The organism is Planctomycetia bacterium (assembly GCA_021413845.1).
In the GTDB taxonomy this organism is placed as follows: domain Bacteria; phylum Planctomycetota; class Planctomycetia; order Pirellulales; family PNKZ01; genus PNKZ01.
Genome location: JAIOPP010000004.1, coordinates 1 through 57,671, shown reverse-complemented (window position 1 = coordinate 57,671; position 57,671 = coordinate 1). Strand labels below are relative to the sequence as shown.

General features: G+C 61.1%; 20 protein-coding genes and 1 pseudogene (1 of these 21 running past the window's edge). 12 read left to right on the top strand and 9 right to left on the bottom strand.

Annotated elements, in window-relative coordinates:
- The 3 genes from K8U03_00455 to K8U03_00445 form a co-directional block, all read left to right on the top strand.
- Positions 1-28,583, top strand: partial view of an autotransporter-associated beta strand repeat-containing protein gene (locus K8U03_00455; protein ID MCE9603354.1) — the 3' portion only. 7,108 nt of this gene lie to the left of the window's left edge; only the last 28,583 of its 35,691 coding nucleotides appear in the window; its start codon lies beyond the left edge, outside the window; its stop codon occupies positions 28,581-28,583.
- A gap of 218 nt (positions 28,584-28,801) precedes the next feature.
- Positions 28,802-30,166, top strand: a complete 1,365-nt coding sequence (locus K8U03_00450) for a DUF1501 domain-containing protein (protein MCE9603353.1) — start codon at positions 28,802-28,804, stop codon at positions 30,164-30,166.
- A gap of 57 nt (positions 30,167-30,223) precedes the next feature.
- On the top strand, positions 30,224-31,582 hold the full coding sequence (locus tag K8U03_00445) for a DUF1501 domain-containing protein (protein MCE9603352.1): 1,359 nt from the start codon (positions 30,224-30,226) through the stop codon (positions 31,580-31,582).
- Positions 31,583-31,915: 333 nt separating this feature from the next.
- Here K8U03_00445 and K8U03_00440 read toward each other — a convergent pair whose 3' ends face one another.
- Complete coding sequence (locus tag K8U03_00440) at positions 31,916-32,038, bottom strand: transposase (GenBank protein ID MCE9603351.1); 123 nt, start codon at positions 32,036-32,038, stop codon at positions 31,916-31,918.
- Positions 32,039-32,092: 54 nt separating this feature from the next.
- Positions 32,093-32,458, bottom strand: a complete 366-nt coding sequence (locus tag K8U03_00435; GenBank protein ID MCE9603350.1) for a hypothetical protein — start codon at positions 32,456-32,458, stop codon at positions 32,093-32,095.
- 126 nt (positions 32,459-32,584) lie between these two features.
- Between K8U03_00435 and K8U03_00430 the strand changes: the two genes are divergently transcribed.
- The 4 genes and pseudogenes from K8U03_00430 to K8U03_00415 all read left to right on the top strand — a co-directional run bounded on the left by K8U03_00430 (position 32,585) and on the right by K8U03_00415 (position 38,445).
- Entirely contained in the window at positions 32,585-32,809 is a 225-nt protein-coding gene (locus K8U03_00430; GenBank protein ID MCE9603349.1) for an ATP-binding protein, read from the top strand.
- A 383-nt stretch (positions 32,810-33,192) separates the two neighbouring features.
- Positions 33,193-34,998 (top strand): annotated as a pseudogene (locus K8U03_00425) (chloride channel protein).
- A 204-nt stretch (positions 34,999-35,202) separates the two neighbouring features.
- Positions 35,203-36,306: an alkaline phosphatase family protein gene (locus K8U03_00420; protein ID MCE9603348.1), complete on the top strand. Its 1,104-nt coding sequence runs from the start codon at positions 35,203-35,205 to the stop codon at positions 36,304-36,306.
- A gap of 837 nt (positions 36,307-37,143) precedes the next feature.
- A complete protein-coding gene (locus tag K8U03_00415) occupies positions 37,144-38,445 on the top strand; it encodes a PQQ-like beta-propeller repeat protein (protein MCE9603347.1) in 1,302 nt (433 codons plus the stop codon).
- A gap of 62 nt (positions 38,446-38,507) precedes the next feature.
- Here the strand turns inward: K8U03_00415 and K8U03_00410 are convergent, their stop codons facing one another.
- The gene (locus K8U03_00410; GenBank protein ID MCE9603346.1) at positions 38,508-39,419 is read right to left on the bottom strand and encodes a twin-arginine translocation signal domain-containing protein; all 912 of its coding nucleotides are present in this window, start codon (positions 39,417-39,419) and stop codon (positions 38,508-38,510) included.
- Positions 39,420-39,451: 32 nt separating this feature from the next.
- Complete coding sequence (locus K8U03_00405; protein MCE9603345.1) at positions 39,452-41,818, bottom strand: hypothetical protein; 2,367 nt, start codon at positions 41,816-41,818, stop codon at positions 39,452-39,454.
- Positions 41,819-42,476: 658 nt separating this feature from the next.
- Here K8U03_00405 and K8U03_00400 point away from each other — a divergent pair.
- Both K8U03_00400 and K8U03_00395 read left to right on the top strand, forming a co-directional pair.
- Positions 42,477-42,896: a hypothetical protein gene (locus K8U03_00400; protein ID MCE9603344.1), complete on the top strand. Its 420-nt coding sequence runs from the start codon at positions 42,477-42,479 to the stop codon at positions 42,894-42,896.
- A gap of 121 nt (positions 42,897-43,017) precedes the next feature.
- Positions 43,018-43,308 (top strand): hypothetical protein, encoded by a 291-nt coding sequence (locus K8U03_00395; protein MCE9603343.1) that lies wholly within the window; start codon positions 43,018-43,020, stop codon positions 43,306-43,308.
- Positions 43,309-43,368: 60 nt separating this feature from the next.
- On the opposite strand, the gene K8U03_00390 is transcribed toward K8U03_00395, so the two are convergent.
- Positions 43,369-44,370, bottom strand: a complete 1,002-nt coding sequence (locus tag K8U03_00390; protein MCE9603342.1) for an LLM class flavin-dependent oxidoreductase — start codon at positions 44,368-44,370, stop codon at positions 43,369-43,371.
- 912 nt (positions 44,371-45,282) lie between these two features.
- Between K8U03_00390 and K8U03_00385 the strand changes: the two genes are divergently transcribed.
- Positions 45,283-48,444, top strand: coding sequence for a hypothetical protein (locus tag K8U03_00385; protein ID MCE9603341.1), 3,162 nt, complete (start codon positions 45,283-45,285; stop codon positions 48,442-48,444).
- A gap of 190 nt (positions 48,445-48,634) precedes the next feature.
- Here the strand turns inward: K8U03_00385 and K8U03_00380 are convergent, their stop codons facing one another.
- Together K8U03_00380 and K8U03_00375 are read right to left on the bottom strand one after the other, a co-directional pair.
- Positions 48,635-49,969, bottom strand: a complete 1,335-nt coding sequence (locus tag K8U03_00380) for a DUF1501 domain-containing protein (protein MCE9603340.1) — start codon at positions 49,967-49,969, stop codon at positions 48,635-48,637.
- A gap of 35 nt (positions 49,970-50,004) precedes the next feature.
- Entirely contained in the window at positions 50,005-51,459 is a 1,455-nt protein-coding gene (locus K8U03_00375; GenBank protein MCE9603339.1) for a DUF1501 domain-containing protein, read from the bottom strand.
- Positions 51,460-51,704: 245 nt separating this feature from the next.
- Here K8U03_00375 and K8U03_00370 point away from each other — a divergent pair, with 245 nt between their 5' ends.
- Together K8U03_00370 and K8U03_00365 are read left to right on the top strand one after the other, a co-directional pair.
- The gene (locus K8U03_00370) at positions 51,705-54,230 is read left to right on the top strand and encodes a DUF1549 and DUF1553 domain-containing protein (GenBank protein MCE9603338.1); all 2,526 of its coding nucleotides are present in this window, start codon (positions 51,705-51,707) and stop codon (positions 54,228-54,230) included.
- Between the two features lie 44 nt (positions 54,231-54,274).
- Complete coding sequence (locus K8U03_00365) at positions 54,275-55,552, top strand: DUF1501 domain-containing protein (protein ID MCE9603337.1); 1,278 nt, start codon at positions 54,275-54,277, stop codon at positions 55,550-55,552.
- 208 nt (positions 55,553-55,760) lie between these two features.
- On the opposite strand, the gene K8U03_00360 is transcribed toward K8U03_00365, so the two are convergent.
- Entirely contained in the window at positions 55,761-57,299 is a 1,539-nt protein-coding gene (locus tag K8U03_00360; protein ID MCE9603336.1) for a hypothetical protein, read from the bottom strand.
- A 97-nt stretch (positions 57,300-57,396) separates the two neighbouring features.
- Positions 57,397-57,671, bottom strand: a 275-nt coding sequence (locus tag K8U03_00355) for a hypothetical protein (GenBank protein MCE9603335.1), incomplete at its 5' end; no start/stop codon positions are given.

The following is a 57,671-nucleotide window of genomic DNA, read 5'->3' as shown; positions in this document are numbered from 1 at the left end:
GCATGGACAGCCAGGCGATGTCGGGCTTCGCCCGTACCATCGGCTCCTTGACGATCGACAACCCGGACACGGGGAAGACGATCGACATCGGCGGCTCGGAGTCGGGCGCCGGCGTGCTGACGGTCACGAGCGGCAACATCATCTTCAACGGCGCGAACAACAGCACCTTCTCGATCCAACGGACCTCCACGATCCCGGTCAATACCGCCGGGTCGGGTTCGATCACCAGCGCCGCCACGGCGACCCCTCTCTCCTTCTGGGTCACCAACGCCATGAGCACGTTGAACCTCAGCGCCGCGATCTCCGGCGCCATGCCGGTGAACAAGTCCGGAGCGGGGACGATGGTCATCTCGGGAGGGAACGTCTTCACGGGCGGTTTGTTCCTGAACGAAGGGACGATCGTCATGGGGGCGAGCAACTCGCTTTACTCGAGCACCCCGTCGAACGGTCAAATCGCGCGGGCCGCGCTGACGATCAACAACGGCTCGGCCGTCTTCGATATTCATCGCTACAACAATACGGTCGGGGCCTTGAACCTCCTCGCCGGTAGCATCGTGAATACCGCGGATACCACCTTCGGCGCCGCCGGCCCCGGCGCAGGCAGCCTGACGTTGACCGGGGCGCTGACCTTGGGGGCGACGACCTTCGCCGGCGGAGCTTACGGCTCGGCGATCTCGATCGACACGGGCGCAGGGGTGCTCAACCTCGGCGGCGACGTGACCTACGGCGCCTTCAACGATCTGAACGGCGCGACCATCGCGGGGAAATTGGCCCTCGCCTACGACCTCTACGGCACGGACGTCAACGGCGCGGGCCTCACGCGCGTTTCGAGCGGTGCCAACCGGATTTTCACCGTCAATGATTCCGTGTCGACGGGGACGAACAACGAACTGGCGGATCTCACCATCTCGGCCGCCATTTCGGGGACCGGCCTCGCGATCACGAAGTCGGGTCTCGGAACGTTGGAGCTCAGCGGGGCCAACAGCTTCGGCGGCCCGATCACGCTCACGGTCAACACCGGCGGCCGGCTGATCGCGAACAGCGCCTCGGCCTTGGGGGATAACTCGGTCCTGCGGTTGGTTCAAGTCAACGCCGTGACGACCCTCGGCGTGAAGGGGGGCTTCAGCTATAACGCCAATACCGTCCTGAGCTTGTCGGGGACCGGCGTGAACGTCACCGACGCGGCCGATCTGGCGCTCCCCGGAGCGTTGAACAGCATCAGCGGCAACAACTCCTTCGCGGGCTTGGTCAACCTCGCCGCGACCTCGACGATCAAGTCGTCGACCGCCGGCGACAAGCTCACGCTGACCGGAGAAATCATGCACTCGGTCCTCGCGGCGAGCGTGAACGTCATCGGGGCGGGCGACTTGACCCTCTCCGGCGCCATCAATATCGGCACGGGAACTCTGACCTACGGCAGCACGAGCGCTACGCCGGCGACCTCGAAGCTCACGTTCGACGGCACGACGAACAACTACTACGCCGGCGTGACGACGATCAACGCCGGAACCGTCGTGCTCGGCAAGACGGGAAGCGGAGTCAACGCGATCGGCGTCGGCGGCGCCGCCGGTGTCGGGGCCGTGGCATCGATCGTGGTCGGTTTGAACGGCGGCGGTCCGGCGGCGGGCATTACTTACCTCGCGACCGCAGGCAACGATCAGATCAACGACTACGCGGGGCTCACGCTCAACCAGTCGGGCGTGGTGAACATGAACGGCGTCAGCGACACGATCGGTTCGCTGGCCTCGACCACGACCGCGATTTACGGTACGCAGATCGCGATCCCGGGCGCACCGACCGCTCCGCTCATCGCCGGCGTGCCGACGGTGAACGGCGTGATCAATCTCGGCGTCGGTAGCGCCACGCTGACGATCGGCGCCAATAATCTCGCCGCCACGTACACGGGGACGATCACCGGCTCGGGAAGCCTGGTGAAGGTCGGGACCGCAATCCAGACCTTGGTCAACCCCACCTCCTACACCGGCGGCACGACCTTGACGCACGGCGGAATCACGCTGGGCTTCAATAACGTCTTGCCGACCACCACGGACTTGATCGTCAACAGCCCCACGGCCAGCGCATTTAACTTGGCCAACTGGAATCAGACCGTCGCTTCCTTGAGCGGCGTGGGTCAGATCGCCTTGGGGACCAACGGGACGTTGACGTTCGGCAGCGGGGTCGGCTTGAATTCCTCAAAGACGTTCGCCGGTATCATCAGCGGCGCTCCGTTGGGGACGGCCGCCGGGCTCATGAAAGTCGGCGCCGGAGACTTTACCCTCACCGGAGCGAACACACTCACGGCGAACATCTTCGTCAACGCCGGCTCGCTGACGGCGAAGACCTTGAGCGCCGCGACGGGGGCGGCCGCGCCGATTTGGCTGGCGAACGGTACCACGTTGAACCTGTTGGCGAATACGACGCAATTCTTCGGCGGCGGCACGGGGAACGCGATCAACATCGTCGAGTCGAACGCGACGGCGACGATCAACGTCGACCAGGTCGACGGCGGAGCGAGCGGCAATATTCTATCTCTCGCCGCGCTGAACATGGGGGTCGGAAACCAGACCCTGAAGATCACCAGCGCCAACGGCTACGGCCTGCGCTTCACCGGCATCGTGACGTTGACGCCCGATACGAATACGACCTTCAACGTCGGCACGGGCGCGAGCCTGGAATTCGGGACCGTGGCGATGGCCGTTACGAACGGCTCGTTCACCAAGGACGGCGCCGGCTTGATGCTGTTGTCGCTCGCGAACACGCAGACCGGCACGGTGACGGTGAAGGACGGGATTTTGCGCGGGACCGTCGTCGGGGCGTTCGGCAACAGCGTGGCGCCGGGGGCCTTGACGCTCGCCGGGGGCACCTTAGATCTCCGCGGCAACGCAACGGTCGCCTACGCCAAGAACACGCTCGTCTCGAAGAGTTCGACGATCAACGTCGATCCGCTGACCGGCATCACCGGCTATGCCGCGGTCGGCGCGCAGCCGATTAACTCGGCCCCGGCCATCCTCCACAGCTTGGCGACGTTGTCGCTCGGCGGCAACACGTCGGGCTTGAACACCCTGAGCGTCACGACGACGCAAATCGGCGGCTTTGCCACGGGGGCGGGCCTCTCCTTCACCGGCCTCACGACCTTGACCGGCAACTCCGAATTCAACGTCGGCACGAACGCCTTCCTGCAACTCGCGCAAATCAACGAGCTCGGCGGGAGCTTCGGCTTCAAGAAGTCCGGCACGGGGATCTTGAACCTCAGCGCCGCGAGCGGCACGACCGGCGCGATCACGGTCGACGGCGGCATCCTCCGCACGGCCAACGTCATCGCCTTGGGAACCAGCGCCACGACGATCAACGCCGCCGGCACCTTGGAAATCAACGGCGTCGCGATGACCAGCGGCACCATCGTCCTCAACGACGACGGTGCGACGCTCCGCGGCGTCGGAGCCGCCGCCGGCTTCACCGGGCTCGTCAACCCGATCGGCGTCACGGCCGGCAAGAGCGTCAACATTCAAACCGGCACCAGCTTCGCCGGTTCGACCGCCTTCACCACCGGCGACATCCTCACGATCGGCAGCCCCGCCTTCGGTCCTTTGGCCGGCACGACCACCGGCGGACTTACCGGCGGCGGCGCCAATACGACGATCAACATCGGCGGCCAGGGGAAAGTGATCCTCGCCGCGAACACCTCGGACGTGCTCGCCAATTGGGCCGTCAACGGCGGCGTGCTGCAACTGGGGAGCACGGTCACCGCCCCCAACGCGCTCGGTGCGGCCGGCAGTACGGCCACGATCAACGCCGGCGGCGTCTTGACCAGCGGCAACGTCGCCACGGTTTACGCCAACGACATCACGCTCAACGGCGGGACGTTGGCCGGGGCGACGGCGGGCGTAGTGCCGACGTACGCCGGCGGCAAAACCGTGACGCTCCAATCCGGCTCGACCTCGACGGTCTTCCTCGGCGACGTCGCCGGAGTTCTTTCGACCACGAACCGCGACATCACCATCGCCGGCAAGCTCACCGGCAGCGGCAACTTGCTGGTCAGCAGCATGTCGACCACGACGCCGATCCTGAACTTGACGGGTGCCACGGCGAGCGACTTCAGCGGCACGCTGACGATCACCAACGCGCGGGCGACGTTCGGTCAGACCACGGGAGTCGGCACCGGCTCTTGGCAGACCGCCGGGACGCCGCAGATCACGCTCAATCAGAACGGCGTGTTGCTCGTCGACAATACGTTGGCGAACATCGACAACCGCATCGGCGGCGGCGCGGGATTCACCACCGGCCTGCCCGTCGATCTCCGCGGCGGTACGGTGAGCGTTCTGTCGCAAAACGCCGCCGGAGTCGCTCTGACGCAGAGCTTCGGGGCGATCACGTTCGGGGCGAGCGGCGCCAACGCGATCACCGTCGGTCGGGGGACCGCGAACACCACCGTGGCCGCGACGTTGAACTTGGCGAGCATCGACACCAGCCGGGCGGCCGGAGCCACGATCAACTTCGCTCCCGCCAATGCCAACGGTACGTTGGGCCTGGTCGGTGCGAATCCGCAAATCCTCGTGACCACCACGGCTCCGGGCACGACGAACGGCATCATCGGCGGTTGGGCCACGGCCCAGCCGACGAGCGCCGGCGTCGTCGATTTCGCGGCCTACGTCGCTACGCCGACCACGGCGACCGGCATCGGCTCGCTCGCCACTGCCGGGTTCGACCCGGGCGGAACGATCAGCACCAACGCCTTTGTTGCGGATAAGAACGTGCGGCTCACGGCCGGCGTCGCCGGAGTCAACACGATTTCGGTCAACTCCTTGAACATCAACGGCGGCACCAGCACGGTCGGGATCACCGCCGGGCAGACGTTGACGCTCGGCACCGGCGGCCTCATCTCGCAAGCGACCGCCAACGTCATCAGCGGCGGCGATCTGACTTCGGGTGTGAGCGAACTGTTCGTGCATAGCATCGCTCCGGCCGCTGCTTTGACGATCAGCTCGCGCATCACCGGCGCCGGCGTTTCGCTCGTCAAGAGCGGCCCGGGGGGCCTGACTTTGAACGGTACCGTCAGCAACACGTACGCCGGCGCCACTTACGTGAACGCCGGGACGCTGACGTTGAGCGCCACGGCGGGGACCGATGCCCTCGGGACCGGCGCCGGCGGCTTGATCATCAACGGCGGTACGGTGAACACGACGACCGCGAACGTGATCAACGATGCCACCGACGTCACGATCAACGGTCTCGGAACGGCCGTGGTCAACGCGACCAATACCTATGGAAATCTCACCATCGGCGCCGCGGAAACCGTCAGGAGCGTGACCGTCAACGCCATCAACGGCTCGGGCGTGAACAACGTCGTCGTCACCGGTGGGTTCGCGCTCACCTTGGCCGGCACGGGGACGAACGCCTTGACCATGACCGGCGGTACGATCAGCCTCAACAACGCCGCGGCCTCGCTCGCCTTCAGTAGCAACACCACTCTCACGGGCGGCATCTACATCAAGGCGCCGACTACGGCTCTGGCTCCGACCGCGCTGACGTCCGGTACCACGACCTTGGGCGCTTATCAGTCGATCATCACCGGCACGGCCGGCTCGACGATCAACCTCAACAGCTCGGGGACGGCGTTGACCCGGACGATCACCGTCGAGAACGGTCCGGCGCCGATCGACTTCCTGATCAACACCGGCACGGTGCTCACCAGTACCGGCGCCGTCACCAGTATCGACAAGCGGGGCTTGGGGACGATGCGGATCTTGACCGCTTCGACCTACACCGGCAGCACGACGGTGACGGAAGGAACCTTGAGCCTCGCGATCGCCAACGCCACGCCGATCATCGGCGTCGTCGGGTCGAATGCGGCGGGAGTCAATATCGCGGCTCTGGGCAATCTCGTCGTGGCGGCCAACAGCGGCTCGAACGTCGGCACCCTGAACCTCGACATCGCCGGCGGCATCGGTTCCAACGCCAACTTGTACGTCAACGGCGGAACGGTGAACTTCAACAACTTCGCCCAAACGCTCCGCGGCCTCTACTACAGCGCGGGTACGATCAACGCTCCGCTGTCGACCTTCCTGACGCTCACGCCGAGCGCCGCCGCCGCCGCCGATTACGTCCTGACCTTGCAAGGGACGAACCTGACCGGAAACGCACGGATCATCGCCGTGGCGGCCAATGCCGATGTGCGCATTCAAACCCTGGCCAGCGCCGCAACCGCCGTGATCGGCGGTCAATTCGATCTTGCGGGCACGGGGAGCACCGGCGGCGTTCGCACGTTCGTCATCGCGCCGGGGACGACGTCGAGCGGGTTCGATCTCGACGTGCAAGCGCAATTGACGGGCACCGTGGCTCTGACGGGCATCAACATCGGCATCGCCGCCGATACCGTGAACACCGGCGTCGTGCGCTTCAGCGGCGACATCCTCGCGAACAACTTCCCGACGGCGGCCAACATGGGGACCACGACGGTCAACGCCGGAACGCTGGTCTTGGCGAAGACCGGCGGCGTGATGAACGCGGCCAACGGCGGCGTCGCCATCACCGGACCGTTGGTCATCGGCGACAACACGGGCGGCGCCGGCGCCGACAAGGTCCGCTTGGATCAGAACGAGCAGATCATCAACACCGCGGCGGTGACGGTGAATTCGTCCGGCCTCTTCAACCTCAACGGAAAATCCGAGACGATCGCGGCCCTCAACATCGGCACCAACGCCGCGCTCGGGGGCTCGGTGACCAACGGCGGCGGAGCCGTCGGCAGCACCCTCTACACCACCGGCACGATCACGCTCAACGGCGGGACGATCAACCTCGACGGCAGCGGCACCGGCGGCCGGTTGGTCCTCACCGGCGGAGCCATCACGACGACCGTCGGAGCAGCTTCGAACCTCAACGCCATCACGGCCTCGTCGATCATCATGCCTTCGGCTCTGACGATCACGCTCGCCAACGCCGGGGACGTCCTGACGATTAACGGGAGCATCCAAGGCTACGGCATCGGCCTGACCAAAGCGACGGGGGTCGCCGGAAACGTCTTGCTGCTCACCGGCGCGAACACCTATACCGGGGCGACGACGATCAACGGCGGCACCTTGCGGATTGCCGGCGGGGCCGCGATCTCCGACGATTCGCCGGTTCTCCTGGCGGACGTCGCCGGGGTCATCTTCGATCTCAATAATACGACTGAGACCATCGGCTCGTTGTCCGCCACGGCCGGAACCACCAATCCGACAGTGACGCTCGGCAGCGGTACTCTCATCACCGGTGCCGACGACAGCTCGACGACGTTCGCCGGCGTGATCAGCGGCGCCACCGGCAACTTGACGAAGTCCGGCTTCGGCACGATGACGATCTCCGGCGGCGGTGCCAACACCTTCACCGGAATGACGACGGTGTTGGGAGGCAAGTTGGTCCTCGGCAAGACCGGAGCGGTCAATGCGATCGGCGGCAACCTCACCATCGGCGCACCAACCAATGGAACCGGGACCCAGGTCGTGCAATTCGCGACCGGCACCGATCCGCTTCCCACCGGAGTTCTCGTGACGGTCAACGCGACCGGCATCTTGGATCTCGCCGGCATCGGCGAAACGCTCGCCGGCCTGAGCGGCGGCGGCTTGGTGACCAACACCAGCGCCACGGTGACGACGTTGACGTTCGCTCCGGCGGGCGGCAGCACTTCGAACTTCTCGGGCATTCTCAATTCCAATACGCCGGCCAGCTTGGGCTTGACCGTCGCCGGCTTAACGGGCAACAGCTCGTTAACCTTCTCCGGAACTCAGACGAACAACTTCACCGGCCCGACCGTCGTGGGTAACGCCAACGCCAGCTCGACCACGACGCTGATCCTCGGCAAGACCGGCACGACGACGTCGACGATTCCTTCGGGCACCGTCACGATCAACACCGGTGGTATCATCCAGTTCGCAGCGGGCTCCGGCGTGAACCAGTTGTCGAACGCCTTCCTCAACGGCACGAACTTCCCGAGCAGCACGATCGCAATCAACGGCACCGGCAAGCTCGACCTGAACGGCGTCAATGCGATTTTGGGAGCGATAACGCTCGTCAGCGGCAGCACGTTGGAACTCCGCGGCGGCAACGCCAGTATCTTCGGCAACTTAACGATTCCGACCGGTGCGTTCTTCTTGAATACGGGAGCCGCCGCCACGACGGTCTCGTTGTCCGGGTCGGCCCCGACCTTGACCTTGGGTACCGCCGGGACTGCCTTGGTAGCTCCGGACGCGAGCATCGGCTTCGCGTTCACCAACCCGGCGACCGGCGGCGGCGTGACGCTCCTCACCAACAGTACCAGCGTCGTCTTGGGAAACAGTTTCGATCTCAACACCACGGCCGCGGTCGCCACGCGAACCTTCACCATCCCCGCAGCGATGACGGTGGAACTCAGCGGCAAGATCAGCAACTCCGGCGGCGGCCCCACCGGCCTGACCGTGGCACAGGCAGCGGGTGCTGCCAGTACCCTGATCCTCTCGGGCACCAACACCTACACCGGCTCGACCAACATCAGCACCGCTACTACGCTCAAAGCCGGATCGGCGCAGGCCTTCGGCCTGTACTCGGCCATGAACCTTTCCATTACCGGTGCCGTGCTCGACCTGAACGGCAACAACATTACGCTCGGATCGCTCACCGGCGTCACCGGCTCGTCCTTGAACCTGGGAGCCAGCACCCTCACCATCGGAACCGACGGCACCAGCCCCGCCGCCTTCGTCGGCGCCATCACGGGAACAGGTAGTCTCGTGAAAACGGGCATCGGCGTGCTGACGTTGACGGGAGCGAACAACTTCGGCACGGCCGGACAGACCAGCATCGACCTTCAACAAGGCGGCTTGAACTTCAACTCCGGCACGGCTATCGGCATCGGTAACATTTCCATCAGCGGAAATAACACGTCGTTCACCAACACCTTAGCAAACTTGGTGATCAACGTTCCGGTTGCTCTGGGCAACAATGCCAAGACGATCACCTTAGGCACCTCCGCAAGCGCTGCGACTACATTCGCTGCTCCGATTCTCTACAGTTCCGGCACTGGTGTGAGCCGCAACATCGTCCTGGATGGTACTACTCAGACTTTTGCAGGTATCATCACCACCGCCGGCACGGATAACCAGCTGATCAAGGCGGGAGCGGCCGGCAGTGTTTTGGCTATCACGGGCTTGAACGCGGGCTCACTATCTCTGACCGGCTCGAAGGCCATTCAGCTCTTAAGCGGCTACATTCAGATTTACGGTGCCAACGGCAACGATGCGAGCCTCGGTGCCGCTCCGGGTACGGTCGTGAGCGACAACATCTTGCTCAACGGCGGCGGCCTGAGCATTGCTACGAATGCCGTGATTCTCAACCCGAATCGTGGGATTACGTTGGGCCCCGCGGGCGGAGCTCTTGATGCCGCGAACCAAGTGTTTAGTGTTCCAAGTATCATCAGCGGCAGCGGCAGCGGAGCCCTCATCAAGACCGGCGCGAATCTGCTCAATCTTAGCGGTGGTAACACTTATGAGGGGCCGACGATAATTAATACGAATACGAATGTTACTTCACTACATAACTCCAATTCGCTCGGTTCGACGCTCAACGGAACCACGGTTTACGCTAGTTCTACCCTCGAACTCAATAACAATAGCAATATTCAGGGAGCGGTCATGATCGGCGCCGAAGCGCTTATCATTACCGGACTCGGTGCGGGCAACGGAGGCGCTTTGCTGAACACCGCAGGCCCGAATTCTTACGGCGGCAATATCACGCTCGCGGGCGGCTTAACGGGTGCGCGTATCAACTCCACCGCCGGGTTTTTCACGATCACCGGAGGTATCAACAGCACGACCGGAACCGACTTGCTGCTGGGTGGTGCGGGGCCGATGCAGCTTCAAGGAATCGTGGGAGCCGGAGTGATCAACGGTTCCAACAATTCCATCGTCAAAGATGGTACCGGAACGGCCATCCTCTCCGCCGCGAATACCTACACCGGCACGACGGTGGTTACCGCCGGTGCCATTCGCATCCAAAACAACAGCGCCCTCGGCACGACCGCATTCGGCACGGTCGTCGGTATCGGTGGTTCGTTGGAAATCGACGGCGCTACGATGCTGAATGTCAGCGGCACTCTGGTTCCTAATCCACTAACGATCACGGAAGCGTTGGTCATCAACAATACCGGCGCCAGCAACATCGGTGCGTTGCGCAGTCTCGGCAGCAACAGCTACGACGGAGCCATCACGCTCGGCTCGGACTCGAAGATCACTTCGGAATTCGGCACGTTCACTTTGAAGAACGTCAATATCGGCTCGTTCGTCCTGACGCTCGGCGGCTCAGGTAATACGACGATCACGACGAATGGAATCAATGGTGCGGGCGCGCTGACGAAGATCGACCCGGGGACTCTCGATCTGACCGTCCTCAATAACTACAACGGTATCACGACGATCAACGGCGGTACGGTGCGCGTGCTTATCGATAGCGCCTTGGGAACCTCCGGATCCCTTGCCACGGGCACGGTCGTAAATAGCGGCGGATCTTTGGTTCTCTCCGGCGGCCGAAACATCGCCTCCGAAGTGCTTACGCTTAATGGAACGGGCGCCGCCGCCGGACAGACCGGTGCCTTAGTCGGCATTGGAGGAACTGCCAATACCTATGCCGCTCAGATCATTCTCGGCTCCGCGGCCACGATCTCGGTCGACAACGGCAGCACGTTCAACATCACCAACGCCGGAGCCATCACCGGCGATACCTTCGCTCTTACTCTCGGTGGAGCGGGCACAGGCTTTTTGGCGAGCCCGGTAAACAACACCACCGGCGGCATCGTCAAGACCGGCGCGGGTGCTTGGACGTTGATGACCGGCGCGAGCACCTACACCGGAGCTACGACGGTGAACGCGGGGACGTTGACCGTGAAAAGTTCGGTTGCCAATAGCACGAGCACGATCGTCAACGGCGGCACGCTGGTGTTGGATCTGGCTGGCGGCTTGCTGAATCCGGCCTCGGCCTTGACGCTCAGCGGCGGTATCTTCGACGTGACGAATTCGTTAAACGCCGGCGGCAGCCAAACCTTGGCTAGCCTCGCGATCACGGCCGGCTCGATCGGAACGATCTCCATCCACGATGGAGGTAGTGCTACGAATTTAACGATCGGCAACACCTGGACCCGCAACGCCGGCTCGACGTTGTTGATCGACTACAGTTCGGTTACTGCAGGGTCGAGAGTTAAGTCTGCTTCCGCGCCGAGCAGTGCCACGGGCACCAACAACATTCTCGGCTACGCTCTCGTCAAAGAGGGCAACGTCACCGGCTTGGCTCGTTGGGTTGGGGGCGACATCGTGCGCTTCGATAGCACGACCGCGACTACGTTGGCTACCAACTCGAACAGTGCGAATACCGATTACACGACTCTGGGAACTTCCGGCACTCTCTGGACCGCAGTCACTAATCGTAGCGTCAATTCGCTTACCATCGACGCTACGGGCAATGCCGGACAAATTACCGACTTGGGCCTCGCTACCAACGTGCTCACCATCACCAGCGGTGCCTTGCAATTCGTAGGGGATCAAAACGCGACGCTGACGGGCGGCAGAATCGGCGCACCGAATGCGGATCTTTATATCCACCAGAACGGAACCGGCATCTTTACGATCAGCAGCCTTCTCGCCACGGGAACCGGTAACGTCGTCAAGGACGGCACGGGTACCGTCGTTCTTTCGCCTTCGGCTTCACTGTCGGCAACGACCACGCTAGGAAGTGCGATCGTCACGCTAGCGAGCACCGCCGGTCTTTACGCCGGTCAAACCATCACGGGTAATGCCAATATCCCGGCCGGTACGCAAATCCTCAGCGTAGATAGCCCTACGCAGATTACGCTCTCTTCCAGTTTGGGAGTCACGGCCGGTTCGAGTATCGCTACGACTTTCCCGTTTGCCGCGAACACATATACCGGAGCGACACGCATCAACGCGGGGACGCTGCAAATGGGATCCGTGAACGCTTTAAGCGGTGCTTCGGACATCATTCTCGCCAACGTTGCAGGTGCGACACTTAATCTCAACGGCTTCAGCCAGACGGTTAAGACGTTGACCGGTGGCGGCACGTCCGGAGGAAACGTCGTCCTCGGAAATGGGGCCTCGTTGAACATCGGCGGCCCGAGCAACATCTACAACAATTCCAACACCGGCGTCACAACAACCTTCGGCGGCCAGATTTCCGGTACCGGTAGTCTTAACTTCGCGGGTGGCGGATTCTTCAACATCACCAACGCCAACAACAACTATTCCGGTCAGACCAACATCGTCAGCGGAACTTTGGCTATCACCGACATCGGGCAGTTGGGTAACACTTCGCTCGTCTCCGTCTTCGGCACCAACGCTCTTTCGCTTGCCGGTGGTAATTTGATCGTGCAGGGTGGACTCGGTGCCGTCGGCATGACGTTCGATAAGAATCTCGGTTTGTCGGGCACCGGCAACCTGACCAACGGTGGTCACGTGCTTACGAATATCGGCAACAATAGCTACACGGGAGTCATCACGGCTAACTCCAACTCAGCCGAAGTCCGCCTCGGTTCCGCCGCAGGCACGATGACTTTTGCCGCAAGCAGCGTTCTCAACGTCAACGCCGGTAATTCCTTCTATATTACGGGTGGGCCCGGCAATGTCGTTCTGGCCGGTCAAGTAATCGGGGGTACTATCGGGACTGCCGGAGTTTATAAAAGCAATCGCAGTATCGGCTTTAACAACACGCTGCTCATCACCGGTATGAATAACACCTTCGTCGGCGTTTGGCGGGTCGATTCCGGTACGATTCGAATCTCCGACAATGCACAATTGGGTGCCGAAGCAGCTACCATCGGAGGAAACGGCGGTATTTGGGAAATCCGCACCGATAACCCTACGGGATTCATCAACCGAAACTACAATTCGGCGCATGGAAATACCACGTTGTTCGTAGATCGCGCCCTCGGAAGTTCGGTCCCCCTAGGTCAAGGTCAAGTCGTTACGTTTGGTTCCTACATACAGACCATCTCCCGTGCTCCGACGCTTTCCGGACGTAACGGTATCGGCTTTAGCTTTGCTACATACACCGGCTCTTCCCCCGACGGCAGTAACGATGGTTTCAATATCAGCACGAACGGAACGTCGACGTTCAACGGGAATATCTGGAACAAAATCTTCACTACGGCGACGACATATACCCTCGCTGCGACCGGTGATACGGTCATCACGGGCGGTGTCCTTGCGTCGGGAGCCGATCACGCCTTTGCGAAAGCCGGCACAGGCACGCTCACGATGACCGGAACTACTCCGGGCTACACAGGCTCGACCTACACAGGCTCGACCGTCATGACGGCAGGCACCTTGAACATCTCCAGCGTCGCAGCCCTGAATGCCAACAGTGCCGGGCGCGTCGTCTTTAACGGCGGTACGTTGAACTACACCGGTACCGGCGAGACCTGGACCAATAAGGTGCTGCTCTTGAATGTCGGAAATGCCATTCTCACCAATAACGGTTCCGGTGCGTTGGTATTGCCGCAGAATATCGCAGCGAACGGTACCGGTGCGAAAACATTCGTTATCGGCGGCAGCAATACCGGCATCAACGACATCCAAGGGTTCATCACGAACGCGTCGGATCTCACCGGCGTTACTAAGGTCGACGGCGGCACTTGGCAGATCACGGGGCCAAGCACGGCCGCTACGACCATCGGAACGGCCAATAGTGCGCTGGGGGTCAACGCAAGTGCTTCGAGCCAAATCGTAACGACGACCAGCGCTACCGGAACTGCCGGGCTCGTCGTGGGACAAACCGTTTCCGGCACGGGCATTTTGCCGGGCACGGTCATATCCCAGATCCTGGCACCTAATCAGTTTTCGATTAGCCAAGCCGCAGCCATTACTCTCGGTACCCTCAATATCGGCACCGTCACCGGTGCGACGGCAGCGCTCAGCGTGACGGCTAACACGGGCAACGTCCTCACCGTCGCCAGCACCGCGAACCTCGTGCCTGGTCAGAGTATTAGCGGTGCCGGTCTCGCGGCGAATGCCGGTTGGTATATCAGCCAGATCACGTCGGCGGGCACGATTACGATTGCGAATACGACGAACGTGGCTGTGTTGGCGAATAACGCCGCCGTCGGCACGCAGACCCCTGTCGCCATCGGTAATTTCGCCGGTCCTCTGACCATCGCCGGTGGGACCGTCATGATGAAGCCTACTCTAACCGGCTTGGATGCGCTGAACGATAGCTCCAATCTTGTCTTTGCCGCCGATACCATCCGCGGTAACGGTTACGCAGGAGGGACTTTCAACTACGTCGGGCTTGCCGGCGGTAGCACGGAACTCGCCGGTATCCTCACGGCCTCGGCCGGTGCGGGAACGGTACAGATCACGAACGGAGCCACGCCGACGAACTTGACCTTCGGCTACCTCGGCAATCGTACCTTGGGCGCCACGCTGAATTTCGTCCCAGGCACGGGGACGATCGGCTTCCGCACCGGTAGCTCGCTGGCGACCTTCAACGGCCTTTTGAGCGATGTCGTCGGCGGCGGACGGGCTTATGCCACCGTCAACGGCACCGACTGGGCGACGCTCAACACGAGCAATCAAGTCGTGGCGTTGGGGAGTGCGAATGCTCCGGCCTATACGAACTTGGTCGGACCCGCGATCTCGAATGCGAACTTCTTGCTTACGTCGAGTTTCACCACGGGCGCTGCCGTGACCGGGATCAACACGCTGAAGTTCGCACCGACCGTCGCTAATCAGGAACTTCGCCTCAACGGCCCGATCACCCTCGGTGCCGGCGGCTTGTTGTTCGACAACACCAATACAGGTGCCTTGATCTCGGCCAGCGGCCCGCAAAACACGATCGGTGCCGCACCGCTCGTGCTTGCTACGACCGTGGCGAATACTGCCTTGGTTAATCTAACCTCGGGCTCGACGTTGAGCTTCTACGTCGGGATGCCGATCTACGGTAACCCCAACATTCCGGCAGGAGCGACCGTCGCTTCGATTCAAAGCCTGACGCAGTTTACGTTGAACAGCAACGTCGGTGTGGGTGCCGGAACGAGCATCGCAACCAACCCGGGTGAGACGGTGATCATCGTCAACGGCAGTACGAATGCTAATAACGCCCTGACGATCAGCGCTCCGATCGGAAGCTTCGGTGGTTCGTTGACGAAGGCCGGAACCGGCATGCTCATCGTCAGCGGTGCTAATACCTACACCGGTAACACGACGATCAACGAAGGGGTCTTGCGTCTCTCCGGCCCTGCCGCTTCGCTCGGCTCGATCACCACGGCAGCGAACATCACCACGATTCGCCAAGGCGCTACGCTCGATCTCAACGGCGCGGGCCCGAGCGGTCGAACCACGATCGGCGCACTGAACGGTGCCGGAATCATCACGAACGGTGCCGGCGTGTCGTCGACGCTCGCCATCGGTTACTTCAACGTCACCACGGGCAACGGTGTCTTCTCCGGAGCCCTGCAAAACGGCAGCGGCGTGCTGAACGTTCTGAAGAACGGCACCGGAACCCAATACCTGACCGGGGTCAACACCTACACCGGCGTGACCACCGTCCTCCAAGGCGTACTTGCCGTGACTTCGCTCGCGAACATCGGCGTTCCGAGCTCGATCGGCATGGGGAATGTGGCGAACAACGCAGGGAGCATCGTGCTCGGCACGGGCAGCACGACGGGAACCTTGCAATATACGGGTGCCAACACGTTGGTCTACCAAGCCACGCAGACCCCGACGATCTCGATCGACCGGCTCTTCAGCTTGGGTGGCAGCGGGGCTATCGATTCCTCCGGAAACTTCGGCAACAACGTACTGGGCACTCTTGCCCAAAATAATGCCGCGCTCGTCTTGAGCAATACGGGCAATATCGGCTTCGCGAACACCGGCTCGAAGACGCTGATCCTTACCGGCAACTCGACCGGCGACAACGAGATCGACATCAGATTGGTCAACAACACCATCGACGGTTCCCCGCTCAACGTGACGAAGTCCGGCGCGGGCCTGTGGATTCTCGGTAATCCGAATAATAACTACTCCGGTGTCACCACCGTGATCGGCGGCTCGCTCCGTGTAACGAACGGCACCACTTCGACTCTTTCCGCCAACAGCAACCTCGTGCTTGCCGGCGGCGTCATAGAAACTTACGGCACGTTCAGTCGCCCTATCGGCTCGGGGGCTGGTCAAGTTCAGTGGGGTTTCAACGCCGGTGGTGGTTTCTCCGCCAGCAGCTCCAAGCTCACCGTGACGCTCCCAGGCGGAACGCAATTCTGGGGTCAAGGCGGAATCGGCAACGGTACCGGAACTCTCATCCTTAGTTCCGCTACCGCTTTGTCCGACGTCGAATTCACCAACAACATCAATCTCGGCGGTGGCGTTCGCACGATTCAAGTCGACGATAACGGAACGACCTTCACCGACTATGCAACCGTGTCCGGCGTCATCAGCGGCGGACTTGGTAGCGGCCTCACCAGGACAGGCGGCGGCGTACTTTACCTGACAGGTGCTAATACCTACTCCGGGAATACGAACATCAGTGCCGGTGACACCATCGTGACATCGATCGGTAGTGGCGGGGCTACCAGCGCTTTCGGAGATCCCTCCGGCACTCTAACTCTGAGCGGCGGATATCTGACTTACGTCGGTACCGGTGAAGTCGTCACGCGGTTGGTCAATCCCACGGGTGCCACGATCGAATCCAACGGAAGCGGCGCACTCGTCTTTACGAACATGTCCAATCTCACAGCCGGTTCCAAACAAATAAACCTTTACGGGCTCAATACGGATTCCAACCGGATCACTTCCGTACTGGCCGACAACGGAGGAGCGCTGCGTGTCTATAAGTCGGATTGGGGCAATTGGGAGTTGACGGGCAACAACACCTTCACCGGTGGTGTGCGCGTCGATGCCGGCTTCCTGGGCATCGGTGGTCCAACCGCCTTAGGTGCGGTCGGCCCGACGGGGCTCGTCGCTGCCGCGTCGGCCGCGAATATCATTACCCTGACTTCGGGCACAACCACCGGCTTGGTGTCCGGTATGCTCTTCGCCGCGTCGGGTGCCGGTTACGGCTGGTCTATCGGTACTATTCTGAGTCCGACGACTTTCTCCATTGCCAACGGCAACGCTACGATTTTGGCCGGCCCCGTGGTCATCGGCGGTCTGATTATCTCTAACTCCGGTATCTACTCCACGAATTCTGCCGGCCTGACCTTGTCGCAGCCGGTAGGGATCAACCCCAATTCAACCGGTACGTTTTCGGGAGCAGGCCCGATTACGCTTAACGGACTCCTCTATGGATTGCAGTCGAATCCATGGACGCTCGCCAACATGATTACTGCGGGCACGGGGTTGACGATCAACAACAACTTCTACAGTTTCGATGCCGTTGCACGCCCGTTTTCGGTCGTCGGAACCGGAAATACGACCTTGAACGGTGCCTTCACAGGTATCGGAGGGCAAATCGCGTTGACTATCAATACTTCCGGTACGGTTACCTTCGGTGGAACTCCGGCGGCTTCGACAGTCCATACTTCGACGACGATCAGCCAGGGGCGCGTCATTCTCAGCCGTTCGGGAAGCCTCAGCCCGTTGGGTGCCAACAGCCTCATTGCATTCAGCGGCGGTAGCATCGAGTCCACGGTCAACATGGTCGGTGGTAATGCGATTACCCAAGGTCTGCGTCTCGATAATAGCTACGGCATCATCACCGGTAGTCAGTCCATCGAGTTCACCGGTAACACAGCCACCGGCATCTCCTATAGCCTGCAAGGCAATGCTAGCAATCGAGTTCTCACGAACAATCTGGCTCCAGGTCAGACGTTGACCTTCAGCGGCCAACCGGTCCAGCTCGCCACCATTAACAATCAATGGGTCGGCTTCGCCGGTTCGGGCGCTACTTTGATTAGTAGTCCCATCATCAACGGCCCTGCTGGTATAACCGGATCTCAGTTTTATAACTTCGGTCCGGGGGCTCTAACTTTAACGGGCGTTAGTACCTACACAGGCATTACGGGCTTCTTCGGCGGCGTCAACACACTCAGCGGCAGCGGCCAACTGCAAAACACGGCCGGTATTACGGTTTACAGCGGTGCCACGCTGACGTTGGATAACTTTAATTTGAGTTCGAACGTTCCTAATCGGCTCGGTAGTAATAAGCCTCTTAACCTCCACGGCGCTACTCTCAATCTGATCGGCGCTGCGGCCGGTACGACCGAAGGGACGGCGGTTGCGGCGGCCATCCTCACGATCGGCTTGCCGATCGCGAATACCTATAACGGCCAATCGACGATCTACCTCGAGAATCACGGCGGTATCACGCAGTTGGTTTACGGGTCGCTGGCGATCAATCCCGGCTCGGCCGTCAACTTCAAATCGAATATCGCCATGGGCGTAGCTGGGGCGACTCAAAACTTAGTCACTTTCGGCGTCACGACACCGACATTAGTCAACTCGATCATTCCTCGCGCCGTCGTGACGCTCACGAACGCCACCGGCACGACCGATCTCTCGGTCGACTTCGCCACCTACGGCGGCTCCGGTATCACGGCGTTTACGGGTTACAATCCGACGAGCGCGACGACCATCAACGGCGTGGCCGTTGCCGGGACCGACAATATCAAAGTGACGGCCGGTTACGCGGCGACTCTCGACGCTCCGAGAACCGTCAACGCGGTGAATATCACCGGCTCAGGATTGAATATCAATTCTTCCGGCGACAACATCGCTAATATTCTGACGGTCTCCAGCGGGGCATTCCTGGTCGCCGGCGGCACCAGCGGTACTCCCGTTACCAATACGTTGAGCGTCCCTCGGATCGCCTTCGGAGCTAACGAAGGGTTATTCCACGTCGGCGGATTTACGACGCTCAACGTAACCGGTTCGATTACCGGTACCGGAGGGTTGGAGAAGAATCTCGGCGGTACGCTGGTCTTGACCGCGCAGCAGCTTTATACCGGTGCGACGACGCTCAACGGCGGGACGACGAAGTTCGCCTTCGGCAATAACACCCTGTTGCCCAACCAAGTGTTGACGGTGAATGCGGGTGCCACGCTCGACCTGAACGGGAGTTATCAATACGCCGGTAATTTCTATAGCAGCAATAACGGCGCGGTCACCGGCGGCGGCACGATCACGTCGTCCGTTCCCGGCGGCGGTATCATTACCAATGGTGCGAACTACTACTGGGCGGGGAATATTACAGGCAACGTCGCTTTCTCGCGTGTGAATGTTAATACCTTAATATTCATGAATAACAACACTTACACCGGGCCGACTGCCATCTATGGCGGCCAGATCACTCTGCAAGACAACGGTACGATCTCCAATACCTCGGCCCTCACGATCAACTACGGCGCGCTATTGATTCAGAACAATGGCAGCAGTGTCAACCTCTTCATCAACAATTCGAATCGTGTGAACGATGTGGCGCCGATTTCCCTTGCCGGCGGTACGATTACCTTGAACGGTCGCCCGAGCACTTACAGCACGGAAATATTGGGTGCAGTGACGTTGGCAGAGAGTGCGAGCACGATTACCGTCAACGCCGGCGGAGGGCTCGGTAGTTACTACATGACCGATCTCACCTTTGCGAGCTTGACTCGTAATGCGGGTGCCACGGTGAACTTTACTCCCGGTACTCTTGCCTTGGCCGGACAGCAGCCGCGGCTCTTTTTCAGCACTCCTTTAGTTATGGACGCGGCAACGCAAACTTTAGGAGCTTGGGCCGTCCTCAACGGCAACGATTACGCCGGATACAACGCCGCTCAAGGTGTGGGTGCTCTCAGCACCGTCGGCTTTAAAGGCTATGAGGCTGCTTTCGCCACCGGCAACGTGACCAATCTCTTAGTCGGCCTCAACACGATCACGACGTTGCCGGCCGGTACGACGACGACGGGGATGTTGCGGATTGCCGGTAGTTTCCAGAACGACATCGCGTTCGCCGCGCCGAACTCGATTTTGAATTTGGAACAGGGCGGTTTGCTGCGGGCCGGGAGCGCTACGAATCCCACGATCATCGGGTTGACCGGCGTCGGGACGAGCAACAATCGGGGCGTGCTCACGACGGGCGGTACCGGCTTGGTCGAATTAGTCGCTTACAACACGGCGACGACGACCGCTCAGGCTAACGCCTCCGCGCCGAGCGCCACGGTGAGCGGTTCCAACGTCCTCACGTTGGCCTCCACGACGGGACTTACGCTCGGCATGACCGTGACCGGATTCGGCATCCCGACGGGGAGCACGATCATCGAGGTGACGAACGGGACGCAGGTGAAATTGAGCAACAACGCTACGGCGACGAATATCGGCGGCGTCGGCGGCGGCGTGTATACGGCGGTCGGGACGGGGGCGCCGGTGATCGTCGCGGCGGGTGCGGCGGCCACCGAAGTCGGCAGCAACGTCCTCACGTTGACGACCACGGCGAATGTCTTCGTCGGCATGATCGTGACGGGCACGGGTATTCAGGTGGGGACCACCGTGACCGAGGTCACCAACGGAACGCAGCTGAAGATCAGCAACAAGGCTCTCGCCACGAATAACACCGGCAATTATTCGTTCGTCGCGAATATGATCATCAACTCGTCGATCAAGGATAACACCTCCGGCGGCAAGACCGCGTTCACGAAGTCCGGAACCGGCATCATGATGCTGACCGGCACCGACAACACCTACAGCGGCGGCACGTACGTCAGCCAAGGGACGTTGCGGGTCACCGCGGGGAGCAGCATTCCGAACGCGACCGATCCGACGCGCGGCTTGGTCGTCAGCGGAGCAAACGTGAACTTCTACGGCGCGGACGCGATCGGTCACAACAACATCGTGACCGTGAACGGCAACGCGACCGTGACGCTCTTCGGCGACAATGCCGTCGCCGGGGTCGTGTTGAACAACAACGGCGGCAGCGCTTCGACGATCAATACCTACACGGCCGGCATTCTGACCGCCGGCTCGGCCGGGACGTTGACGATCGGCACCGGGGGAATCGTCACGACCTCGACCAACGCGCCGTTTACGGCCTTGATCGCCGGGCGGATCGATTTAGGTTCGGGTACGAAGACCGTGCGCGTCGACTCGATCAACGTCAACGGGGCCGTCGATCCATTGCCGTTGCAAGCGGTGTTGAACCTGCAAGGGGCCATCGGCAGCGCCAACCTCACGAAGACCGGCGGGGGCCTGCTCGGCCTGACCGCCCAAGCCGGTTTCTCCGGCAACTTGACGCTCGGCGACAATACCGGCGGCTTGCGGATCGGGGTCGCCAACGGCGGTTCCCGCTTGTCGGCCTTGTCGTTGGGAGCCAATACGCGGCTCGACTTGGCGGGCTCGGCCACGACGATCGGCTCGCTCGCCGGCGACGCGAACAGCACCGTGCACAACTCGGCCGCCGCCACTACGCTGACGGTCGGCTTCGACGGCACGTCGACGACGTTCGCCGGCTTCTTCAACCGCTTCAGCGCGCCCAACGCGAACCTCGCCCTCTTGGCCGGCCTCGGCGGCATCTCGCTGCAGAAGGTGGGGGCCGGTGAGATGAAGTTGACGAAAGCGCAAACGACGACGGTCGGGGCCGGGACGATCACGGTCAACGGCGGCGGGCTCACGTTCCAAGACGACGCCTCTTGGTTTACGAGCGTCGTGACGCCGGCCTTCGTCGAATCCTTCGTCGTCAACGCCGGCGGCACGCTGAAGCTCGATAACACGAGCCAAGCCAAGGGAGATCGGCTCGGCATCGGTGCGGCGGGAACTCTGTTCCTGCAAGGGGGAACGTTGAAGATCGTCGGGAGCTCGACGCCCGTCACCGAAAACGTCGTGAACTTCACCTCGCAGAACGGCGGTAACCGGATCGAGCTCTCCGGCAATACCACGTTGGCGATCGCAACGGTCACTCTGAACAACACCGGCACGATGGTCATCGCCGGCGTGAGCGGCGGTGCGGCGAGTTCCGTGAATTCCGTCGTGACGATGACTTCGTTGGCGACGTCCACGAACCTCAACTTGTCCTCCGTCACGATTCGTCCGGAGGTCCTCGTCGATGCTTCCACGAGCGGGCCGGGGACCGGCTTCCTCGTCAAGGACGGCACCGGCAACATCCGTCCGATGACCTACTTGGCGGCCCCGGGTTTGCAGCCCGGCAATAGCGAGTTGAGCACCCAGACGACGGCTTGGACCGCTTCGATCAACGGTGGAATTTTCACCAACGACGATAATTCCGGGTCGAAGCTCCAGGGGAACGCCACCGTCAGCACGTTGACGATCGGCGGTGTCTCCACCCCGACTGCGCCGATCTCGCTCGGTCTGTTGTCCAGCCTGACCGATCCGGGCTACGGCGGCTTCCTCCGTACCGGCAGCCTACTGACGCAGACGCTCGGCGGCTCGGCGGCGGTCTTGGTGCTGCAAGGAACCACGGCGAGTATCGACGTCGGCTCCTTTACCACCAACTCCGGAACGGTGCCGTTCCTGCACGTCCTGAAGAATTCCACGTTGAACGTCAACGCGTTCTTCGGCCTGGGAGCCAGCGGTGGCTTGGTCAAGGCCGACGAGGGAATCTTGAACTTGAATCGTCGCGCTCTCTACAGCGGCACGACGACGGTGAACGGTGGTACGCTGAACTTGAACTCGGGCCGCGATAACACGCTGGCCGTGATCCCGTTGAACACCGGCTTGATCAGCATCTCCGCCTTGACTATCAACGGCCCGGCGGCGACGACCTTCGTCGATCTCATGGGGAAGAGTCAAGCGATCGGCACCTTGTCGTCGATCAATCCGCTGCCGAACATGGGAGGCACGATTCGCAGCTCGGTCGCCGGGAACGTGGTGCTGACCTCCGTCGCTACGGCGAACAGCACCTTCGGGGGCGTGATCTTGGGGAACAGCCTGTCGTTCACGCGCTCGGGGAACGCGACGACGACGTTAACGGGCACGAATACCTATCAGGGAGAAACGATCGTCCGCGGGGGCGGCTTGACTCTCCGCGATTCCGGCTCGGTCGCCCAGTCGAGCGCCATCAAGCTGTACTACGGCACGTTGACGACCGATCAATCGGGCCTCAACCCGACCAGCGCGAACCTGACGCGCATCGCCGCCGGGGCGCCGGTGACGATGGATGGAGCAGCCTTGACGTTGACTGCGGGCGGTTCGATGGACGCCGCGATCGTGATCAACAACCTCGCGATGACCGGCGCCAACACGATCACTTTGAACGGCTTGCCGAATCAAGGAACGACGACCCGCGTGACGATCGGCAACCTGGCGTTCCCGAACGGGGCGACGCTCAACGTCGCCGTGACCGGCTCCGGGGTCGTGCTCGGCCAGCCCGGCTTCAACCAAGCCGGACTCTATGTCACGCAACTCAATTCCACGCTGACGTCGACGTTGGATTTGACGAGACTGAGCCCGAACATCATCGTCAACGGCATCGACTACGCCGGCTATGCGATCGCTCAGGGAATCGGCGCGTTGGGAACGCAAGGCATGCCGCTCTACGACTTGCCTTTGATCAGCGGAATCGATACGAGCACCACGATCGTATCGCAATTGGCGAAGAATTCGTCGACCGTGAACCTCACCGCCGCCACGTTCGCCGTCTCGGCGTATACGAACGCGGGCTCGCTGAAGTACACCGCCGGCACGCCGATCACGTTTACCGGTACGACGGCGACGGCGACGACCCTGAACCTCACCGCGGGCGGCCTCCTCACCACGACGACCGCTTCGTCGGTCGGCGTGAACACCACCACGCTGACGCGCGGGATTCTGACGACCGGCGGTGCGGCGACGACGGGCGTCTATGATTTGGTGGCCTATCAAAGCGCCGCCGCCGTGACGACGACGATCGAAGCTGCGATCAAGGACAACACCCTCGGGGCGAAGACCCGCTTGGTGAAGGCCGGCCCCGGCACGCTCATCATCACGGCTCAGAACACCTACACCGGCAACACGATCGTGAACGAAGGGACGTTGACCCTCGCGGCGTTCCAAGGCAACACGCTCATCTTCCCGGATGCGGGTCGAGTGATCCCCGCCGGTACGTTGACGATCAACAACGCCACTGTGACGCAGAACACCTCGGTGCAACAACAGATCAACGCCGCGACGGACGTCATCCTCAACGGCGGCGCGCTGCTGACGTTGGTTGCGCCGACCGGAGCCGGTCAGATCTACAGCTTGAAGAGCCTGACGTTCAACAACACCGGCGGTAATCGCGCCCCGAACGTGAGCACCGGCGGCACGCTGACCTTGACCGTCCCGGCTACGGCGATCGTCTCGAACAACGACAACTTCGCCTTCACGCCGACCATCACCGGCAACCTCAGAATTGTGAATTCAGGTACGCCGACGATCAACGTCACGGGCGTCTCGCCGATCGGCCTCAACATCACCGGCTTCCTCAGCACCCCGAACAACAACTCGACTTCTCCGATTACGAAGTCCGGCTCCGGCGGCTTGCTGCTGACGGCCGCCGCCAGCGGCAGCGCGACTCCGTATTTCACGGCCAACACCAACGGCTTCAATCTCCGCGAAGGAACCGTGCTCTTCGGCAACGCCAACCCGCTGATCAACCCGTTCGGCGCGGGAGCGTTCACGATCGGCAAACGGGACGCGACGAAGATCGTCGGCGTCGGCGGAGTCACCCTCACTCAGAACAGCTCGCTCTCCGCTCCCGCGACGATCCTCAACAACATGACGCTCGTCAACAACACGACCTTCCAAGGTAATACGACGATCGCGACCGCCATGACGCTTCTTAAGAACACGACGTTCGCCCAGGTCACGCTCGCCGCCTCGACGAGACTCTTCTACGACTCGACGCTCGCAGTTTCGACGACGTTGGCCCAGAACACGGCTCTGGCCACCGACACGTTCGTCAACCAAGCGACGACGCTCGCGCAGAACACCGTGCTCGGGAGCGATACGTTCGTCGCCCAATTAACGATTCTCGTGCCGCAAACGACCTTGACCTACGAAGCGACCGTCGCTCGGGCCACGACCCTCGCCGGCGGCGATAATACGCTCGGACACACGACGACCGTCACGAAGGATACGACGATCCAACAAGACGCGACCGCCATCCAAGCCACGACCCTCGTGGGAGGGACCGTGATTCCGATGGGCGGTACGATTCCGGCCGGGTCGGTCGTCGTCGCCGGCTCCCAACTCGGCGCCGGTACGGTCGTCGCCGACGGAACCGTCGTCGCGGCCAATTCCGTGCTGTCGATGAACACTACGGTCGCCGGGGGTTCGGTGGTCGTCGCCGGTACGCTGCTCGGAATAGGGACCGAAGTCGCGGCCGATACGGTCGTCCAAGCGAACACGCTTTTGGGCGCCGGAACGGTCGTCGCCGCCAACACCGTGGTTCCGGCCGGAACCGTGATCAAGGCCGGCACGACGGTCCCCGCCGGGACGATCTTCAACGCCAATACCGTGCTCGCGGCGGGGACGCAAATCGCCGCCAATGCGGTCGTCACGGCCGGAACGGTGATCGGGGCCGGGACCGTCGTCGCCGCCGGCTCGATGGCTCCGACCGGTTCGGTTCTGCCGGCCGGAACCCAGTTGCCGACCGGAGCGACCTACTTGGATCCGGACATTCTCAACGCCGGCTTGACTTCGCTCTCGAGCTTCGTCGCCACGCCGGCGAACCCTTACCCGACCTTGATCAAAACGGCCGTGACCCTCAACGGTAATCTCACGATCGGGGGGACGAACGCCAACGCCAACATCGCCTTCGACAACTCCGTCAACTTCGGCGCCGCGTCGCGCACCATCACCGTGACCGATCCTTCGGTGACCTTGAGCATGTTGGGCACCATCAAGACTTCGGCCGCCGCAGGGGTCGACTTCCTCATCAAGGACGGGGCCGGAACGTTGATCATCGGCAGCCAGGATTCGTGGAACGGGGCCGGCGTCTGGATCAAGGAAGGGCTCGTCCGAGCGGTGCCGTTCGGCGAAAACCCGATCGCGGCCGATAGCCCGTTGAAGATCAACGTCGGAGCCGGCTACGACTTGAACGGAGCCAACCAAACCCTAGCCGGGCTCTCCGACGGAACGGTCGCCGGTGGTGGTTTCATCACCAACTCCAACGCCACGAACCCTTCCACATTAACCCTCAACAATACCGAGCCGAGCGTCTTCAACGGCGTCCTCACCGATACCGCGACTCCGGCCACCGTGGCCCTCAATCCGTTGTTCAACAAACTCTTCTTGATCAAGAACGGCACCGGCTCGTTCACCTTGGGTGGAGCCAGCACTTATAGCGGTAGCACGACGGTCAACGAAGGCGCGCTCATCGTCGGCGTCAACGGAGTCAACGGCGTCCAAGGTTCCATCCGCGGGACCGTCGGCGGGGTCAACGGCACGCAAGTCCAAGTCAACGCCGGCGGAACGCTGTCCGGCGTCGGCACCATCGGCACGACGTTGGTCGCCTCCAACGGCGCCATCAACACCAACGTGACCGTTGCCGGCGGCGGCAACATCGACCTCCGGAACCTCAGCGACTACCGGAGCGGGACGATCGGCACCTTGACGATCCTCGATTCCTCGACCGCAACCACCAACTTGACCCTCGGCGACGTCGATCCTTTCGGCCTCAAGACGAACCTCTTCTTCGATCTCGGTTCCAGCGGCTCCAGCGGCGCAGTCGATCTCATCCAGGTGACGGGCAAACTCCGGCTCAACGCGAGCGGCGCCTATGTCACGCTCAATCCGTTGGCCAATCAAATCCATCGCTCCGTTAAGACGGGCATCAACGACGATGTGGATGTCCTCCACTTGATCAACTTCTTCGTACTCGACAGCGCTTCCGACCCCGCCGCGGCGTTCGGATTTGCACCGGGCAGCCCGACCTCGATCGAAGGGAACCAGTATGCGTTGAAGCAAACTTCGAATTCCCTCGATTTGACCTACTACAAGATCTCCGCTCCGACGGTCGCCTACTGGCGAGGCGGAATCGCCGATAAGCCGAAGTCGTGGAATAGCTTCCGCGAAGGGACGAGCCTCTCCAACTTCACCACGACCGTCGCCGGAACCGAGAACACGCTTCAAGTTCCGGGAGCTCGCACCAACGTCTTCTTCGGCTCGTTGTTGGCGCCGAACGCCGCCAACTTGTTAACGACGCTGGACAACAGCTTCGAGATCAACAGCTTGAACTTCGACGGCAGCACCGGCCTGAACAACCCGATCGGAATCCAACCGGGTACGTCTCCGAACAGCTCGCCGATCGTCTTGCAATTGAACGGTCTGTTGAATACCGGCATCACCGTCGCTCGCGCCATCGACGTCGCCGCCGGTACCGGCGACGTCACGATCGGCACCGACCTCGCGCTCGGACTTAGCCAAACTTGGCACAACGACAGCACCAAGTTGCTGACCATCGCCGGCACGAAAGTCACCGGTTCGTCCCGCAACCTCACCATCGAAGGCTCCGGACATACCGTCATCTCCGCCTCGTTGCAGATGCAAGGGGGCTCTTCCTTCAGCCTGGTGAAGGACGGTCTCGGCACGCTGACGTTGAGCGGTCAGAACACCTACTCCGTCAACACCGACATCGCCGCCGGGGTCTTAGAGATCACCGGTAGCGGAACGCTCGGCGGCAGCGACTCCGTCAACTACACCAGCAACCTCAGCGCCATCACCATCGCCGACGCCGGAACGCTGAAGATGAATCAGTCCGGCACGTATGTTCTCGGCAATACGATCGCGAACAGCGCCGCCGGCGGTTCGACCGGCGGACACTTCGTCCAAGCGGGAACCGGCACCACGATCTTGGCTAACGCCGGCAACACGTTTACTCCGGACGTGACCGTCAACGCCGGTACGCTCGTCGCCTACAACGGTGCGCTCACCACGGCCAAGTCCTATACGATCGCCCCCGTGTCGCCGGCGACCACGGCCACGCTCATCGTTCAAGGATCGACGACGACCATGACCGTGCAAGGCGGCGGCGTGTTCTCGCCGGGTGGGCTGGACGGACCGCATGCGGAAGCCCCGAGCAACGAAGGCCTCGGGTACGTCGTCGCGGGCTCGGCCGTCTTCCAGGCGGGGAGCGGGTTCAACTTCCAGTTTATTCGCGGGCTCAACTCCGTGGATCCTGCGGATCACCTCGCCCTCAATCCTTCCGGCACCGAATGGGATCTCCTGTACGTCTCGAATCTACTCCCCGGCGGCACCGGCATACTTGATCTACAGGCGACCGGAGTCGATGCGGCCAATCGCATCAACTTCAACCTCATCTCGATGATGGACGCGACGCACGAAGGAGAGGCTCCTTACTTCGATCCGGGGTCCCTCAACACGGGGACTCAATCGCTGCATTGGCTCTTCGCGAATGCGGGTGCAGTGACCCTCAACGGCCACGCTTACAACGAAACAATCGATGGGGACATCAACAATTACTTCAACATCAACACGGCTCGGCTCACCCCGACCGACCTGACCGGCTCGTTCCGCATTTCGCTGGTCGACAGCAATCTCTATCTCAATTACTCCGCGGTTCCGGAACCGGGCAGCTTGCTCTTCATGGGCATCGCCGGTATCGGCTTCGGCCTCCGCTGGAAAAAACGCCGCCAAGCAGCCGCCAAAAAAGAAGCAGAAACCGAAACAGCCTAACCAACCTTCCGAAAACAACTAAACCACGTTTCGGCCGCACGACCGCTCCTTAATGAGCCGGTCGTGCGGCCGTTTTCGTACCTCGTGAAAACTCTCGCTAGCAATCATTCGGCAAACCACGTAACATATCGGAACGCTTCGATCTAATTCCCACCATCGCACTCCCCCTGCCCTTCCAACCTCTGCTTCCCGAGCGGAGTCTTCGGAGTAACCACACGATGCTGACTTTGCGCCATGCCGCGAACCGTCGCAGTGCGCTGTGCGATGGGGTCTTGCGCCGCGACTTCCTCAAGATCGGCGGTCTCGGGCTCGGCGGATTGTCGCTGGCGAACCTCTTCGCGGCCGAAGCCTCGGCGGGCGTTCGCAACTCGCGCAAAGCGGTGATCATGATCTATCTGGTCGGCGGACCGCCGCACCAAGATATGTTCGATCTTAAGCCGAACGCCCCGCGCGAGATCGCCGGACCTCATCGGCCGATTGCGACGAATGTGCCCGGTATCGAGATCTGCGAGTTGTTTCCGAAGATGGCCGCGCGGATGGATAAGCTCGTCCCGATTCGGTCGATCGTCGATGCGCAAAGCGGACACGATGCGCATCAATGCTTCACCGGCCGGAAGCCCGGTCGGGGAGCTCCGGCCGGGGGCTGGCCGCAGTTCGGTTCGATCGTCGCGCATCAACAAGGCCGACAAACGCGCGGCGTGCCGCCGTTTCTGAGCCTTTGCTACGACACGACGCATGGTCCTTATAATGAGCCCGGCCCGGGGTTCTTGGGAGTTGCGCAATCGCCGCTGAAACCATTGGCGGCAAGTCGCGACGACATGATCCTCAAAGGAATCACCTCCGATCGGCTCGACGATCGACGGTCGTTGCTGGCGAGCCTCGATCGGATTCGTCGCGACGTCGATGCCGGCGGCAAGATGATCGGAATGGATGCGTTTACGAGTCAAGCGATTGATGTGCTGACGTCGTCGCGATTGGTCGACGCGCTCGATCTCACCAAAGAAGATCCGCGCATCGTCGCGCGTTACGGCACCGGCGATACGACGAAGTTTATGGATGGCAACGGCGCACCGCGCGTGCCGCAAAGCCTGCTCATGGCCCGGCGCTTGGTAGAGGCGGGCTGTCGCGTCGTGACGGTCAATTACAGCAAATGGGACTGGCACGGCGGCAGCTACGACACGATCTTCAATCGCGAAGCCGAAGACTTTCCGCCGTTCGACCAAGCCGTTTCCGCTTTGGTCGACGACCTTCACGAGCGGGGCTTGGCCGACGATGTGACCGTGATCGCCTGGGGGGAGTTCGGACGTACGCCGATCATCAGCAAGCAAGTCGGCCGCGATCATTGGCCCCGGGTCGCCTGCGCGCTTATGGCCGGCGGTGGAATGAAAACCGGCCAAGTCATCGGTGCTACCGATCGCTTGGGAGGCGAAGCGGTCGATCGCCCGGTGACGTTCGGCGAAGTGTTCGCCACGCTGTATCACAATCTCGGCATCGACGTAAAGACGACAACCATCGCCGATTTGCAAGGCAGGCCGCAATTTCTCGTCGAAGGAAATCCCGAGCCTTTGCGTGAATTGATTTAAGCTCGTAACGAATTATGAATTTCGCGTAAACCACGGATGGCCGTGAGGAAACCGAACATGCACCACTCTCCGAAAAAATCACGTGGCGGATTCTGCGACGGTCTGCAGCGGCGCGACTTTCTGCGCGTCGGCGGCCTTGCGATGGGTGGGCTGGCGTTGCCGCAGCTATTGCGCGCCGATGCGGCTTCGGGCAAGCGGTCGTCGACGAAGTCCGTGATCATGGTCTTTCTGTCGGGCGGCCCACCGCACCAAGACTTCGTCGATCTCAAGCCGGACGCTCCGATCGAAATTCGCGGCGAGTTTAAGCCGATCGCGACCAACGTGCCGGGCATCGAAATCTGCGAGCTCTTGCCGCAACTCGCGCGCATGACCGATCGGTTGGCGATCGTTCGTTCGATCGTCGGCAGCGAAGGGCGGCATGCGGCGTTTCAATGCATGACCGGACAAAAGAGCGCTCAGCAACCGCAAGGAAATTGGCCGTCGTTCGGTTCGACGATCTCGAAGCTGCGAGGGCCCGTCGATCCGGCGGTTCCGCCGTTCGTCAGCTTAGTCCCTCCGATGAAACACACGAGTTGGGCCGATCCCGGACGCCCGGGGTTTCTCGGCGTCGGCCACTCGCCGTTCCGCACGGAAGGGGACGGACTTTCCGACATGGTGCTCAACGGCGTGACGGTCGATCGGCTCGGTGATCGGCGAGAGTTGCTCCAGCGCTTCGACGGCTATCGTCGCGATGCCGATGCCGCGGGGGTAATGTCGGGCCTCGACGATTTCCAACGCCAGGCTTTCGGCATTCTCACGTCGAGCAAGCTGGCCGAAGCGCTCGATCTGTCGCGCGAAGACCGACGCACGCGCGACCGCTACGGCTACGGCTCGCGCGAACCGGCCGGCTACGGCGATGCCGGACCGCTTTGCAACGAATACTTTCTATCGGCTCGCCGCTTGATCGAAGCGGGCGCGCGTGTCGTGACCTTGGCCTACGGACGGTGGGATTGGCACGGCATGCCCTACGGAACGAACTTCGAAAACTCACGGCACCACATGCCGATGCTCGATCAAGGGCTCAGTGCGCTGCTCGAAGACCTGCGCGAGCGCGGGCTCGACTGCGATACGTCGGTCGTCGTCTGGGGAGAGTTCGGTCGCACGCCGACCATCAACTCCAAAGGAGGCCGAGATCACTGGCCGAATGTTTCGTGTGCGATGCTTGCCGGCGGCGGAATGCGAACCGGGCAAGTCATCGGCTCGACCGATCGCCTCGGCGGAGAGGCGGCGAGTAGACCGGTTTCGTTCGGCGAAGTTTTCGCGACCCTCTACCACAACCTCGGGATCGACGTGAACACGACGACGATCAACGATCTTCACGGCCGGCCGCAATACTTGGTGGCCGGCGAGGCAAAGCCGATCCGCGAATTGATCTAATCGCGATCTCTTCACGAATTGCAGTCCCCCGGCGCGCACCATAATTGCACTTCTATCAACCACCGCGTTCGAGCCGGTCGCGTCGCGTTCCGTTCCCGGCGGTCGCAATCGCGTTGCTTTCCGGCATTGCTTGGTTGGGAACTCGTGACTACGCGCGATATGACGCCGTGGCCTTGCCCCCTTAAACGAATCCCGTTGTCAGTCATAGTTTGATGACCTATATCGAAAACAGCTCGGATTTACCGCGCCAGGTGATATCAAGCTTCGGTTATTCCGCTGGGCCGCGTCCAGCCGGAGCGGAAGCGGTACAGCGGGCCGCGAACTCGGCCGGGGTCACAGACCCCAGCGAGAGCCGTGAGGCCGGTGATGGTTGTAATCGTCTTTGCACGCCGCCGACCGCTTGCGAGCCGCCGGCAAATTCTCCAAACTCTTCGACGCCAAGAACTCGTCGCGCAGGCGACTGCGGAAGCTCTCGGCGTAGCCGTTCTACCACGGACTCCCCGGCGCGCGTCAGCGTCCCCATGTCGACTTGCGTGAGCCGGCTTCCGATCGTGTGGGAGACGAACTCCGAGCCGTTGTCGCTACGGATTCGTTGCGGCATGCCCCGCGCCGCGAACAGTTCTGCAACGCGTCGATCACGTCTTCGCTGGTGATCCCGCGATCGACCTTCAAAGCCAAGCACTCGCGCGTGTGCTCCACGAGGATCAAGAGCCACTTCAACGTCCGGCCGCTCGTCGTCCGATCGAGCACGAAGCCCCAGCTCCAAACGTCGTCGCGATGCTCGGCCCGACGACGATCACAAGCGTTGTCACTCGTCCCGGAAGCTCGGCATAATCGCGTCCGCTGCGGCAGTTTCTCTCCTTCCTTCCGCGTCACAGTCGATAAATCCGACCGGGGCTCGCGTTCCTACTCTCCCCGCGTAACAAAGCCGCAATCCGGCGATAGTCGAACCGCGGCCCATTCTCAAAATCGTTCCAGCATCCGCTTTACCAGCGCGGATTCATCGTCGTGCGGCTGCCCTCGATACCGGTGGCTGCTCCGCGGCTGAGCTTGATCGTCACGACGAACTTGCCGTTCGAACTCTGGACCGAGGTGCTCGGCAGCGAACGGCCGACCGGCGCGGCGCTGAATTTGCTCACGCACCGCTGCCACATCCGGGAAGCCAAGGGCGAAAGCTACCGCCTCCGCGATGCGCGACGGCGGCAAAGCCACCCGGCGGATGCGTAAAAGACTTTGAGCCAACCGCCGACCTTGATAAGTTCAATCTTTGTCCGCAAGCTCTCGACCTAGCGCGCACCCTCGTCCGCTGCGCGATAATCGTCTTCACATGACTGGACTTCGTAGATCTCGGCTCATGACGCGTTCCTGCCGGAAGCGAGATCCGGAAGCTCGGCGGAAGCAAACGTCCAGGCCATTGTTACGGCGAGAAGCGTACGGAAAGCGCCACAGGCCGGCACTCGACTGCCTCCGATTAAGGTGTCAATTTGTCGCACTTCGCGCGCTTAACGGACCACGCTTGCCGAAATGTAAAAGTCGCAGAATTCAATCCAACGTAGACTTCGAGTCGATCGATCCCACTCAGTCGTGGCGGTGATTGCAGGAGTATCCGGATGTCGATTGCAGATACTGTCGAAGAAGTTGGTTTCGCTCCACCGAGTCGACCCCTCATCGATCTGAGGATGTTGGAGCTTTGTTGTTGGACCGTCGGACTCGGCTTCGCAGTCGCAGCCGCCGCGCAAGTGCTCACGCAGCTCATCGCACTCATCACCAACCACTCGTTTTACCATCGCCTTTCGCTCGAGAGTACTTCTCCGGCCGGGAACGATCTCGGTGCGTGGGTCTTATTGCCTCCTTTGATCGGAGCGTTCATCGTCGGGCTCATGGCCCGCTTCGGCTCGCCGGCGATTCGAGGACACGGCATCCCCGAAGCGATGGAGCAAGTGCTGACGAATGAAAGCCGCATCCCAGCGCGAATGACTTAGTTGAAGCCGCTGTCGGCGGCCATCTCGATCGGCACCGGCGGGCCGTTCGGTTCGGAAGGACCGATCATCGCCACCGGCAGTGCGATCGGCTCGCTGCTCGGGCAACTGACGCACACAACCGCCGGTGAGCGCAAGACTCTCTTGGCGGCGGGCATGGCGGCCACGTTCGGCACTCCGGTCTCAGCCGTGCTGTTGGCGATCGAGTTGTTGTTATTCGAGTTTCGTCCCCGTTCCCTGATTCCGGTCGTGCTCGCCTCCGTGACGGCCAGCGGCTTGCGACTATTGATCGAAGTTCCCGAGCCGGTCTTTCCGATGCCGAATATCGGCACGCCGACGGCGATCGCACTGCTGACCTACGTGCTCGTCGGCGGGCTGATGGGGATCGTCGCAGCGGCCGTAATTCGGGTCACGTACGGCATCGAAGACGCCTTCGAACACCTGCCGATCCATTGGATGTGGTGGCCGCTGGTTGGCGCGTTGGCGATCGGCGGGGCCGGCTATTACGCGCCGCGCACGCTCGGCGTCGGATACGATAACGTCACCGACGCGTTGGCCGGTAAGTTCGTCGTCGGGTCGGCGCTCTTCTTGGTCGCGATGAAGTTCGTCAGTTGGTCGATCTCACTGGGTAGCGGCACTTCCGGCGGGACGCTCGCGCCGTTGTTCACGCTCGGCGCAGGGCTCGGTTTCGCCGTCGGTCAGATGGCGGCATGGGCCCTTCCGGCCGCCGGCATCGATCCACGCGTCGCGGATTTGGTCGGCATGGCGTCCCTCTTCGCCGGAGCGTCGCGAGCGCTCTTGGCTTCGGCGGTCTTCGCCTTCGAGACGACGCTTCAACCGCTCGGGCTACTTCCGATCTTAGGCGGCTGCAGTATGTCATATTTGTTCGCGTCGCTGTTATCCGTGAATTCGATCATGACGGAGAAGATCGCACGACGTGGAATTCGGGCACCGGTCGAATATACGGCCGACTATCTCGATCAGGTCCACGTCGGCGAAATCGCGACGTCCGAGGTCGTCACGCTGCCGGCCGATCGAACGTTGGCCGAAGTGAGACTCTGGCTCGATTCCGATCCGCAAGGCAGTCGGCATCAGGGCTATCCCGTCATCGACGAGCAGGGCATCTTGCTGGGAGTGCTCACGCGGCGCAATTTGCTCGGCGCCGAAGAAAGCGGATCGACGGCGATTCGCGTCCTCATTCGCCGTCCGCCGGTCTACGTGTACGACACTTCGACGGCTCGCGACGCCGCGGATCATATGGTCCGCCACGACATCGGCCGGCTGCCGGTCGTGGATCGGAAGAACCCGAAACATATCGTCGGAATCGTCACAAGGAGCGACATTCTCTCGGTGTACGAACGCCGGCTGCGCGACGGCCAGTCGATCCATCCTCGCGATCATTGGGTGCCGAAGAAAGCGGTCGCGATCAGGCATTAGCGGCATCGCGCGCAGAGTGAACACTTACTGCGAGTGATGCCCGGCACCTACCGCGTGCCGATCGGCCAGGCAACGCACAAGACATTGCGGTCTTATCCGTCGCGTTCGCAATAGTGGGCGGGTACATTGACCTGACTTAAACGTATATCGCAAAACGCTCGAACGCCTGCAGGGAGACATAGCGTGTCGGATGTCAAACATCGAATCATAAGAGTGTGTGGCGTTCTCTGTGCTCTGTTGCTTTTCGCTGCAACCGACGTCGGCGCAGCGGACCTAAAGACGCGGAACATCGTCCTCATTACCATCGACGGTCTTCGTTGGCAGGAAGTCTTCACCGGCGCGGAGAAGGCGCTGATCAACAAACAACATGGCGGCGTCGCAGACGTAAAGGCCATCGAAGAGAAATTCTGGCGCGAGACGCCGGAAGATCGCCGCTCGGCTTTGCTCCCGTTCTTCTGGAGCAAGATCGCTCGCGAAGGGCAACTCTACGGCAACCTGACGAAAGGAAGTTCATCGCAGATCACAAACACGATGAAGTTCTCCTACCCCGGCTACAACGAGATTCTGACCGGCTACGCCGATCCACTGATCGATAGCAACGCCAAGAAGCCGAACCAAAACATCACGGTCTTGGAATGGCTTCACCGCAAGCCCGGGTTCGGCGGCAAAGTGGCCGCCTACAGTGCTTGGGACGTGACGCCGTACATATTCAACCGGGAGCGCTGCGCCTTTCCCGTAATGGGCGGCTGGGAGAATCTTCCTGAGTCCGATCCTAACCCGAGGCAGCAACTTCTCAACGACCTGATCGCCGACACGACCCGAATCAACGCCGCGGAAGTCGTCGATTCAATTCTGTATCAGGCAGTTCGCGAGCATCTGCTGCGATACCAACCCAGAGTGCTGTTCGTGGGGTTTCTCGAAACGGACCATTGGGGACATGCCGGTCGCTACGATCATCTGCTGACTTCAGCCAACGCGGCCGATCGCTATATTCAGCGGCTTTGGGAAACGATGCAGTCGATGGAACAGTATCGCGACAAGACCACGTTCATCATTACGACGGATCACGGTCGAGGCACGGGTCTGACGGACTGGAAGAATCACGGCCAGAAGATTCAAGGTGCCGAAGACATGTGGATGGCGTTTCTCGGTCCGGACACGCCCGACTTGGGAGAACGAACGAACTGCGACCGCGTGACCCAGAGTCAGATCGCAGCAACTGTCGCCGCCTTACTGGGCGAAGACTACCACGGCGTCGTTCCGCGATCGGGGCCGGTCATTCAGAAAGCCTTGCCTCCCATTAAGTAAGGACCGACTATAGACATAAGAGATCGCCGAATTCGATACCCCTTAGTTGATCTCTGTTCGATTTAAGTAGATGAGGCACGGACGAGTAACCGCCTCTGGGCGTGAGCGAACTTGTTTGGAGCGCTACGATCACGCGTCCCGCGAATTCGCCAAGGCCATCGAATTTTTCGCCTTTACCGAATCGAACCGTTGCTGAATCGGTCTCCCGCCAGTGTCGCGCATATTCACCGAGGAGTACCTCCGATGACGGCAGCTTGTTGCCGGCAAATAACTCGTTGAAGTGGTACTCAACGGCCCGATGTATGGCGCTCCGAATACCGGACTCGACGACATCATTCGCTCCGCTAGTCCGGTGACGTAGCGAAAGTAGTACCTGAAGTGGGCCATCCTGGTACGTCGTGACGGCCAATAGCTGAGTTAGTCGCGAGTTCGCCGACGAGAGACGAGCCGAGTACGAGCTCCAGGTTGACGGTAGCCCCATACGAGCCGTAGTTCGCCGACCTTCTTGGCGAATATGACATTCAGTTCGAGCATAGGATCTTCTTTGAACTGGAAGAATCTTAGTCATCTGACGCAGGCACCGAAAGATTACGGAGCCGTGGCCGCCCGAGCTTGTTTCGGCCGCCGGTCAAAAGTCCCGCGATTGCTTTCACCGAGCTTGGGATCATTAGCAAGTTGCATAAGGCTCGCTGACCGTCTGGTCACCCGCTCTGCGGCAACTCGCGTGTTCGGCTCCGGGCGCAATTGTTAGAATGCGCGGCGTTCGACGTTGGAGCCGGACGACGCCTGCCGTTGCCGTTCGACTCACGCCCCACTCTTACTCAGGAGTTCCGTGCCATGCGCGCCACCCTCTTCGTCGTCACGTCGGTCGCCTCGCTCCTGCTCAGCCTGCAAGTTTGGGCTGCCGACTCCGCGACGAACGTCGCTGCCGGCTCGGTCTCAGCGCAGAGCTGGCCGCAGTGGCGCGGTCCGAATCGGGACGGCGTGTCGAGCGCGACCGGCCTGCTCGCCAAGTGGCCGGAAGAGGGGCCGCCGCTCCTCTGGCAAGTCGAGAACCTAGGGAAGGGAATGGCGAGCCTTGCGGTTTCGGGTGGACGCATCTTCACGCTCGGCCAAGTCGGCAATGCCGCGAAGCTGATCGCGGTATCCGAGGCCGACGGCAAGCCGCTTTGGCAGACCGACGTCGGCGGCGGCAATCCGAACTGCACACCGACGGTTGACGGAAACCTCGTCTTCGCCCTCGGTCGCGACGGTGACTTGATCTGTTGCGATGCGGCGACCGGCGCGCTTGTATGGAAGAAGAGCCTCGCCGCCGATTTCGGCGGGAAGATGATGTCGGGCTGGGGCTACAGCGAGTCGCCGCTGGTCGACGGCGATCGACTGATCTGCACGCCCGGCGCTCCGGATGCTCAGATCGCGGCGCTCGATAAGAAGACCGGCACGCTCGTCTGGAAGTCGGCGGCGCCGAGCGATTGGGGCGGGGACAAAGGCAAAGACGGCGCGGGCTACTCCTCGATCGTCATCAGCAACGGCGCGGGAGTGAAGCAATACGTACAACTAACCGGCCGGGGCTTGATCAGCGTGGCGGCCGACGACGGACGGGTCCTCTGGACCTACAACCGGGTCGCCAACGGCACGGCGAACATTCCGACCCCGATCGTCGATGGCGACCACGTCTTCTGCTCGTCGGGCTACGGGACCGGCGCGGCGCTCTTGAAGCTCGCGAAAGAGGGCGCGGGCGTCAAGGCAGATGAGGTCTACTTTCTCAAGGCGAGCGAGCTCGAGAACCACCACGGCGGGATGATCCGCATCGGCAAATACATCTACTGCGGCCACGGGCACAACAACGGTTTCCCGATGTGTATCGAGATGATGACCGGCGAACGGAAGTGGGAGCGCAGTCGCGGTGCGGGAATCGGTTCGGCCGCAGCCTTGTATGCCGACGGGCACCTCTACTTCCGCTATGAAGACGGCGAAATGGCCCTGATTAAAGCCGATCCGGAGAAGTACGAACTGGTCAGTCAGTTCAAACTGGCCTCGGTCAAAGGAAAAAGCTGGCCGCATCCGGTGATCGTCGACGGGAAGCTCTTCATCCGCGACCAAGAAACTCTTCTCTGCTACGACATCAAGATGAGGTAGTACCGGAGCATTCCGGCGCCGCTCGAGCAATCGGGCTACGTCGGTTTCGTTATGCAAGCAACTCACGTCACTGCGATCAACCGATTGCGGGTTCCCTCGATGCGGACGCTTTGCGAGTAGTGATGAACTTTGATGTCGTCCGTGAGCGGCGTCGGCACGCTGACGATCGCCTCCGCCCACTCGGGACTGTTGTGCGCGATGTAGGCTAGTTGGCAACCTTCCAGCATCGATTGGTATTCACGCTCGAAGTCGGGCACCAGGATCGGCCCCGTATCGACCTGATAGTAACGCTCTCTTTCGCTGAAGTTTACGCAGCGGACGGGATACTCCAGCAGCACTTCATGGCCGGCTGATTCGTACTCCGTTTGCGACACGACCGGTACATCCGACTCGAGCGCGGCAAGGATCGCATCCACGTCGCCCAACACGCGACCGGACCGCTGCACGAGGTTGATGGAAAACCGGTCGAAGGCCTCCTTCGGATCACCGATTTGCCGTTCGGGCTGCATGCCGAGTGAAGCCGGGTACAACATGATCCCCTTGTCCGCTTTGTCCCAGAGTTTTTGCACCAGGAACTCATCCTTGCCGGCTAGCATGCACATGTCGGCATTGGGTTGGTGCCAGACATCGCGTTTCACCCAAACCTGTTCGCTCTTGCAGGACGAACTCAACACATAGTCATGCACGCGACCTGAGGCCTTGTGCGTGATCACGACGCGGGCATCGAGGCTGAACCGGACGTTGTTCAGCGTCATCGGCAGCTTACGCGAGACGGTCTTGGGAGGTTTCTTCGTCGTGTCGATACGGAATCGCAGACAGGAGCGTTCAAAGTCGGTGATCGAAACGCCGGCCGCGGCTTCGGTCGGCGATTTGTCCTGTGCAAAGGTCGTGAGGCTCGTCGCGGCAGCCGTGAGTCCCACTCCGGCGCGGGTCAGAAAATCACGGCGATCCGTAGATGTCGTTGGGTGTTTCATGGGAGCTCGATGTCGGGATGTGATCAGATCATCTATTCGCAAGGAAGGGTTACGGGTTGCGCCGTACTCTTCAGCTTCAGGCGATAGCAGAATGAGTCGGCGGTGGCCCACTCGGCTTGTCCCGGGACTTGGCCGTAGGCGGTGAGGAACAGTTCCAGTTCGTATGTTTCACGGTTCTCGAACAGCGAGAAGTTCGAAAGTTGGAAATCGAGGCTGTTTTTATTCGGATCACGGTCGTCGACGACGCTGATGGTTTGCTTCTTCAGCGTCACGGTGGTCTCGTCGACCTCGGCAATCAGCAGCGGGTACCGCGGCGAGTTGCCGTTGGGAACGCCGACGTTGATGTTTCCGAGCCAATACAATTTACCGTTCGAGCCGAGGCGGATGAAGCGGTGAAACGACGAGGATGAATAGAACGGCGTACCGTCGTCGTAATGCCATGGCTTAGGTGCGCTAAGTGTCATTCCGCCATCGGTCGACAGACTGAACCATTTCCTGCCCGGCTCTTTCGACTTGGAACCGTCCCAGCCTCGATCCGAGCCGCGCCAGACAACCAAGATCCGGTTATCTTTCAACTCGGCCACGTCCGGCTCCATCAATCCCCGCGCCGATCGGTCGGGTGAGATTTCTACGGCGGCGCCCGGAGTCCAAGCGTATTCTCGGCGATCCGCCTGCCAGCGACCGATCATTAAGCGCGAGCCCATCCGCCAAGGACGCGAATCGTTCTTCGGGTCGTTCACCGCGTTCGTGTGGGCTAGGCAGTGCAGGAGCACGCCGCTCGAATGGATGAGAATGTTGCTCCCGTAATAGGCTTCGTTGTGATTGAGAAAAGCTTCGTTGAGCGGCTTCCGCGGATCGAAATCCGGCCCTTCTTCGTATCTCATTTGCGTCGGTGACGACCACGTTCGACCGAGGTCGCGCGACGTCCGTGAGTACGAGAAGTTGTGATACAGTTGCCCCTGCTGAATTTGTCGTAGCCAGATCTGCACCAGCCGCTTCGACGTGGGGTCGTAATTGGTTGCCAAGCCCCCTTCCCAAACTTTCACTCCGGCATATTCGACGTTGTTCGACGCCTGCGTAGCGACCGGTTCGGACCAAGTCCGACCATTGTCGGACGACCAACGCGACTGGATACTCTCACCCACATCGTCTAGCACTTCGAGACTCTGCATCTCACACAGTTCAAGATTGGGACCGACGTACTCACGCGCGGTTCGCGCCGCCGCTCGGGGACGTGGGTGCTCGTGGTACAGCGTCTTCGTGACGTCGACGATGGGCGAGTTGGTTTTCCAAGGCATCCAATAAGCAACCGTTTGCAATCGAACCGTTTTGCTTTCGCCCGACTGCGCGCCGTGAACCACGATGCCCGAATTCGGCGATACACGTCCGGGAATAACCGGCCCCGAGAACCACAACGTACCAGGCTCTCCGAAGTTGGCTGGTTCCTCCACGCCGTACCCGCAGCGTCCATTCGCGCCGCCGAGCGCTACGAACGTGACTTGTGATTCAATTCCGGCGTTCTTCGCCTCGATCGCCACGCGCCCGCCACCACCACCGCCGGCGTACACGGATCCCCAACCGCCGTTCGCTTCGATTCGCCCGTTTCCGGAGATCGAACGACATTTCAGCCACACGCTCCCTCCCGAGCCGCCGCCGCTCCAAGTTCGCGTCGTGACGTCGCCGCCATTCGCGGATATTACACCATCGACGGTCATTTCTCCGGCCGCGATACGAATCGCACCGCCTCCCGCGCCACCGCTACCCTTGCCCCCACCGCCGCCGCTGCCTGATTGGGTCGGTTCATCGAGAGAGCCGTAAACTTTCATCGCCGACGGAGTGCCGCCGCGACCTCCATAACTCCCGCCGGCGCTTGCGCCGAAGAATTTTGGAAAGCCGCCGGCTCCCGGACCGAAACCCGCGGACTTCGCGTCGTTCTCAGCCGCCGTGCCGACGCCCCCCGCGAAGCCAAGCGCATCGGCGTTGATCTTTGCTCCCGCCGCCACGATCAGCCGACCCAAACATTCGAGTTGAATCCGATGTGCGTGGTCTCTGTTCTGAAACGGCTCCGGCATAGAGATGCTTCCGCCGCGCCGCACCTCGATGAAGTCAGCTCGCAAAGTCGTTTCCCAGCCGCTTACGATCAACGACTCGTCAATGACGACGTGACCCAAGGTCGGCGAACTCTTATTCAGCAGAGCACGGGAGCCGGCCCCGCTGATGAACAAGTTGTCGCCGTCGCGTGGCGGCTTACCTTCGTTCCAATGTGTCGCATCGTTCCAATCTCCCACCGCCCCTGACTTCCAGGTGAGCGTCTCAGCCGTCAGTGCGACATCGGCCATCCATAACCACAGTCCAACCGTAACGAACCAGCTAGTCGCCTTGCTGAAAAGAATTCGCATTCTAGATTCGCACGCGACGGCCGCGTCATGGAACTTTGACTGCCGAGTAATCGGCGGATTGGATTTCCAAACAAAGTGAGCGGATCTCGTTGTGCGACTCATGGGTCGATCCTGGTTGGTGTGTCGGACGACGCTTTCGCGGCGTCCATTGCGGTTGCCGGAACGCGGCCCATCATTGTCGTTGCCGAGCGACGTGTCGTACGCAGTTTGTTACTTGGCCTGAGTATCGTCGCCAATGAGAGTGTCGACAAATCCGATTTCGGACGAAGCCGACTTTCTCGGCGGTGGATCGCGGCCGAATGTTTGGTTGGTCGAAGTCTGCAAACAGTTAGCAATTCGAGGCGTTTGTGAAGATCGAGATTGCAAGCTTGCGTCGGTATCGGCCTCCATCGAGCGTCGCTTTCCATTCGTGACCCTGCACCTCGACCGGCCAGGACTTGCATTCGTTTGCGATCGATTCACTGCCTAGCTCTCCGAAAGAAAAGAGCCGGCTTCCCTGGACCTTTTCAGTTCGTCCGCCTTTGCTCGGTCTTTAGCGTCATCAGCGAAAAGCAGTTTTCCGGAGAGGAAGGCAACCGAACACAGAACCAAAAGCACGTATTTGCGGTATCACATGTCGAGATTTTCGCTGACGTGCTGGGACAGGAATGTTGACGACATGAACTCGGACGTCAGTCTACCGGTCGTCTGTTGTGGAGCAACATGGTTTCCGAAGACCGGCTTCACTTGGCTTTCGACCTTCGACGCGGGAGTGCGGGCCGAACACGAAGACCAGTCGATTGAGATCCCGGCGAAGGCCGGCTTCCACAACGGGGATTGGTATCGAATCCGGCAGGAAATCAAAGGCCTGATCGTCGAAGCCGACGAGGTGTGCGCGGCGCCGACCCAACCCCTCCGCGATGAATCAGCCCGGTCGACTGATAGGTTCGACGATGGTCTTCGCGAAGCCACGCGGTTTGCGCTGACGCTCTGCGGACTACATCGCGTCCGGTTCTCAGCAATTTGGGATGCGGGTCGCGATACGGACTTATTCTACGATTACAGCCGGCGGGCGCTTTTATCACCTTGGCTTCGTTGAGGGCATGCAACCGATGCGGAAATAACGGAGTTCGCCGAAAGTAACGGTACAATGTCGCTCTAAGCAGCGACTTGCTGATGGAAGAACCGTCTTAGGTAGATCGAAACCGAAGGAGTAGGAAATGGCGAAGCGAAACATGAACGGACGGAAGTCGAGCGGGACGGCGGGGATCGCAATCATTGAAGATCCGGCCGAAGACTCGTCGATCGAAGAAGCAACGGGCAGTTCGATGCGCGAGGAACAACCGGCAACTCCGAAGCGGGAGAAAAAGGCCAAGGCCGAGCCGCAACAAGACGGCAGCTTCGGCGTCGGTGACGTCCGTAAAGCGGCCGCATTCGTCAACTCCGTCGGAGGACTCGACAAGGCAATTGCCGTGCTGCAGATTCTAAAGGTAGCCAAGGAAGTGCAGTAACCGCTCTTCGCGAAGGCGGAGCGATAACGCCATAGCGAAGTCTCGTCTCGCTACGGCCTGTCAGTAACTCAACTGCGCGTTCACCGGAAACGCTTCGGCAAGTAACTCATACGAGCGCAGGCGGTGCGCGTGATCGTAGATCGCCGAGGCGACGATCACCTCGTCGACGCCCGTTCGTTCGAGGAAGCGACGCAGAGCCTCGCGGACCGTCTCGGGGGAGCCGACGAAGGAGCAGGTGAGCATCGCCGAGGCTTGCGCTTTTTCGACCGGCGTCCAATACGCGTCGATGTCGTCGAGCGGCGGCGGCAGGCGACCGCGCGTGCCGCGCACGAGGTTGGTGAACTGTTTTTGGGCCGAGGTGAAAAGCCGCTGCGCTTCGGCATCGGTGTCGGCGACGAACGCGTTGATCCCTGCCGCAAAATACGACTTCGCGCATTGCGCCGAAGGTTGAAATTCACGACGATAAACGTCGGCGGCTGGCAGGAGTGCCGCCGGCGCGAAGTGCGACGCGAAAGCGTAGGGCAGGCCCGTCAGAGCGGCCAGTTGCGCGCCGAAGAGGCTGGAGCCAAGCATCCACAGCGGCACCTTCAAACCGGCGCCGGGCACCGCTTGCACGACTTGGCCTTCGACCGCCGGCTCGAAATAAGATCGCAGTTCCGCCACGTCTTGCGGGAAGTTCTCGGCGCTCTCAGGACCACGACGCAGCGCGCGCAAGGTTCGCTGATCGGTCCCCGGCGCTCGCCCGAGCCCGAGATCGATCCGGCCGGGATAGAGTGACTCGAGCGTACCGAACTGCTCGGCGACGACGAGCGGCGCGTGGTTCGGCAACATGATCCCGCCCGAGCCGACGCGGATCGTCTTCGTGCCGCCGGCGACGTAGCCGATGACGACGGCCGTTGCAGCGCTGGCGATGCCGATCATGTTGTGATGTTCGGCTAACCAGAAACGATGATAGCCCCAGCGTTCGGCATGCTGCGCAAGATCCAAGGAGCGGTGCAGCGCATCGGCCGGTGTCGAGCCGTCGGGAACAAATGCGAGATCGAGAATGGAAAGTCGAGGCATTGCGAATCCGGCGGAAAAACAATCGGATGGTGAGTGAGGACGACGTGCCGCTGGGAATTATACGCAGCGGCATGCGTCTAGGATTTCGCCTGACGAAAGGGAATATGTAAGACTGATCCGATGAACGTCCCCGCCTCCGACCAATGCTCATAGGGTAATACCCGGCACTAAGCGACCGAACCGAAAGGTGCTGCACGAACGGCTTGGCTAAAGGCGGCATCTGAGCATGACCACATCGTCGGCGCGGCAGTCGGCGAGCTTGAACCCCGGCACACTCTATCACGATCGCCTCGTCTTCCGCACCGAGGAAGCAATTGCGCGTCCCGGGCCGACGCCGCAATTCAAGACGTTGTCCGCTGCAACGTCAGAAGAACCGCTCGCGTCTTGTATGGGAGTTAACAGAACTACGCCTTCTCCATGAATGGGGCGAACGGGGTGGGGAGTTCATCCTCATCACTCTCAAACGGTTGTGGACCAGCTTCTAAGCACTCCCGGCTCGTGGGTTCGTCGGCGGCCGAGACATCTGCTGAGACGAGAGCAAGGGCGACCGGCGCGGCCGATTCCCGCAAAAACGTGCAACGATCAGCGTCGGACGTGGGCGGAGGCCGTGGGAATGATTAGTTCGGACGGGTGATCAGGGGCGTCGTCAGCGCGGTGGCGCCGCGAACGACGCGACGGAGAACCTTCGCAAAAAGGAGTTACTTCCTATGGCATTGAACGAGATGAAGATAAGTATGATTGCAATCGGCACATGCTGGACTGCGATCGCGTGAAAGCCCGAGTTCAACCTCGCCGGTGGCCGCCTTGTTTTGAAACGGAGTTCGACCCTTTTGTTGATTTGTCGCGGCGGCCGACCTTAGAATGCAGCGCCGATGCGTGGCGTTCCTATCGGCTTGAGGCGGAGACCGATTCATGGTGCGACGAAGCGCGGCGTACTCAGTGGTGGGCTTAGTCTTTCTGGCAGTGTTGGCGGCAGTTGGGAGAGTCCACGCCCAAGAGCGCGAGCCATTGTTCGTCGATCCGATCGACGTCGTTCCTCAGCCGATCGCCGAAGATCGAATCGTCCGCTACGACTACGACATCGTCTACGTGCGAGCACGGCGTGAAGGTGACGAGATCCACAAGCGATTCTATACCGACTTCTCGCAACCGGTGACGATGGAGCCAGGTGCCGACTTGATGTTACTGCATCCCGACGGGACCGAGGAACTACTCGTTGCAGGGGGCGATGGCTCGATCACCGATCCAGTCGTTTCGTTCGACGGCAAATCGGTGTACTTCGTACATCTATACGATCTAAAGAACGGCAACCAATGGTCTCCTTCCAAGCAAGGGGCCGACATCTTCAAGATCAATCTCTCTTCGCGGAAGATCGTCCGCCTCACCAATCAGCAATTCACTCCCAATACCGGTGCTGCCGACTGGTCGAGCGACTACCGCACGCCGTCGCAAGGCAAGACGCATTACGACTACGGCGTGTTCAACATGGGACCGTATCCGCTGCCGGGCGGTCGAATCGTCTTCACCAGCAATCGCGACGGGTTTCGTCCCTCGAAGGGCTACCCTGCCGTCGCCCTGCAACTTTTCGTGATGGATGATGCCGACAGCGATGTCGACGCGAACGATTCCTACCCGCGCAATATCGAGAAGATCGGCCATCTGAACATCGCCGGCGCGCTTCATCCGGTGGTTCTTACCGACGGCCGGATTATCTTCAGCACGCTCGAATCCCAAGGGATCCGCAGCAGCATTTCGTGGGGTGTCTGGACGATTCATCCGGACGGAACGAACTGGGGACCGCTGGTCAGTGCGTTCGATCCGGGCGGAGCCTCCAACGGCTTTCACTTTCAATCGCAGTTGAGCGACGGTTCGATCGTCATCGAAGAGTACTACAACCAGAACAACAGCGGCTTCGGCGCGTACATCAAGCTCCCCTTGCAACCGCCGAGCGAGGCTGCCGCTTTCGGTCCTGCGAACATGCGCGATCCGCGCAATGCGCCCTGGAGGTTCGGCCGCTTCGACAACGGTAAGGGGAAAAATTATCGCATCCCGTTTATGCCGATCGGGGCGGTGTCGCTCACGCCGTTTGCGCTTAACGGCGAAGGGCCGGCCGATCCGTCGATCCTCACTGACAAGAAGTCGCCGGCCGTCGGAAAGGTCACGCATCCTTCCGGCGCGCCCGATAACCATTTGCTGACGGTCTGGTCGCCGGGCCCGGCGAACCATCAATATAAGCACCTGCCGCAACTCGACGGCGGCATCTATCTGATCAAGGATGGTCAAATCGTCGACGAACCTGGCCGAATGCGGCTCATTAAAAACGATCCGCGATACAATGAAAGCTGGCCGCGGGCCGTGGTGCCGTATGAGCGGATCTACGGTACGAAGGAACCCAAGCGCCTTAAGACCATTGCAAACGACGGCAGTCGCTCGAAGTTGCTTCCAGCGGGAACGCCCCTAGGCCTCGTCGGTTCCTCAAGTATGTACAAACGGGAGTCGTATCCCAACGGCGCCGTGCCGTCGGGAAAGGTCACCGCCGAGTTCGTCGGCGGCAAAGATCCTTGGCGCGGGCTCGATCCGTTCACAAGCCACGGCAACGGCATGCCGCTCAATTGGCACAATCAAGGAGGCGACGTCGGACTGTACCAAAACGCCGACATCCACGCGATCCGCATCCTGGCTATGGAACCGACGACCGATCGCCATCGAGGCAATAAATCGAACCGGCTGTTTCATAGTCATGCGATGGAAAGATTGCGCATTCTCGGCGAAATCCCGGTGCGAAAGTTCCCTCAGCGTGTTTCGGGCGAGACGACCGACGACGGACAACCGGTCGATCCCGACGGCAATCCCGATACCAGTTTCTTGGCGAGCATTCCTGCCGACGTGCCGTTCACGTTTCAGACGCTCGACAAAGATGGCTTGTTGCTCAACATGGCGCAAACGTGGCACCAGCTTCGGCCCGGTGAAATTCGCCACGATTGCGGCGGCTGCCATGCTCATAGCCAAAAGCCGACGCAGTTCCGAGATACGTTCGCCGCGCGCGATGAATACGAAGTATTCGATCTAGCGAAACAGACGCCGCTACTCACAAGCAAAACCAAGGATGAGTCGAAGCAGCGCTGGGATAGCGCAAACGAGACCGGGCTGCACTACCGTTCCGGCCCACTTTCGGTGGAGTATCTTCGCGACATTCGGCCGATCTTCGAACGGAGCTGCGTCGCTTGCCACACCAAGAACAGCGAAGCTCCCGCGGGAAGTCTGGCGTTGGACGATGACGACACGGAGATTGCGCAAGAGAATCAGGGAAAGTTTCCCGGCACGTATTACCGCTTGGCCTTGGATCACAAGGCCCGCTTCGGCCACAAGCCGGTCGGCTATGATTCGTTCGGTTATCCGCAGGCTTCTCGTTACGTGCGTATGCTTCAAGCACGGCGCAGCTTATTGGTTTGGAAGATCTTCGGCCGTCGACTGGATGGGTTCTCCAACGACGATCATCCCTCGGAGTTCAAGCCTGGCTCAAGCGATTTGGTGCATCACGGTGAGACGGTCGATATTGGTAAGAATCGCGCCAGACTCGACATCGACTTCACGGGCAGCATCATGCCCCCTCCCGAGGCCGTCGCAAGCGGAAAGGTCAAGCCGCTCACGGATGAGGATCGACGAACGATTCTACGCTGGATCGATCTCGGCTGCCCCATCGATCTAGACTACGATGTCGCGCAACCACACCTCGCCGGGCTCGGTTGGGGACTTGATGACCTGCGGCCGACGCTGACGATCGCCTGGCCGCAGCCTGGAAATAACTCTGCAGGCGACCGAATCCTGATCGGCGCAGTCGACTGCGGCACCGGCCTAGCTGCTAAGAGCTTTCAAGTCATCGCCGACTTTCCACTGGCCGGAACGAAACCGGGCGAAAACCTCGCGTCGCTTTTCCGGGAGTCGAGTGCCTGCGTGTGGGAATTGATGCTCAAAGAACCATTGCGCAAGCTGCCGCGAGGGAGACTGACAGTGTCGATTAGAGATCGGCAGGGAAACGAAACACACATCGTGCGATCGTTTTCAGTCGAATAGCTTTTACGCATTCTCGCGGCTCGAGGGCCGCTTTTAGGTTCGCACAGGCACGCGAGTTCTCCGCGGGGTGGCCGACCGCCTAGCCGGGTCGAGTACACGGTGATCTCGACGACAATACGCCGCGGAACCCTCGCCGCCGAAGCGGCCGGTGTCATCGTCGAAAAAATTTACGCGATTACTTCGATGGTAACTAGATAAGCCCCGCGATCGGGTAGTTGTGGTCGAGCAGATATTGCGGGCGACCGTTGAAGTCGGCGATGGCGGTCGTCGGGTCGATGCCGAACAACCGGTAGATGGAAGCCATGACGTTCTGGAATCCGATGCGGCCGTCGAGCGAGCGCTCGGCTCGGGCATCGGTCGCGCCGAGAACTTGACCGGTCTTCCAACTTCCGCCGTAAAAGAGCGCGCACCCCGCTTCGGCCCAATGCTCCCGGCCCGGTCCGGGGTAGGTGATCTTCGGCGTCCGTCCGAACTCGCCGAGCACGACTACGCCGACGTCTTGCTCGAGCCCACGCTCGCGGAGATCTTCGAACAGCGCGTAGAGCGAACGATCGAGAGCCGGCAGCACCGTGCGAAGCGAGACGAAAATGTCGGAGTTGGCACCGCTGTGATGATCCCAGTTGCCGACCGCGACGGTGACGATGCGCACGCCGGCCTCGACCAACCGCCGCGCCAGGATAAACGGCTTCGCGTCCCACGGATAGCGCAAGTCTTTATAGGTTTGATGGGTATACTGTCCCCCCTTACCATAGCGCTCGACGACCTTCGGCGGTTCCTTCGAGAGGTCGAACGCATCCCGCACAGCCGCCGAAGTAACGATCTCAAAGGCCTTCGCTTGATAACGATCGAGTGCTCGATACGACTGCACCTGATCGACTTGGCGCTTCAGCGCGTCGAATGCGGTTAGTAGTTCGCGGCGGTCGCGCAGACGATCAAGCGACTTGGCGGGCGTCAGATCAGCGAGCGACTCGTGGCTCGGCCGAAACGGCGCATGTTCGGGTCCGGCGTAGTGCGGCCACTCGTAATCGTTCTCGTTCGTGCCAGGCTTTTCGTTGACGTTGACGTAACTCGGCAGTGCGCCGGAGTTGGGGAGCAAACGACTGATCAACGACCCGAACGAAGGCCGCGCCCCGGCGGTGCGCGGCAGGCCGGTATAAACCTCGCTGAGAAAATGGTCGTTCTCGACGGAGCGAATGCCGCGCACCAACGCAATGCGATTCATCAGCTTCGCCTGCAGGGGCATGAACTCGCAAATCTCGCAACCCGGCAGGCTTGTGGCGACCGGGCTGAACGGCCCGCGAAACTCGGCCGGTGCGCCGGGCTTCATGTCGTACATATCGATGTGGCTCGGCCCGCCGCTGAGCACGATGTAGATTAGCGACTTCGATCGTGCAGAACTCTTTGCTTCGGCTTGACGGCGAAGCAACCCCGATAGCGACAGCCCGCCGAGCCCCGCGACTCCGAGGCCGCCGGCACGAAGAAACGTTCGTCGATCGCTCGAAGAAGTAGTGCCGACGCTCAACATCGTTTCGCCTGAACCGTGTTTGGATAGTACGCGTCTTAAAAAAGGCCCGGGATCGGTTCGTCGTGATAGACGAAGTGCGGCCGGCCGGAGCCATCGTGCCAGGCCGTGGTTTGCGGGATGCCGAGCGCTTGATAGATCGTCGCGGCGAAGTTCTCCGGCCGTTGCGGCGTGTGATCGGGATAGGCACCTTGCTTGTCGGAGGCACCGACGACACGCCCTCCTTGGATGCCGCCCCCGGCGAGCAAAATCGATTGCACGCCGCCCCAGTGGTTGCGTCCCGGCGACTTATACGACGGTCCGCTCGACGTGTACGGAGTCCGCCCGAACTCGCTCGCCATGACGACCAACGTCGAGTCCAACAGGCCGCGCTCGTTCAAGTCGTCGAGCAAGGCGGCGACCGCACGATCGGTCGGCGGGAAGAGCTTGTCGCGCAAGTGTTCGGCGGCGTTGCCGTGCGTGTCCCAAGTCGACATGCTGCCGAGATTGACTTGCACGAGCCCGACGCCGGCTTCGACCAGCTGCCGGGCCATTAAACACGACCTCCCGAACGAATTGCGGCCGTAGCGATCTTGCACGGCCGGATCGGCGGCGTGTACGTCGAAGGCGCGCTGCGTCGACTTATCGGCCAGCAGCGAAACGGCGTCGGCGCGGAAACGATCGAACTCCAGACTCTCGGCGGCTCCTTCGAGCACGGCGCGTTGCGCGACGAGGGTCTTCAATAGTGCGAGACGATCGCGAAATCGGTCGCTCGCCAATCCCTCGGGGAGCGAGAGATTGGGGGCCTGAAACGGATAGTCTTTTTTCGCGAACGGCTTGTCGAGGTCGGTGAACTCGTAACCGGGATAGGCGCCGAGCAAGTCCCCCCGAAAAGGAGCCGCGTCGACGAACCACGGCTCGCGCGTCGCTCCCATCATGCCGGCCCCTTGGCCCGGCGGCGCGCGCATGAAACGAGGCTCGATCAATCGTTCCGGCAAGATCATCGCCGCTGGGAGGTTCGAGCGTGCCGGCAGCACAGCGTTGGCGACCGCAGCGATCGAGGGCGAATCGTTCGTACTCGGTTTCATCCGATCGGTGCCGGCCGGAAACGACGACCGGCCGGTGAGCATCAGCGTCGTGCCGTCGAAGTGTTCGTTCGACGGATGGGTCAGCGAGCGGCAAAGCGACCACAGCCGACTGCGCGCCGCGAGCAGCGGCAAATGTTCGCAGATTTCGAGGCCCGGCACGGCGGTCGCGATCGGCATAAACGGACCCCGAATCACTTCCGACGTGGCCGGCTTCATGTCGAAGCTATCGATTTGCGATAGGCCGCCGGAGAGGAACAAGAAGATGCAGTTGCGTGCCTTCGGCGAGGTCTTCAGCGCGGCTTCGGCTTGCAACGCCGCGACGTGGTTCATGCCGAAACCAAGGAGCCCGATCGCGCCGGCCTGAACGACGGCACGACGGGAAAGCGTCGGATGCGATAGCGCGGGAGCAAGATCACGGCGGACCATGAGGCGCTCGAACTGGAAGGAAAAAGACAAGGCAGGCATGTGCGAGGAAGGTACCCAGACTATATCGACGTGATGAGTTCGACTCAATCAATGTCTGGGCAGATATCGACCTCTTATCTTCGCCGTTGCCGGCGGCGAGGGGGACATTCTATATAGTACGGCGACAGGGCATCCATGCAGTTGCTTGGTACAATGAAGCCCCGCATCCGTCCTTCACGCCTCCTCCGATTCATGGGTTCATATACATGATTCGTTCGTCGGTTTTCCTGTTTGCGCTATCGTTCGGCCCATACCTTACTGCCACGCTCGACGCTGCCGAGCCGCGTGCGCCGGTAGGTTCTCTGAGCGAGCGATTCGCCTCGGCGGCGGCGTCCGATGCCGAAACACCGAACTTCCAGCGGCATGTCGTTCCCCTTCTCGGTCGACTCGGCTGCAACGGTCGAAGTTGTCATGGTTCGTTTCAAGGGCGCGGCGGCTTTCGCCTCTCCATGTTCGGCTACGATTTCGATCTCGATCACAAGGCCCTACTGGCCGGGGATCCGGCCCGAGTCAACACGGCGGAACCGAGCAAGAGTCAAATTCTCCTTAAGCCGACCAGCGACGACGACCATGGCGGCGGCAAGCGGTTCGAAATCGGCGGCTGGGAAGACCGAGTTCTTCGCGCCTGGATCAAAGCCGGCGCGCCGCAAAATAGCCGTGCGGCAAGCAACCTCATTCGCCTTGAGGTCACGCCCCGCGAACTGAACTTCGAAAATCTCGATCAAAGGGCCAAGCTGAGAGCACTCGCCCATTGGTCCGACGGCACGGTCGAAGACGTCACCTGCCTCACCCGCTTCTCCACCAACGATGAGGTGGTCGCTAAAGTAACGCCGAACGGAGAGATCAAGGCTTCCGGAAGCGGCGCTACCTGCATCATTTGTTGCTACGATCGCGACGTCGTATCCGTAGCCATTACGTTGCCGGTAAGCGAGCAGTCGGGCGAGCGCTACCCCAGCGTTCCGACGCCGACGCGCGTCGACGAGCTCGTCGTCGCCAAACTCCGGAAGCTCGGCATCGTCCCGTCACCAGTCATCGACGATGCGACCTTCCTCCGCCGCGTGAGCCTCGACATCACAGGCACGCTGCCGGTCCCCGACGAAGTACGCTCGTTCTCGGCAGATAATTCGTCGGATAAGCGGGCTCGCAAAATCGACGAACTGCTCGAGCGGCCCGCATATGCGGTGCTATGGGCCGGAAAGCTCTGCGACATCACGGGACTTAATGCTCCGCTGCAACTCGGCGCCACGGAGTTTGCCCGCGTGGCAGGCGATCAATGGCAAGCCTGGATGGAGCGCAAAGTTCGCGAAAACGTCCCCTACGATCAGATCGTCGAAGGCTTGGTCCTCGCCGTGAGCCGGCGCCCCGGCGAGTCGTACGAAGAGTTTTCGCTTCGCATGAGCGGCTACGTCCGTACGAAAGAACCGCAGGATTTCACGGCCGAGCCGCAGATGCCTTGGTACTGGTATCGCGCTAACCTCGGCATGCCCGAGGAAAAAGCGCTAGGATTCGCCTACAGCTTCCTGGGCGTCCGTCTCGATTGCGCGCAGTGCCACAAACATCCGTTCGACGTGTGGACCCAGCAAGACTTTCAACAGTTCACCGGTTGCTTCGAGCGAATCCGCTCGGGCATTTCACCGGCGAACGAAGCGGCGCAAAAGAAACTCATCGAAGAACTCGGCATCGTGAAGGGGACGACGGCTGCCGAGCGCCGCGGTAAATACAAAAAGGTGTCCGAAGCCGGCGAGCGCGCACCATGGGGCGAGGTCTATATCGCGCCTCAGGCCGATGCGCCGGGCACGGGCCGCCCGACGAACAAACCGAAGGAGTTCGCGCATCTCACGCCGAAGATTCTCGGAGGTCCTGAACTTAAGGACGCCGTGCTCGGCAACCGGAAAATCGATCGCGAAGCCACGGACGATCCGCGCGTGCCCCTGATGACTTGGCTGCGAGACAAAAACAATCCGTACTTCGCCCGCGCTTGGGTCAATCGAGTCTGGGCGATGTATTTCGGTCGCGGAATCGTGGACCCGCCCGATGACCTGAACCTCGCCAATCCGCCGAGCAACAAGGAATTGCTCGACGAGCTCGCGCGCGACTTCATCGCGAGCGGCTTCGACATGAAACGGCTCCATCGGACGATCGCCGGCAGCCGCACCTATCAACTTTCGCGTGAAACGAACGCCACCAACCGAGAAGACGAGCGAAACTTCAGCCATTTCCTCGTGCGGCGGTTGCCCGCCGAGGTCGCGGTCGACGCATTACTACAAGCGACGGGTGATCAGAAACGCTTAGACGCGGTGGGCAGCGACGTCCGCAATCGCCGGATCGGCATGCAACCGACGGCCGACCTGTCCCGCACGGAATACTCGCTGGCCGTATTCGGCAAGCCGCTACGGCTCGTCAACTGCGACTGCGAGCGCGAGGCCGAGCCGTCGCTCTTGCAGTCGATTTTCCTCCGCAACGACGCCGACACGCTAACCGCTCTGAACCGGAACGACGGCTGGCTTAAAAGCCTCGCGAAAGCGCCCGCCGCGACCGCAGCCCCATCGGCTACCAGGCCGCCGGAGGTACTCATACGCGAAGCCTATCTGCGGACCCTGAATCGCGAACCGCGAACCCATGAACGGACCCGCGCGCTCGCGCATATTCGCGCCGCGGCGACTCCGCTCGAAGGGCTGAACGACGTGTTGTGGGCACTGCTCAACACGCAAGAATTCATCACGAACCATTAAGCAGTTGCGGTACCCGAGCGCCGCCGAAAGAGACGAGGTAAACCATGCACTCACCGACGCGACGCGAACTGCTCCGGCTCGGAATACTCGGCACGACGGGCTTATCGCTCACCGACTATCTCCGTTTCGCCGCCGCCGGCGAGTTGAAGCCGAAAGCCGACAGCGTGATCTTCGTCATGCTGCAAGGAGGTGCTTCGCATCTCGACACGCTCGATATGAAGCCCGACGATCCCAGCGAAGAGCGAGGGGAGCTGAAGCCGATCTCCAGCGCGATGTCGAGCGTACCGGTATGCGAACTGCTGCCGAAGGTCGCCAAGATTCTCGACCGGTTTACTTTGATTCGCGGGATCAGCCACTCGACCGGCGACCATCCGAAGGCCTGCGAATACGTCTATACCGGCAATCGGCCGACGCCGGCCCTCGTGCATCCGGCGATGGGTTGTATCGCAGGCTTGGAAAAGCCGAGTGCCCCCGACCTGCCGAGTTTCGTCGCCGTACCGACGACGGATATGAACCCGGGCTACCTCGGCGTCGCTCATGCGGCCTTCAAGACCACGGCGGTGCCGAAGGCCGGTAAGCCGTTCGAGGTGCGCGGCCTCACGCTGCCCGCAGGTTTGAAGATCGAAAAAATTCAACAGCGCGAAGCGCTTTTGGCCGATCTCGATCGGACGTTTCGGGAAGTCGACTCGAACAGCGCCCTGCTCGAAGGGCTCGATCGTTTCGGCCGGCAGGCACAGGAGATGATCGTTGCCCAACGCGCGCAGAAAGCATTCGATATTTCGAAAGAATCGCCGAATATCGTCAAGCTCTTCGGCTCCGACGACGGCAGCCAAAGCATGCTCTTAGCATCGCGCCTCGTCGAGCATGGCGTGCGCTTCGTGACCGTCGTCTTGCCGCGCTGGGACTCCCACCTCGCGATCTTCAAGGCAATGCGTAACGACCTTTGCCCGCCGCTCGACAACGGACTTTCCGGCTTGATGCACGCACTCGAACAGAAAGGGCTGCTCGAACGGACGCTTGTGGTCGTGATGGGAGAGTTCGGGCGCACGCCCACGATCAATAAAAACGCCGGTCGCGATCATTGGCCTCGTGCGAATTGGGCGCTTATGGCCGGCGCCGGAGTGCGAACAGCGAATCTAGTCGGCGCAACGGATAAGCAGGGACACGGCCCAAGCGACGGCACGAACATCAAGCCGGACGACCTGACGGCCACCATCTACCATGCGCTCGGGATAAACCACCGCAAGGAATACCACACGCGCACGGGCAGACCGGTCATCCTCGTTCCCGAAGGAACTGTGATCGACGGCGTGTTCGCGTAAATCCGTACACAACGCTTGGGCGTCGCCTAGGGGATCGCAAGTCCCAGCGGCGCTCGGTCAATCTGACATCCATCGGACCGGCGTTTCAGCGAGCTCGATGTCGACGATCCCCTTTCGCTCGCGACGTCGCCCCACCGGCGGCCCAATGCAGACGTAGTGTCAGCACCGAACGGCAGCAAATAATCAAGCGGTGAGGACTTGAGAAATATCATTTCTGCGGCGGGTCACGAAACGCGAATGCGTATAACTCGGCGGATCGCAAATGGAAGCGGAGGCTGATTGCCCGCCCCGCCAGCGACGAGACCTGCACGCCGCCGGGGAATCGAACTTCGTGCCGAAGATGGTCTCCCGTGATCGGTTCGGAAAGTCCGAATCCGGCGAGTGGCTTACCCGCCGCGTCGAGCAGTTCGACGCGGATTTCTCCGTCGGTATACGTCACGCCGTTGAGTTCCAATCGCTTGCCGCTGAAACGGATCGGGACGGTCGTGAGCGTGCCTCCTTCGACCGGTCCGTCAGCCGAAACGAAGCGATCCCGCCTCCAGGTCGCCAAACCGATCGCGCCTGTATATTTCGTGCCACGTTCTTCGGGTTTGTCACCATAGAGGACGGGTGCCCCATGCGTGTAGTTAGTGCCGCCGTAATAGAGTCGAACTTCATCGCCGACGTCGATCGCTTGGGAAGCGGTCAGGATCATGCCGCTATCCCATTCACCCGGCTTGCCGAAGGGAAGAATCGGTGTGCGAAACGGTCGCTGCCAATGCTGCAAATCGCGGGACACCGCTAGCTGCGGTTCGATCGGACCTTCCTGATTGCCTCGCGTGTTGGCGTTGATCGTGAAGACCCAGGGAAACCCGATGACGCAGCTCTCGGCCGAATACGCGCCGGCCCCGTAAAACTCGGACCGCACCACGTTCAGGTTGTCGGGATGATGCAGTAGCGACCGAGATCGCTCGATGCGGGGCAACGAGCCGAGATCATCGCGGCGATCGGCGACGAAGGCGGGTTCGAGCTTCGTCCAGTCGCGGAAGTCGAGACTACTGCTGAGATAGATCGTGCGCCGCGAACGCCCTAACACGGGCGACATCATCTTCGGCAAGGCTATGAAGCGACCGGTGCGGTGATCGCGAAACGCCGAGACGACGTCGTCGACGTAGGAAATCGGCACGATCGGCTTCGAACTCTGCTCCGTCCATTTGAGTCCGTCGGGAGACAAGAATGCGAGGTAGCCGCGGTCGACGTCGAAACAGATCATCTTGTACCGGCGGTTCGGCTCGGAATCGGCCGCATCTTTGAACACGCTTGGGAGCAAGAATGGCGCGACGCAGTTATGCGGCCTACCGTTAGCCGACGAAACCGTGCCGATGGTCGGCTTCTCCCACTTGAGACCGTCGGGGCTGACGGCGTAGCAGATGCCGCCATGGGGAAAGAAGTCTTTATCGCCGGCGATGCCGTACCACATCTTGAACCGCCGTTCTTCTTCATCGAACAAGATGGTGCCGCAAAACGCGGTGACATACCAACCTTCCCAAAGTTGATCGGCCTTTAGGATCGGATTGCCTGGATGTTTGCGCGCCGCATGCGGCGTGAAGGCGATCCGCGACGTCTCTTGAACCAAGTATTGATCGACGAACAATTGGCTCCGCGAGCCGACGTCGAAGACGGTTTCTTGTTGTGCGACGAGCGGAGGCGCCGGGCAATAAGCGACGGCCAGCGAGAGGGCGAATAGAACTGCCTGATGCTGCTTCATATTCCAGCTTCCGAATAATTCAAGAAGGCTCTTCCCACGAATCGATCGCAAGGCAAGTTGCCGTTATCGGTCTGCAGCCCCGGGGGTCGTTTGCACGCTAACGCTTGCGAAGCTGCGTGAAAGCCTGCTGCATGGCTTCGGCCAATAGTGCGCCATCGTTCGCATAGACGACCAAACGGGCTCCCTGTTTAATCGTTCGTTCGGCTTGTTCCCGTTTCCCGAACCAACACCCTGCGGCGATATGGGAACGGCTCGCTACATCGATGATTCGTTGAAGCATGGCGATGAGTTCGGGGTGATCGTACTCGTTAGGAATCCCCATGTTGGTCGTGAGATCGTTCGGGCCGACGAACACGGCATTAACGCCGGGCA

Bases quoted from the DNA above. Each gene is read 5' to 3' on its own strand.
- K8U03_00450 (MCE9603353.1), top strand. From the start codon at position 28,802: ATGCTGACTTTGCGCCATGCCGCGAACCGTCGCAGTGCGCTGTGCGAT.
- K8U03_00445 (MCE9603352.1), top strand. From the start codon at position 30,224: ATGCACCACTCTCCGAAAAAATCACGTGGCGGATTCTGCGACGGTCTG.
- K8U03_00415 (MCE9603347.1), top strand. From the start codon at position 37,144: ATGCGCGCCACCCTCTTCGTCGTCACGTCGGTCGCCTCGCTCCTGCTC.
- K8U03_00410 (MCE9603346.1), bottom strand. From the start codon at position 39,419: ATGAAACACCCAACGACATCTACGGATCGCCGTGATTTTCTGACCCGC.
- K8U03_00405 (MCE9603345.1), bottom strand. From the start codon at position 41,818: ATGCGAATTCTTTTCAGCAAGGCGACTAGCTGGTTCGTTACGGTTGGA.
- K8U03_00400 (MCE9603344.1), top strand. From the start codon at position 42,477: ATGAACTCGGACGTCAGTCTACCGGTCGTCTGTTGTGGAGCAACATGG.
- K8U03_00395 (MCE9603343.1), top strand. From the start codon at position 43,018: ATGGCGAAGCGAAACATGAACGGACGGAAGTCGAGCGGGACGGCGGGG.
- K8U03_00390 (MCE9603342.1), bottom strand. From the start codon at position 44,370: ATGCCTCGACTTTCCATTCTCGATCTCGCATTTGTTCCCGACGGCTCG.
- K8U03_00385 (MCE9603341.1), top strand. From the start codon at position 45,283: ATGGTGCGACGAAGCGCGGCGTACTCAGTGGTGGGCTTAGTCTTTCTG.
- K8U03_00380 (MCE9603340.1), bottom strand. From the start codon at position 49,969: ATGTTGAGCGTCGGCACTACTTCTTCGAGCGATCGACGAACGTTTCTT.
- K8U03_00375 (MCE9603339.1), bottom strand. From the start codon at position 51,459: ATGGTCCGCCGTGATCTTGCTCCCGCGCTATCGCATCCGACGCTTTCC.
- K8U03_00370 (MCE9603338.1), top strand. From the start codon at position 51,705: ATGATTCGTTCGTCGGTTTTCCTGTTTGCGCTATCGTTCGGCCCATAC.
- K8U03_00365 (MCE9603337.1), top strand. From the start codon at position 54,275: ATGCACTCACCGACGCGACGCGAACTGCTCCGGCTCGGAATACTCGGC.
- K8U03_00360 (MCE9603336.1), bottom strand. From the start codon at position 57,299: ATGAAGCAGCATCAGGCAGTTCTATTCGCCCTCTCGCTGGCCGTCGCT.